Raw genomic sequence first — 55,862 nt, forward strand, 5'->3', positions numbered from 1 at the left:
GCCCCACGGCCACCCCTTCGACGCCGCCCCCGAAGCCGCCCGAGGAGCCCGGCCCGTCCACCTCCCGCCCGGAACAGAACACCTCTCCGGCCTCCCCGACCACCCCGGACTCCGGGGACAGCCCGCAGGAGACCGGCCCCGACACCGTCCCGGACACCCCCGACGCGCCCGACGGCGGCGGGCGCGTCCCCGATGCCACGGACGACCCCGACATCCCCGCCGCCACCGACAGCATCTTCGGCAGCCCCACCGACGTCTTCGACGGCTGACCGGAGCCGTGGAGCGGTCGTGGAACCGAGTGAAAGCAGTTCCGTCACCCCGGTCGAAGAATCCGGCAAATCCTGGCAAGGTGGCCCCATGGTTGATCGGGGAGCGAGCGCCCTGTCACTCCCGGACGACTGGCCCGCCCACCCGGATCCGATCCTGGCGCTCAACCGCATGGGCAGCTTCGACTGGGACCTGGATTCCGGTGTGTTCCACATGGACGCCCAGGCCCACGAGGTCTTCGACCTGCGCCCCGACGAATACGACGGCAACCCCGCGACCCTGGCGATCCGGGTCCCGCCGCCGGAGGCCTACCGGCTGGACGGCCTGGTCTCCAAGGCGATGAAGGACGGCAGCGAGAACTACGGCGTCTACTTCCGCATCCGCTGCCGCGATGGCACCCTGCGCTGGACCCACACCCAGGGCTACATCCGCCGCGACGAGACCGGCCGCCCGCGCCGCATCATCGGCATCGTCCGGGACGCCACCGCCGAACTCGCCGAGAGCGAGGAGCGGCGCGAGCAGGCGGCCGAGGACGAGGCGCGCCGCCAGCAGACCAGCGTCGTCCAGCTCACCACCGCCGCCCTCGCCCACGCCCGCACCGTCCAGGACGTCATCGACGTCCTCAAGGACACCCACGGCATCACCCACCTCGGCGCCACCAGCCTGGTCATGGGCCTGGTCGAGGCCGGCCGAATCCGGCTGGTCGCCGAGGGCCCCGCGGGCAGCTTCGTGCCGGGGACCATGGTCACCCGGATCGACGAGCAGTACCCGATGAGCGAGGTCGTACGGACCCTCAGCCCGCGCTTCATCGAGTCGCCGGAGGAGTTCGCCGAGCGCTACCCGATCCTCTGGCCGCACATCACCGACCTGCGCATCACCTCCGCCGCCTATATGCCGCTGATCGCCCAGGCCCGGCCGATCGGCGCCATCGGCCTGCTCTACAGCGACCGGCGCGGCTTCTCCACCGAGGACCGCAACGTGCTCGTCGCCCTCGGCAGCAGCATCGCGCAGAGCCTGCAGCGGGCCATGTTCTACGAGCAGGAGAAGGACCTCGCCACCGACCTCCAGCAGGCCATGCTGCCGCGCACCATCCCCAGCGTGCCCGGCGCCGACGTCGCCGTCCGCTACCGCGCCGCCGGAGCGGCGGGCTCCCTCGGCCGGGACATCGGCGGCGACTGGTACGACCTGATCCCGCTGCCCGGCGGCCGGGTCGGCGCCGTCATCGGCGACGTCCAGGGCCACGACACCCACGCCGCCGCCGTCATGGGCCAGCTGCGCATCGTCCTGCGGGCCTACGCCGCCGAGGGACACACCCCGGCCACCGTCATGGCCCGCGCCTCCGTGTTCCTGCACGAACTGGACACCGACCGCTTCGCGACCTGCCTGTACGCCGAGGCCGACCTGTCCACCGGGGTCGTCCAGGTGGTCCGGGCCGGCCATATCGACCCGCTGCTGCGGGAACCCGGCGGCGCCTGCCGACGCGTCCCCGTCGAGGGCGGGCTGCCGCTCGGCCTGTCCGCGGAGTTCGGGCGGCTCGAATACCCGGTCGGCACCATCGAGCTGGACTCCGACCACACCCTGCTGCTGTGCACCGACGGCCTGGTCGAACAGCCCGGCGCCGACCTCGACGACGGCATGCAGACCCTCACCGCGCTCATCGCCACCGGCCCGGACGACGTACGGGACCTCGCGGACCGTCTCATCGACGTCGCCGAGGAACGCGGCGGTGACGACGACGTGGCCCTGCTCCTGCTGCGCCGCCGCGTCCTGGACGCCCCGCAGGCAGGCGGGCGCCTCCAGCAGCACGTCGCCCCAGGCGACCCCGAGGCCCTCACCGGCGCCCGGCACATGATCCGCGCCGCCGTGCGCGCCTGGGGCGCCGACGACCGGGCCGACGAGGTCGAACTGGTCGCCGACGAGCTCATCACCAACGCCCTGATGCACACCGAGGGCTCCGCCGTGGTGACCCTGCGGGTCCTCACCGGCTCCGACCGCCGGCTGCGCGTCGAGGTCGAGGACTCCTCCAGCGCCCTGCCCCGACGCCGTGAGGCGGGCGAGTCGGGCGTCTCCGGGCGCGGACTGCTCCTGGTCGACCTGCTCACCGACGTGTGGGGCGTGGAGGCCCGGGGCGGCGGCAAGGCGGTGTGGTGCGAGTTCGTGGTGCCGGAGCGGCCCTGATGGCGTTGTCGGTGCCGGATGGCACTCTGGAGCTATGCCGGAACTCCCCGAGGTGGAAGCGCTCAAGGACTTCCTGACCGAGCACCTGGTCGGCCATGAGATCGTCCGCGTGCTGCCCGTCGCCATCAGCGTCCTCAAGACGTACGACCCGCCGGTCAGCGCCCTGGAGGGCCACCAGGTCACCGCGGTGCACCGCTACGGCAAGTTCCTCGACCTGGAGACCGCCGACGGGCCCCGCCTGGTGACCCACCTGGCCCGCGCGGGCTGGCTGCACTGGAAGGACGAGCTCCCGAGCGGCATGCCCCGCCCCGGCAAGGGACCGCTCGCGCTGCGGGTCGCCCTGGAGACCGGCGCGGGCTTCGACCTCACGGAGGCCGGCACCCAGAAGCGCCTCGCGGTGTACGTCGTCCCGGACCCGCAGCAGGTCCCCGGCGTCGCCCGCCTCGGCCCGGACCCGCTCGCCGACGACTTCGACGAGGCACGCCTCGCGGCCCTGCTCAAGGACGAGCGCCGCCAGATCAAGGGCGCCCTGCGCGACCAGAGCCTCATCGCCGGGGTCGGCAACGCCTACAGCGACGAGATCCTGCACGCGGCGAAGATGTCCCCGTTCAAGCTGGCGGCCTCGCTGACGGCCGAGGACACGGCGCGGCTGTACGAGGCCCTGCGGACCACCCTCACCGAGGCGGTCGAACGCTCGCGCGGGGTGGCGGCCGGACGGCTGAAGGCGGAGAAGAAGAGCGGCCTGCGCGTCCACGGCCGCACCGGCGAGCCCTGCCCGGTGTGCGGCGACACCATCCGCGAGGTCTCCTTCAGCGACTCCTCGCTCCAGTACTGCCCGACCTGCCAGACGGGCGGAAAGCCGCTCGCGGACCGGAGACTTTCGCGACTGCTGAAGTAGACCCTCGACCCGGGTCGGCCGGCGTGCGGTTCGTGGCGAACGCCCGCGGCGCTCGGGCCTGCGGACGGGGCGGCGACCGCGGGTTGCGCGTGGCTGATCGCGCAGTTCCCCGCGCCCCTTCGGGTCGGCCGACTTCCCGGCGCTGACAGGGCGCCCCCCCGGACTCACCCGCGGCGCTCCGCTCCTCACCGAGGCTTGAGCGTCACCAGGTGTTCCCCGCCCGCCGTCCTGACCTCGTAGCGCGCGATCTCGTCGGTGTGCATCGCCGAGGCGCCCGTCATGGTGTTCTCGCCGGAGCCGTGGTCGGAGGCGTGCCAACTGGTCACGGTCTCCTCCGAGCCGTCGCGGCCGACGGCGATCAGATGACAGGGACGCGGACCCGAGCCGTCCTTCACCTTCAGCTCCACCTGGCTGCCGTAGGCCTCGTTCTCGGTGGTGACCTGGGCCCACACACCCGAGCGCGCGTCGGTCGCCTGGACGACCTGGGTGGCGCCGTCGTCGCCGCTCGCCATCATCGCGACCCCGGGCCCGGCGAGGGCGATCACCAGCGAGGCGGCCACGGCGTACATGGTGCGCCGGCGCCGGGCGCGATGGCGGGCCGCCACCGCGTCGAGCAGCCGGTTCAGCAGCTGCGGGCCCGGCCTGGTCATGGGGTGCACGAACTGGGGCGTCGACCGCCGGTACAGCATCAACTGGCGGGTGATGGGCCCGAACTCGGTCACGTGTGCCGCGCAGCGGGGGCACTCCATGAGGTGGTCCTCGAAGCGGAACGCCTCCGCCTCGTTCAGCACGCCGAGCGCGTACGCGGCGACGTCGCGATGCCTCTCCAGGGACCTCATGCCGAATCCTCGTGCCGTTGGGTGTGGGGTGTGTTACTCCTTGCGCCCACTGGTACGCACCAGGCAGTCGAATCACTCAAGGCCGACACCGAATCGCAACCAAGGGATTCGGAGCCGTCGGCGGCGAGGATTGGTCCGTGGAGAAAAGAACTTAAAAAAGATGGATGGCGAGGTGCCCGAGCGGCAGCCCCAGCTGCCACGCCGGTGTCCACACCTTCGGTCCCTCGTCCTCCCCGACCAGCGCCCCGCCGCCCGGCACCGCGTTGAGATCGGGCGCGAGCAGCTCGGTCTCCTGCAGCCAGCGCCAGGCCGCCTCGGCCAGTTCCAGGTCGGGCGCCGGCCCGCCGGACCGGGCCGCCTCGGCCGCGAGACCCGCCATGCGCTCGCGCACCCAGTCCTGCCACGGCTGGTCGTAGGCCGTCAGCGACAGCCAGGTCTCCAGCTGGGTGACCACCCGGATGCCGGAGAGCTCGCCGTCGGTGTCGGACAGGAAGATGGTCAGCGCCAGCGCGTCGCGCCCGGCGCGGAACTCGAAGGACGTCGGCGGCATGAGATCGCCGGTCCGCAGCAGCTCGTCGGCGATGTACTCGGCGTACAACCACGCCATGGGGACGGTGAGTTCACCGCCGCCGGTGCCGTCCGTGCTCTCTTGACCTCTGTGCAGCATCCCTTCCTGCCTTCCTCCGGTGAGTGCGTCGCCCTACCCCGGGGCCTTGGGCCCTGGCCCAATCCGGAACACGGATGAGGACAGCCGATTACTCAACCGGGGTGTTCAGCAAGGCGCTTTACGGAGGTTTGACTCTCCCATTGGTTTCACCGCAGGTCGGCCGCGTATCCCGGAAGCACCCGGCGCAGGGCCCGCAGCGCGTAGTACGCGCGGGACTTCACCGTACCGGGCGGAATACCCAGGGTTTCCGCGGCTTCCGCAACACTCGCCCCTTGGAAGTACACGAGCACCAGGACTTCACGGTGCTCCGGAGTGAGTGTCTTCACAGCCTCGCGCACATCGAGCATCTCCGCGGCCCGTTCGGCGTGATCGGAGATCACCCGCGCGTTCTCCAGGATCGCGTCCCCGACCTCCGGCGGCCGCGCCTGCCGGGCCCGCCGCGCGTCGATCGCGAGCCGCCGGCCGACGGTCATCAGCCACGGCCGTACGGAGTCGAAGTCGTCGGCGCGCAGGGCCTCGGGATGCTGCCAGGCGCGCACCAGCGTCTCCTGGACGAGGTCCTCGGCGCGCTGCCGGTCCCCGTCGCAGAGCCGGAGCAGCAGCGCGAAGAGGGGCCGGCCGTGCTCCCGCTGCAGTGCGGCGAGCTCGTGCTCGGCGGTCGTCGTCCCGTTGGTGAGGGTGGTTCCGGCCGTCATGGCCGTATGGCATCGCAGGCGCCGGTTCCGGGACAGGGCACACACACGGATCTGCGGCGGACGGTCGATCGCGTCGGCGAACGGTTCGACGAACGGTTCCTTCCGCATGCGGCGGGCGCGACTTTGCGGGCGTCCTCCAAGGGGCGCGCGCCGGACGGGCTAACGAAAGTGGCCGGATTGTTTGCGGGCGGGTAGGGCTTCGTACCTATTGATCCGTATATACGACCACAAGGGGTGAGCCGATGATCCCACGCAGTCGACTTGTGGCCATCGCCGCGACGGCCGTTCTCGCGGCGGGCGCCGCATGCCAGGCCCACAGCCGGGAGGCCCCGGGGCAGGCGGGCCCCTCCGGCAAGGGGGCGCGCGGTTTCACGCTCGTCGCCTCCGGCGACGTCCTGCCGCACGCCTCGATCATCGAGCGAGCGCGCTTCGACGCGGGCGGCACCGGATACGACTTCCGCCCCATGCTCGCCGGAGTCAAGCAGGTGGTGTCCCGCGCGGATCTGGCGCTGTGTCATATGGAGACCGTCTACGGCGAGAAGGGCCGCTACACCGGCTACCCGCTCTTCAAGTCCCCGCCGGAGGTGGCCCGAGGGCTCGCCGCCACCGGCTACGACGGCTGCTCCACCGCCTCCGACCACAGCCTCGACGACGGGTCCGCGGGCATCCTGCGCACGCTGAACGCCCTGGACCGGGCGAAGGTGCGGCACGCGGGGACGGCGCGCACGGCCGACGAGGCGCGCACGGTCACCGTGCTGCGCGCCGGTCACGCCAAGGTCGCGCACCTGGCGTACACGTACGGCGTCAGCGGCTTCCCCCTTCCGCCGGATCAGCCCTGGGCGGTCAACATGATCGACGAGAGCAAGATCCTCGCGGACGCCCGGGCCGCCCGGAAGGGGGGCGCCGACGTGGTCGTCGTCTCGCTGCACTGGGGCACCGAATGGCAGGACAGGCCCGACGACGAACAGGTGACCCTGGCCCGCGACCTCACAGCCGCCCGCACCGACGGCCGCCCCGACATCGACCTGATCCTCGGCACCCACGCGCATGTCCCGCAGGCGTACGAGAAGGTCAACGGCACCTGGGTGGTCTACGGCATGGGCGACCAGATCGCCGGCGCGATGTACAACGACCGGGGCGTGCAGGACCCGCGCGGCAACCAGTCCACCCTCGCCCGCTTCACCTTCACCGCCCCGGACACCAAGGGCGGCCGCTGGGAGGTGTCGAAGGCGGAGTTCGTCCCACAGCTGTTCGACATCGACGCCGGCCGGGTCGTCGACCTCAACCGGGCGCTCGCCAAGGGGGCCGACGTGCGCGGTGTCCGGGACCGGATCCGGGACGTCGTGCTGAGCCGGGGGGCCGGAAAGGACGGGCTCACCATGGGGGAGTAGGTCAGTCCGGGTCCACGTGGTCGAAGGTCTTCAGCATCTCCTTCAGCACGCGCGCGCACGCCCGGAGCTCGGCCTCGGTCAGATCGCCGCCGACCTGCCGGTTCAGGGCGTGCTCACGCGCGAGGATCGCGCCGATGACGGCCTCGCCGTCGGCCGTGATCCGGATCAGCGAGGACCGCTGGTGCGCGGGATTGGGGGTGGCCTCGACCCAGCCCCTGGCCGTCGCGTCGTTGACCATGCGCTGCACGAACTGCCGGGTCAGCGTCATGACCCGGCCCATCTGGGGCACCGTCATCGGCCCGTACCGATGCAGCAGGGTCAGGACGGAGCGCACGCCTACGGACACCCCCTCGACCTCCTGGCCCTGTTCGAGCTTGCGCAGGCCACGCCGGTAGAGGGCGCCGATCAGGTCGAACACCTCGCTGACGCGGTGGCCGAGTTCGTCGGGTGGCAGCGGTGCGTCGATGTCGTTCACCCGGCCATCATGACACCTCGGTTGCCAAATTCGAGAGAAGATGACACCTTGGTTGTCATGACAGTTGCTTCGGACCTGAGCTACTTCGCATCCGCCGACGGGGATCTCGCCTACCGTGACACCGGCACTGGGGACCTCGTGGTGCTGGTGCACTCCGGATACGTCGACCACCGCGTCTTCGACGACCAGATACCGGCCCTCGCCGCCCACCACCGGGTGGTCGCGGTCGACGTGCGCGGCCACGGCTTCTCGGCCAACGCGAGCCGCCCGTTCCGCTGGTCGGACGACCTCGCCGACCTGCTGCGCCACCTCGACGCCGGCCCCGCGGTCCTGGTCGGCCTGTGCATGGGCGCGGCGGTCGTGACCGACACCGCGCTGGAGCACCCCGAACTGGTGCGTGCGTTGGTCGTCAGCGGCGCCGGGGCCAGCGAGTTCGAGTTCACGGATCCAGCGACCCTGGAGCATGTGAACGAGGCGGCCCGACTGCTGGGCGCCGCGGACGTCAAGGGTTGGCTCGACCACTTCGCGAAGGGCGTGGCAGGGCCCCACCGCACCGTCGACGAGGTCGCCCCCGACGTCGTACGACGCCTGCTGGACATGTGCGCGAACACCCTCGCCAAGCACACGCCGGACGAGCCGCAGTGGCTCGTGCCCCTCACCGACACCTGGTCCCGGCTGCCGAAGGTCGGCGTCCCCGTCCTCGCCGTCCACGGCGCCCTCGACGCCCCCGACAGCATCGCCATGGCCGAACGCGTCGCCCGCACGGTCCCCGACGGCCGCTCGGTCACCGTCCAGGGCGTCGGCCACTACCCGAACATGGAGAATCCGGAGGTCTTCAACGGGATCCTGGCCGACTTCCTGCGCACACTCTGACGCGAGGACGATCTAGTCGGCGACCGCATAGCTGAGGTCCTGCACGTTGAGCGACACCGGCTCCAGCCGCAGCCACACCGTGCCGCGCTCCGCCGGGTCGTCGTACAGATAGCGCACGAACCGCGCGTCCCAACGGGCCTCGTCCGCGCCCAGATAGCGCGCGAGCTTACGGCGGCCCCGCGGGACGTCGAAGGACACGAGTTCGGCCCGGCCCCGCGCGATCACCTGGCGCACGAGCCCGGTCGCCGGGTCGCACTCGTCGACGACGAGGGCCACCGCCGGGTCGTCCCGGACCCGGTCGAAGAGCCGGGTCCACGGCCCGGTCAGCACCCAGAAGGCACCGTCCTCCCAGAGGAACCAGACCGGGCGCACCGTCGGCCCGTTGGTCGCGATGCGCGCGGTCAGCGGCCGCTGGAGGAAGGTGTCCACGTCGAAGGCGGTCATCGCAGCATCCTCGCCCGCCACAGGCCCGCCGTACACCGACCGGCGACCTAGGCCCGAGGACCCACCTTCCACGGAGCTAGGGAACCACCGTCACCGGCCACCGCCCCGCCTTCACCAACCGCACCGCGACAGACCCCACGATCCGATGACCGGCCTGCTCCGACGCGCCCACCACCACCGCGTCGGCCTTCAGGTCGTCCGCCGCCTTCACCAGGCCGTTGTAGGGGTCGCCCTGGAAGGTGTGGAACTCCCAGCGGACGTCGAATATCCCCTTGAGCCGTTCGGTCGCGTCCCGGATCTCGGCGATCAGGTTCTCGGCGATCTCGTTGGTCGTCTCGGCGACCGGCGCCCCGAGGGCGGCGCCCGCCGTCATCACCGGCTGCACGTAGACGAGGGCGAGCAGCGCGCGCTGCCGTCGGGCGAGACCACCGGCGTACGCCGCCGCGCGGAGCGAGGAGTCGGAGCCGTCCACGCCGACCACGATGACCTTGGGCCCGTCCGTGCCCCGCTCGAACTGGTGCGAGTGCTGTTCCGTCACGGCAGGGAGGCTATCGGAAGCCGCAGGTCCCGCCGCCGGGCGGGACGCTCGACGGGCGAGGAGGCCGTGATCTTCCTAGAGTCGGAACATGAGTGCCACCGTGGAGGCCACCCGGGACAAGAGCGCCAAGGGCCCGATACGGTCGCCCCGGCACGGCTTCCTGAGCAGGGTGCCGGAGGGTTTCGCGACCTTCTTCGGCGCCCTCGGACTGCTGTGCGTCCTGCTCGCCTTCATCCCACCGCTGCGCACCGCGCTGCGCCCGGTCGTGCGCGCCCTCGACCAGCTCATCGTCCCGGTCAGCGCCAACCTCGCCTACGCCGTCTTCCTCTTCCTGCTCGCCGCCGCGACGGCCGCCCGCAAGAAGATCGCCTGGTGGCTGGTCGTCGTCTACCTCGGACTGCTGGTCCTGACCGACCTGCTCGGCACGGTGTTCGGCGACTACTCGGACTCCGTCCCGTCCCTGATCGTGTGCGCCCTCGCCCTGGCCCTGCTGATCGTCGCCCGGGGCGAGTTCTACGCCGCCTCCCGCCGCGCCGCCGTACGAAGAGCCCTCGGCGTCCTGGTCGTCGGGCTCGCCATCGGCATCCTGGTCGGCTGGGGACTCGTCGAGCTGTTCCCCGGCACCCTGCCGCAGGGCCAGCGGCTGGCCTGGGCCGCCGACCGGGTCTGCGGCGGCCTCGTCTCCGGTGCCTCCTACGACGGACGCCCGCCCCGCCCCCTGTACTTCCTGCTCGGCCTCTTCGGCGCGCTCGCCCTCCTCAACGCCGCCGCGACCCTCTTCCGCTCGCAGCGCATGGAGGCCGCCCTGCACGACGACGAGGAGGCCCGCATCCGCGCCCTGCTCAAGGCGTACGGCGGCCAGGACTCCCTCGGCTACTTCGCCACCCGCCGCGACAAGGCCGTCGTCTTCTCGCCCACCGGCAAGGCCGCCGTCACCTACCGCGTCGAGGCCGGCGTGTGCCTCGCCAGCGGCGACCCGGTCGGCGACCGCGAGGCCTGGCCGCACGCCATCGCCGTCTGGCTGGACGCCGCCCGCCGCCACGCCTGGGTGCCCGCCGCGATGGGCGCCTCCGAGGACGGGGCCACCGCCTACGCCCGCGCCGGCCTCGGCGCCCTCCAACTCGGCGACGAGGCCATCCTGAACGTGCCCGACTTCGACCTCGACGGCCGCGACATGCGCGTGACCCGGCAGGCCGTCCACCGCGTCCGCCGCACCGGCGCCCACTGCCGTATCCGCCGCCACGCCACCCTCACCGAGACCGAGATGGAGGAGGTGATCGGCAAGGCCGACGCCTGGCGCGACACCGAGACCGAACGCGGCTTCTCCATGGCCCTGGACCGCCTCGGCGATGCCGCCGACGGCGACTGCCTCCTCGTGGAGGCCCTCGGCGAGGACGGCGAACTGCTCGCCCTGCTCTCCTTCGTGCCCTGGGGCCGGGAAGGCGTCTCCCTGGACCTGATGCGCCGTGACCGCGGGCGCGCCCCCAACGGCGTCATGGAGTTCATGGTCGCCGAACTGTGCGCGGCGGCCCCGAAACTGGGCATCCGCCGGATCTCGCTGAACTTCGCCGTGTTCCGCTCGGTCTTCGAGGAGGGCGCCCGGATCGGCGCCGGACCAGTACTGCGGCTGTGGCGCCGGCTGCTGCTGTTCTTCTCCAAGTGGTGGCAGCTGGAGGCCCTCTACCGCTCCAACGCCAAGTACAACCCGCAGTGGTTCCCACGCTTCATCTGCTACGGCGAGGCCGCCTCCCTCGCCCGGATCGGCCTGGCGTCCGGCATCGCCGAAGGGTTCGTCTCCGTACCGTCGCTGCACAAGCTCCGCAGAAAGGGGCACCCGCGAGGCGGGCCGCGTCCCGCGACCACCGAAGGACTGCCCTCGCTGGCGGCGCTCGGCCTCGACGGAGGGGACGAGGCCGGGGCCGCCGGGCCGGATGCGGGCCTGCCCGAGCAGGTCCGCATCCGGCACCACACCCTGGACCGGCTGCGCGCCGACGGCGTCGACCCCTACCCGGCCGGCATCCCGGCCCGCACCCACACCCTCGCCGACGTCCGCGCCGGCGAGCAGGTCACCGTCGCCGGCCGGATCATGCTGGTGCGCGACTTCGGCGGCATCGTCTTCGTCGTCCTGCGCGACTGGTCCGCCGACCACCAGCTCGCCCTCACCCGCAAGGACTCCGGCGCCGCCCTCGACCGCTTCACCGCCGACACCGACATCGGCGACCTCATCAGCGCGAGCGGCCTCGCCGGCGTCAGCGACAAGGGCGAGCCGACCGTCTTCGTCACCTCCTGGCAGCTCATCGGCAAGTGCCTGCGCCCGCTGCCCGACAAACGCCGCGGCCTCGCCGACCCCGAGGCCAAGGTCCGCATGCGCTATCTCGACCTGGTCTCCAGCCCCGCCGCCCGCGACGTGGTCCGCGCCCGCTCCACCGCCGTCCAGGCCGTACGCCAGGGCCTGCTGGAACGCGGCTTCCTGGAGGTCGAGACACCGGTCCTGCAACAGATCCACGGCGGCGCCAACGCCCGCCCCTTCACCACCCACATCAACGCCTACGACCTCGACCTCTATCTGCGCATCGCCCCCGAGCTCTACCTCAAGCGGCTCTGCGTCGGCGGCCTGGAGAAGGTCTTCGAGATGGGCCGCACCTTCCGCAACGAGGGCGTCGACTACAAGCACAACCCCGAGTTCACCATCCTGGAGGCCTACCAGGCGTACGCCGACTACGACGTGATGCTCCACCTCGTCCGCGAGCTGATCCAGGGCGCCGCGACCGCCGCCTACGGCTCACCCGTCGCCCACCAGGACGGCAAGGAGTACGACATCTCCGGGCAGTGGCCGGTCAAGACGGTGTACGGCGCGATCTCCGAGGTACTGGGGGAGGAGATCGACCCCGACACCGAACTGCTGCGGCTGCACCGGCACTGCGACCGCGTGGGAGTGCCGTACGTCGCCGACGACGGCCACGGCGACGTGGTCCTGGAGATGTACGAGCGCCTGGTCGAGGAGAAGACCCTCCTGCCCACCTTCTACAAGGACTTCCCCACCGACGTCTCCCCGCTCACCCGCCAGCACCGCACCGACCCCCGCCTCGCCGAACGCTGGGACCTCGTCGCCTTCGGCACCGAACTGGGCACCGCCTACTCCGAACTCACCGACCCCGTCGAACAGCGCCGCCGCCTCACCGCCCAGTCCCTGCTCGCCGCCGGCGGAGACCCCGAGGCCATGGAACTCGACGAGGACTTCCTCGACGCCCTCGAATACGCCATGCCCCCCACCGGAGGCCTCGGCATCGGCGTCGACCGCCTGGTCATGCTCCTCACCGGCCTGACCATCCGCGAGACCCTGCCGTTCCCCCTGGTACGCCGCCGCTGACGGCCTGCCACAGGCCCGACGGCTGAGCCGGGCGGGTGCATTCGTACCGCCGTACCGGTGTCGTACTGGTGAGTCGGTCGCTCGCCGGGCGACTGATGAGTCATGACGAAGGATCAGCTGCCCACACGTCCGCTCACGCGACGCCGCGCGTTGCTCGCCGGTGTCGCCGCCGTCGGAGCGGCCGGCAGCGCCGGACTCCTCGCGACGGTCACGGGCAACGGCGACGAGCCGGTGCGGGCCGCCCCGGCCGCGGGCCCGCAGGCACGTCCCGCCCTCAAGCCCTCCTCCTACCGCCTCCAGCCCCTGACCGGCAACGGCCCGCCCCGGGCGGCGCCCCGGCGCACCCTCGTCCGGCGCGCACCCCTGCTGCGGGTGAACGGCCGCGGCCGCACCATGGTGCTGACCTTCGACGACGGACCCGACCCCCGCTACACGCCGTACATCCTGGACACCCTGCGCGAGTACGACGTCCGCGCGATGTTCTTCGTGTGCGGCGAGATGGTCGTCGACAACAAGGACCTGCTGGCCCGGATGGCCGAAGAGGGCCACATCGTCGGCAACCACACCTGGTCCCACCCCCTCCTCACCCGGCTCAGCCACGCCCGGATCCGCAAGGAGATGGAACGCACCAGCGACGTCGTCGAGGAGAGCTACGGCGAACGCCCCGCCTGGTTCCGCGCCCCCTACGGAGCCTGGAACCGCGCCACCTTCCGGCTCGGCGCCGAACTCGGCATGGAACCGCTCGCCTGGACCGTCGACACCCTCGACTGGACCACGCCCGGCACCCGCACCATCGTCGACCGCGTCGAGCACGGCGCCGCCCCCGGCGTCGTGATCCTCTCGCACGACGCCGGGGGCGACCGCTCCCAGAGCGTCCGGGCCCTGCGCACCTATCTGCCGCAACTGCTGGATGCCGGGTACCACGTCACCGTCCCCGAGCGGCGCTACGGCTGACGGACTCCGCCCGCCCGGTCGAGCACGCTCAGCGCACCTCGACCAGGCTGGCGAAAGCGACGACGTTCCCGTCGTAACCACCCTGCTTGGAGAAACCGCCGCCACAGGTGATGACCCGCAGTTCCGGGTTCCCCTTCGAGGCGTACACCCGGTCGCCGGGGAAGTCGTTCTTCTCGAACACCTCGATGCCGTAGATCTCGAAAACGGCCGTCTTTCCGTCCTTGCGGGCGATCTCGACGCGATTTCCCTTCTGGAGACCGCCGAGCCCGTAGAACACGGCGGGGCCCTGGGTGTTGTCGACATGGCCGACCACCACCGCGGTGCCCTTCTCGCCGGGAGAGACCGAACCGGTGAACCAGCCCGCCAGATTCGGGTCCTCCGGCGGCGGCGCCCCGACCCAGCCGTCCACGTCCAGACCGACCGGGATGACCGGGGCGTCCACCTGGATCCCGGGAATCCTGACCCGCTCCGGCAGCGCGTACGGCAGCGGCTGGGCGGCACCGGCGAAGAGCCCGCCGGACACCCTGCGGTCCGGGGCGGCCGCCGAAGCGGGCTGCGGCGGCCCCACGTCGAACTCACCCGAGCCATTGCGAACGAGCGCGAGACCGGTCAGCAGGACCAGCGCTATCACACCCCAAGGAGCACGCTTCTTCCGTCGCTCCTCCTCTTCGGCCAGCTCGGCCAGCTCAGCCTCGGACGCAGACATATCGCGCATACGTGAACGCTAAGTCCCGCGCGCGCAACCGGCGACGGCACAGATACGAACGGGTGGCCCGGCCACTTTCGGTGCGCCATCCGAGTTGCCGCCGGCAGGAAAATTCTGACGGTCCGTGACCTGCGGCAATTCCGATTGTGGGGTGATCGGTCGGCGTGTCCTCTCACCAGGACGGACCATTGCCGAAATGCGGCCTCGCGCACGGCATCTGAGGGTTTTTCCGGGAGGCGCTTTCTCGCCGATCGACCGGGGACGGTTCCCGGGGCGTCTTCCGCGGAGGATCACATGCGTACCACACGTGCCATGGCGGCCGCTGCCACCGCGGTAGCCGCTCTCAGCCTCGCCGCGCCCGCGGCCGTCGCGCGAGACGGCATGCCCCACGGGCCCAGCAACATCGTCGCCATGCCCAGCGTCATCGCCCGCGGCGGGCAGCTCACCATCACCGTCGACAACTGCCCGCGGGGCGGCACCGCGACCTCGGACGCCTTCCGGCCCACCCGCCTGAGCCCCGTGCACGGCAGCAACACGGCGCGGGGCACCGCGACGGTCGACCGGCACGCGCGGCCGGGCTCCCACAGCATCACGGTCGTCTGCGACTCCCGGAGCCTGACCAACCCGACCGCATTCAGCGTCATCGGCGGCGTCCAGGGCGGTCTCGGCGGCAGCAGCTCCACCGGGGCGACGCCGACCGACATGGCCATCGGAGGCGGGCTCATCGCCGTCGCCGTCGTCGGTGGCGGGGTGTTCTGGATGCGCCGCCGTGCGGAGAAGCGGGCCTGACGCGCCGCCCGTCGCAGGCGATCCGCCGCGGACAGACCCGTCGCAGACCCTTCGCACGGTTCCTCAGGCCTTCGCCCCGGCCCCCTCGTGGGGATCCGGGGCGAAGGCCTGAGCGGACCTGAGCGGGCCTGAGCGGAAGGAGGAGCGGCCGGACGGGCGGCGGAGTCAGGCGCCGTCCTCGTCGCCGCGGCCGCGAGAGAGGTGGTACGCCGTTCCCAGCACCCCCGTGACGAGCGCGGCACCCAGACCGAGCTCCTTGAGGTTCAGTCCGGCGAGGCTGCCGCCCCCGCCCGCGTGCACCCCCTTGTCCGGGTGATCGGGACGCACCGGCGCGGGCCGGCCGCCGGCGATCGTGAGGTCGACGCTCTGCCAGAACGTGCCGCAGTAGAACGACACCTCGTACACGGCACCCGGCCTGGCATCCCGGTCGACCGTGGCCCTGGCCGTCGTACGCCCCCGGGGAATGGTGACCGTGTCGAAGACCGCCGACGCCACGGTCACGCTCTGCTCGCAGCCGGCCGCGTGCAGCGTGACCCGCCCGCCGGGCGCCACGGTGGTGGGCAGCACCCTGACCCAGAAACCCGAGTCGTCCTCGTACGCCAGGGCGGCCGGGGCGGTCACGGCGGTCAGGGCGACGGCGGTGGCACCCAGCAGTGCCGCCGAAGTGACGCGTATCGCGCGCATGGTGGTTCCTCCGGGTTCCCCGAGGAGCAGCCGCGGGCCTCTTCCGCCTGCGACGGAAATGCACCTCGATGAACGAAACGCTAGGAACGTGCGTCCACCTGCGCGATTGCTGTCGTACGAATGGGGCAACCGGGTGGGCCGCCCAGGGGACGGCGTCCCCCGGGCGGCCCGTCGGATGGCGGGCGGTCAGCCCTTGATGTCCGGGAAGAGTTCCAGGAACGGTTCCGCGGACGCCGTGACGCCCCGGCTGTACGGCGCGTCGAAGTCCCAGATGAGGAAGAGCAGGAAGGCGATCAGCGCGGAGAAGAGGCCGGCCAGGATCAGCTCACGGGGTGTGCGCCGGATCTGCAGGGCGAAGATCATCCCGATGGTGATGATGCCGCCCGCGATGAGCCCGAACCACACCACGCCCGGCATGGTCTCCCCGGTCGAGTTCGCCCGGGCGTTGCGCGCCTGGTCGGCGGCGGTCACCTGGTCCAGCAGCGGCTGGTAGGCCTGCGCCTCGAAGTCCGTCCTCGGCTCGTAGTCGGTGACGTCCTCGCGGACGCGCTGGAGAAGCTCGGTGCCGCGCTCGGTCATCCGGCCGTCGTCGGCCATCGTCTTCCACTCGGTGTCGACGACGTGTCCGACATAGGCGTTGACATCCTCCCGAATGCGGTCGCGGATGTCGGCGGGATAGACCCGGACCCGCTCCGAGACCTCGTGCAACGCCACGGCCTCGGCCTGGACGTGGTCCTGGGCGGCGCTGCGGCCCTCCCACACGCCGGCGATGGCCAGGCCCAGGACGATGGCGTAGACCACCCCGATCCACATCGTCATGTACTCGATGACGTCCGGGGTCTCGGAGGGATCCTCGTCCTCGGGGGCCGTGCGGTGCCGCAGGAGGGTGATGATGACCACCACGGCGCAGGCGGCCAGCATCGCGAGGGTGAGAACAAGCCATTCCGGCAAGACAAGCCTCCAGGTTCAGCAGGATCAGCGGGGCCGCAGCGCGGCCACGGCGGCGATGGCGGGCGCCGCGATGAGCAGGACGAAGGTGAGGGGCGACGGGGCGTCGCGGGCCGGCCGCCGGTGCTGGCTCGCGCGATAGGGCGGGTAGCGCACCGGGGTCACGGACGGACTCGGGGTGGGTTTGACCGACGGCTCGGGCGTCGGCGTCGGGATGGGCGCGGGCGGTGTCGGCCGTGGACGGGGCGGCGCGGGGCGCGGTGCCGGGGGCGCTTGGGTCGCCGGCGGAGGAGGCGGCGGCTCGGGTTTCGGGGTGGGCGTGGGTTCGGGAGTCGGCGTCGGTGTGGGGTCCGGTGAGGGCGACGGCCTCGGCGTGGGCGTCGGTGACGGTGTGGGCGTCGGGGTCGGGGTCGGAGTCGGGCAGTGCGGGGGAGTCGGCCAGGTGAGGCTCCCGGCGACCGCGACCGCCCTCGCGCCGTCCGGCCCGGTGTCGGCGTACGCGCAGACGGTGGCCTCCGCCACGGCCGCCGGTGCGGACACCAGGAGCCAGGTCAGTGTGAGCACCGTCAACACCCTGGTGGTCAGGGTGGATTGGGTCGGTTCGAGTCCATGCACGACGAAGATCCTGAGCCCAGTGCGCGCTTGCACACGCCGCAGAGTGAGCGGATTGCCCCGAACGGGCGACGCGGGAGTTCACAGGTGTGACGCGGGTGGCGTCACAGGTTCCCGAAAGAAATTTGTGCGCCCGTTGAACACGAGCGTGGCTGTCGTGCGTACCTCTTGTCGTGCGGCGGCGCAGCAGGGCGCTGCAACACCCTTGTGAGTATGGGGAGTTGACGATGAAGACCTCGTGGCGGAGCGCCTCGCTCGTGGTGAGCGCCGTGGCGGTGGCGGCGCTGACGACGGCATGCGGCTCGGAGACCGCCCCGCCGGCGAGCAGCCAGAACGTGGGTGCCACGGCCGCGGCCGGTGACTACGGAACCGCCGGTACGGGCCTCGGCAACGGATCCGGTTACGACGCCGGCGCGGCGGGCCAGGAGGCCGCCACGCAGCCGAGCTCGGCCGGCGAGCTGTCCGTCTCCACCAACCAGGAACTCGGCAAGGTCCTCACCGACAGTGCCGGAATCACGCTCTACCGCTTCGACAAGGACACCGTGGATCCGCCGAAGTCGAACTGCGACGGCGACTGCGCCACGAAGTGGCCGCCGGTCCCCGCGGACGACGCCACGGCCGGCGCCGGCATCGACAAGGAGCTGCTCGGCTCGGTGACCCGCTCCGACGGCACCAAGCAGCTGACGGTCGACGGCTGGCCGGCGTACCGCTATGCGAAGGACGTCAACGCCGGCGACGTCAACGGCCAGGGCGTGGGCGGCACTTGGTACGCGCTCGCCCCCGACGGCAAGAAGGCCCAGGGCGGCGCGGAGGGCGGGGCCGAGGCGGCCGGACTGCCGGGTCTGTCCACCCGCAAGGACGCCAAGCTCGGCGAGATCGTCATCGACAAGAACGGCCACACGGTCTACCGCTTCATGAAGGACTCGCCCTGGCCGATGAAGACGGCCTGCACCGGCGAGTGCCTGGAGAAGTGGCCGGTCATCGAGCCGGTCGACGCCAAGGACACCAAGGGCATCGACCTGAAGGGGTCCGGTCCCAGGGGCCAGGGGTACGTGGTCTTCGACCGGCCCGACGGGCTGAAGCAGCAGACCATCGACTGTGTGCCGATCTACACCTTCGCCGGTGACAAGAAGCCCGGCGACACCAACGGTCAGGGCGTCGGCGGCACTTGGTTCGCCATCCGCCCCGACGGCAAGCCGGTCGGCGCGCCGGAACAGTAGAAGATCACACCTCCCCAGGGTTGATCGCCTCACCAGTCGAACACGCACGAACCGCGGAGGGAGGGACGAGGACAGCGAGAGTGCCGGACGAACGGCCGGCGCGCCGGACCCACCGGTCCGCCCCCCGCGGCTCCACGCGCGGGGGGCGGACCGGTTTGCCGTGATTCACCGCGGTTCCTCGCCCTCTTTCACCATGGTTCGCAACTCTGTGGAATGCTTCGCATGCTTTCGTGAAGAGTGCGTGGGGCGTCCATGCGGCACGTGCCACAGGCAGTGACCGGGAACGGATGGTCAATTTCCGTTTCCGCTCGCTCCTTTGGCAGGCGATCAGTAGCCTCAGCTCGAACACCGGATCGCCTACGCCATGGAGAGATAGATGGAGCGTCCCGCCTGGGCCCCTCGGAGCATCGACATCTCGGTGCCCAGCGTCTCGCGGATCTACGACTACTACCTGGGCGGTTCGCACAATTTCGAGGTCGACCGGGAAGCCGGCCGCAAGGCCATGGAGTTCATGCCGGGACTCCCCAAGATCATGCAGGCGAACCGGGCGTTCATGCGCCGCGCGGTGCGCTTCGCGCTCGACGAGGGCATCACCCAGTTCCTGGACATCGGCTCCGGCATCCCGACCTTCGGCAACGTCCACGAGGTGGCCCAGGCGGCCAGCCTCGACGCACGCGTCGTGTACGTCGACCACGACCCGGTCGCCGTCGCGCACAGCCAGGCGGTCCTGGCGGGCAACACCGGCGCCGACATCGTCGCCGCGGACCTGCGCAAGCCCCGGGAGATCCTGGCCAGTTCCGAGGTCGAGCGCCTCATCGACCTGAACCGGCCGGTGGCCCTGCTGCTCGTTGCGATACTGCACTTCGTGGAGGACGAGGACGACCCGTACGGCGTGGTGGCCGAACTGCGCGACGCGCTCGCGCCCGGCAGCATGCTGGTGCTCACGCATGCCTCGTACGAGGGAATCCCGCTGTCCGAGGAGCGGGCCAAGGGCACCGTCGACGTATACAAGGACATTCGCAACCCGCTGATCATGCGCTCGCGCGACACCATCGCGCGGTTCTTCGAGGGGTACGACATGGTGGAACCCGGACTGGTGCCGATGCCGCTCTGGCGACCGGACACCGCACCGGAGGACGAGGATCCGTGGGCCTTCTCCGGGTTCGCCGGCGTGGGACGTACGGCGTGAGCGCGGGGCCGGACGGGCCGGAGGACAGACTGCGCAGGTTCGCGACGATCTGGAGCCGGGCGGTCTTCCCGGTGACCTCGACGTCGTCGACCCGGCCGGAGTTCGAGGAGCAACTGCTTCCGCTGGCCCGGCGGTTGAGCGAGGCGCTCAGGTCCAGGACCTTCGACGCGGACGAGGGCAAGGCGGTCGGCGCCGCCCTCGTCGGCGCGCACTGCACCGACCCCGAGGCCCTCAGCCGCTCGCTGGACTGCGTAGACGCCTACCTCGTGCTCTACTGCGGCACCGACGGCGACCAGGAGGACCAGCGGGCCCGCTCGGCGCGGCTGCAGCACGCCATGGCCGCCGGGTTCGCCCAGGCGCTGCGTGAGCGGACGCTGGCCGAGCAGGAGGCGATCTCCGCGGCCGCCCTCAAGGCGCAGGGCGTGGTGGCCCAGGCCCTGCACGCCACCGAGGCCCGCTTCCGCGCGGTCTTCGAGGGCGCCGCGATAGGAATCGGCATCGCCGACCTCGAGGGCAACGTCCTCCAGGTCAACGGCGCGCTGCTGAGGATGTTCGGCGTCTCCGAGCAGACCATGCAGGGCCGCAACGTCATGCAGTGGACCCACCCCGAGGACGCGCCGCAGACCTGGAAGCTCTACGAGGAACTCGTCCGCGGCGAGCGCGAGCACTACCACGTGGAGAAGGCGTTCTCCCGCCCTGACGGAACGGTCCTGTGGACCAACCTCACGGTCTCCCTGCTGCGCGACCCCGACGGCAACCCGCAGTACCAGCTGGCCCTCATGGAGGACACCACCGAGCGCCGGCTGCTCAATCTGCGGCTGCGCTACGAGGCCACGCACGACGCCCTCACCGGGCTGCCCAACCGCACCTTCTTCTTCGAGCGCCTGGAGAAGGCACTGGGCGCGGGCGAAGGCCAGCGCTTCGGCCTGTGCTACCTCGACCTCGACGGCTTCAAGACCGTCAACGACAGCCTCGGCCACGCGGCCGGCGACCGGCTGCTCGTCGAGGTCGCCGACCGGCTCCAGTCCTGCGCCACCGCGCCCGGCGAGATGGTCGCGCGCCTCGGCGGCGACGAGTTCGTGGCGCTGACCACCGGCCCCGACACCGAGCGCGAGGTCGACGAGCTCGCCGCCCGCATCATGAACGCGCTCATCGCCCCGATCAGCGTCGACGGCCGGGAACTGACCGTGCGCGGCAGCATCGGCATCGTCGAGGGGCCGGCCGGGGAGCGCAGCCCGGCGGAGGTGCTGCGCAGCGCCGACATCACCATGTACCGGGCCAAGTCGGCGGGCGGCAACCGCTTCGAGCTCGCCGACCCGGAGGCCGACGCCCGCGCCATCACCCGGCACGGGCTGACCACGGCGCTCCCGGCGGCCCTGGAGCGCGGCGAGTTCTTCATCGAGTACCAGCCGCTGGTCCACCTCGGCGACGGCAGTGTGCGCGGCGCGGAGGCCCTGGTGCGCTGGCTGCACCCGCAGCACGGCATCCTCGGCCCGGACCGGTTCATCCCGCTCGCCGAGCACACGGGACTCATCGTCCCGCTCGGCCGCTGGGTCCTGGAGCAGTCGGTGCGTCAGGCACGCGAATGGCGAGAGCTCCACGACGACTCCGGCCCTCTGCGCATCAACGTCAACCTCTCGCCCTGCCAGCTCACCCACCCCGGGCTGGTCCAGGACACGGTGGACATCCTGGAACGCACGGGCGTGGCACCCGACGCGCTCTGCCTGGAGGTCACCGAGTCGGCGTTGATCGGCGCCGACGACGATCTGCTCAAGCCCCTGCGGCGGCTCGCCGAGATGGGCGTCGACATCGCCCTGGACGACTTCGGCACCGGCTACTCCAACCTCGCCAACCTGCGTCGGCTGCCGGTGAGCATCCTCAAGCTGGACCGCTCCTTCACCCAGAGCATGCAGCAGTTCCCGGCCGACCCCGTCGACCTGAAGATCGTCGAGGGCATCGTCTCCCTCGCCCACAGCCTGAGCCTCGCGGTCACCGTCGAGGGCGTGGAGACCGGCGCCCAGGCCGAGCAACTGCGCATCCTGGGCTGCGACACCGCCCAGGGCTGGTACTACGCCCGCCCGGGCCCACCGGACCGACTGCACGAGCTGGCACTGGTGGACGCGACGGGGTGAGGAGGACTGTTCCGGGGGAGTGCAGCGCCCCGTAAGGGGCGCGGGGAACTGCGCGACCAGCCACAGCGAACCCGCACCCCCCAACGGCGCGATCCAGGCAGACGCAACCGGGCACAAAGCGCCCTCACCGCTCAAGCAACATCCGCTGCAGCTCCCTCGCGGCCCGAGGCGGAGCCACATCGCTGCGGTGAGCCAGCGCGATCGTCCGGTGCAACCCCGGCCGCGCCAGCGCGGTGACCCGCAGCCCCCGCCCCGACCGTGCCGCCACCATGCGCGGTACGACGGCCACGCCGAGCCCCGCCCGCACGAACCCCAACACCGCGTCCATCTCCCCGCCCTCCACAGCGAAATCCGGCTCGAACCCAGCGGAGCGACACGCGGCCACGGTCAGCTCGCGCAGGTCGTAGCCGTGCCGGAACATCACCAGGCGTTCGCCCTCCAGGTCGGCGATGCGCACGGTGCGCCGGCCGCCGCCCGGCCGGGGCGCCTCCGGCGAGGAGACGACCACCAGGTCCTCGCGGAGCAGCTCGACGGTGGTCAGCGCGGGGGAGGGTGTCGGGAGCGGCAGGACGACCAGGGCCAGGTCGAGGGCGCCGCGGGCGAGCTCCCGTACGAGGTCGTGCGAGCCGCCCTCCTCGATCAGCAGCTGGATGCCGGGATAGCGGTCGTGGAAGGCCCGCAGCACGTCCGGGAGCAGGCCCGTGCACAGGCTCGGCGTCGCGCCCAGCCTGACCCGGCCCCGGCGCAGCTGCACCAGCTCCTGCACCTCGTGCCGTGCGGTGTCCGCGTCGGCCAGGATGCGCCGGGCGAGCGGGAGGAGGGCCTCCCCGGCGTCGGTCAGCGTGATGTTGCCGCGCGCCCGCAGGAACAGGTCCGCGCCCAACTCCCGCTCCAGCGCCTTGATCTGCTGCGACAGCGAGGGCTGCGCGACATGCACCAGGTCGGCGGCCCGGGTGAAGTGCCGGGTCTCGGCGACCGCCACGAAGTACTGGAGCTGCTGGAACTGCATACGACCAGCATAGGACGTACATAGGGAACGCCTATGGAAACGAGCCGGACCATGTCTTGGACCGATGAGGCCGGGCGGCCGTAGCGTCCTGTTCCATGGCTCTGGCAACGCGGACGGATCGACGGCCGTCCATGGCACGCACGGTGTGGGACTCCACCGTCGGCAAGAAGACCGTGATGGCGGTCAGCGGACTGATCATGCTGCTGTACCTGGTCGTCCACATGATCGGAAACCTGAAGATCTTCTTCGGGGCGGGAGAGTTCAACCACTACGCGCACTGGCTGCGCACCGTCGGCGAGCCGTTCATGCACTACGAGTGGACGCTCTGGCTCGTCCGGATCGTGCTGGTCGTCGCGGTCGTCGCGCACGCCACCTCCGCGTACCAGCTCAGCCGCCGCGACATCAGGGCGCGCCCCAGCAAGTACGTGCACAAGAAGCCGCGCGCCTCCTACGCCACACGCACCATGCGCTGGGGCGGCATCATCCTCGGCCTCTTCATCGTCTGGCACATCCTCGACCTGACGACCGGCACCGTGCACTCCGGCGGCTTCCAGGAGGGCCGGCCCTACCAGAACGTCGTGGACACCTTCTCCACCTGGTACGGCAACGTCATCTACGTCGTGGCGATGCTCGCGCTCGGCCTGCACATCCGGCACGGCTTCTGGAGCGCCGCCCAGACCCTCGGCGCCGGCAGCCGCACCCGCGACCGCGCCCTGAAGGCCACGGCCGACATCCTCGCGCTGCTGCTCACGGTCGGTTTCATCGCCGTGCCCGTGGGCGTCATGACCGGATTGGTGAGCTGACATGTCTACCTACGCCGAGTACACGACCGGCGAACCGGTCGCCGACACCAAGGCCCCCTCCGGCCCGGTCAACGAGCGCTGGGACAAGCGCCGCTTCGAGGCCAAGCTGGTCAACCCCGCCAACCGGCGCAAGCACACGGTGATCGTGGTGGGGACCGGCCTGGCCGGCGGCTCCGCCGGCGCCACCCTAGCCGAACAGGGCTACCACGTCGTCCAGTTCTGCTACCAGGACTCCCCGCGCCGCGCCCACTCCATCGCCGCGCAGGGCGGCATCAACGCCGCGAAGAACTACCGCAACGACGGCGACTCCATCCACCGGCTGTTCTACGACACCGTCAAGGGCGGCGACTTCCGCGCCCGGGAGTCCAACGTCCACCGGCTCGCCCAGATCTCCGTCGAGATCATCGACCAGTGCGTCGCGCAGGGCGTGCCCTTCGCCCGAGAGTACGGCGGCCTGCTCGACACCCGGTCCTTCGGCGGCGTCCAGGTCTCCCGGACCTTCTACGCCCGCGGCCAGACGGGCCAGCAGCTGCTCCTCGGCGCGTACCAGGCGCTCAGCCGGCAGATCGCGGCGGGCAACATCGAGATGCACCCGCGTACCGAGATGCTCGACCTGATCGTCGTCGACGGACGGGCGCGCGGCATCGTGGCCCGGGATCTGATCACCGGTCGCATCGACACCTACTTCGCGGACGCCGTCGTACTGGCGAGCGGCGGCTACGGCAACGTCTTCTACCTGTCGACGAACGCCATGAACTCCAACGCGACGGCCGTCTGGCGGGCCCATCGCCGCGGCGCCTACTTCGCCAACCCGTGCTTCACCCAGATCCACCCCACCTGCATCCCGCGCACCGGCGACCACCAGTCCAAGCTGACGCTGATGAGCGAGTCGCTGCGCAACGACGGCCGGATCTGGGTCCCGAAGGCCAAAGGCGACGACCGTCCCGCGAACAAGATCCCCGAGGACGAGCGCGACTACTACCTGGAGCGCATCTACCCCTCCTTCGGCAACCTGGTCCCGCGCGACATCGCCTCCCGCGCCGCGAAGAACGTCTGCGACGAGGGCCGGGGCGTCGGGCCGGGTGGACAGGGCGTCTACCTCGACTTCGCCGACGCCATCAAGCGCATGGGCCGCAAGGCCGTCGAGGCCAAGTACGGCAACCTCTTCGACATGTACCAGCGGATCACCGACGAGGATCCGTACGAGGTGCCGATGCGGATCTATCCGGCCGTGCACTACACGATGGGCGGACTGTGGGTCGACTACGACCTGCAGACCACCATCCCGGGCCTGTTCGCGGTCGGCGAGGCCAACTTCTCCGACCACGGGGCGAACCGGCTGGGTGCCTCGGCCCTGATGCAGGGCTTGGCCGACGGCTACTTCGTGCTGCCGGCCACCATCAACGACTACCTCGCCCGCAATCCGCACCACGAGAAGGTCACCGCCGAACACCCCGTCGTACAGGAGGTGCTGGCGGAGACCGAGGACCGGCTCAACCTGCTGCTGTCCGTCGACGGCGACCGCACACCCGACTCCTTCCACCGCGAGGTCGGCGAGCTGATGTGGGAGTTCTGCGGGATGGCCCGCACCGACTCCGGCCTGCGCAAGGCACTGGAGCGCATCCCGCAGATCCGTGAGGAGTTCTGGCGGCGCATCAAGGTCCCCGGCACCGGCGAGGAGTTCAACCAGTCACTGGAGAAGGCCAACCGCGTCGTCGACTACCTGGAGCTCGCCGAGCTCATGTGCCTCGACGCACTGCACCGCGGCGAGTCCTGCGGCGGCCACTTCCGGGAGGAGTCGCAGACACCTGACGGTGAGGCGGCCCGCAAGGACGACGAGTTCGCCTACGCGGCGGCCTGGGAGTTCACCGAGACCGGCGCCGCTCCGGTCCTGCACAAGGAAGACCTCGTCTTCGAGTACGTCCACCCCACCCAGCGGAGCTACGCATGAAGCTCACCCTGCGCGTCTGGCGGCAGAAGAACGCCGACGCCGAAGGCGCCATGTCCACGTACGAGGTGGACGGCATCTCGTCCGACATGTCGTTCCTGGAGATGCTCGACACCCTCAACGAGGAGCTCATCCTCCGCGGTGAGGACCCCGTCGCGTTCGACCACGACTGCCGTGAGGGGATCTGCGGTGCGTGTTCGCTCGTGATCAACGGCGATGCGCACGGGCCGGAGCGGACGACCACCTGTCAGCTGCACATGCGGTCCTTCAAGGACGGCGACACGATCGATGTCGAGCCGTGGCGGGCGTCCGCGTTTCCGGTGATCAAGGATCTGGTCGTCGACCGGTCGGCGTTCGACCGGATCATCCAGGCCGGGGGGTACATCACCGCTCCCACCGGTGCGGCTCCTGAGGCGCATGCCACGCCGGTGCCGAAGCCGGATGCCGACCTCGCCTTCGAGCACGCCGAGTGCATCGGGTGCGGGGCGTGTGTGGCTGCCTGTCCCAACGGGGCGGCGATGCTGTTCACTTCCGCCAAGGTCAACCACTTGAACGTGCTGCCGCAGGGTGCGCCTGAGCGGGAGACCCGGGTGCTGGACATGGTGGCGCAGATGGACGAGGAGGGCTTCGGGGGCTGCACGCTGACGGGGGAGTGCGCCACTGCTTGCCCCAAGGGCATCCCTTTGATGTCCATCACGAGCATGAACAAGGAGTGGCTGCGGGCTGCGCGCAAGGTGAAGCGGTAGCGCCGTAGCAGGGGCGGTTGTTCGGCGGCTGCGGGTTCGTCGTGGCTTGTCGCGCAGTTCCCCGCGCCCCTTTGGGGCGCTGCAATGAACGTTCGCCGACATGTGCGGACGGGCGGGGTCGGGAGGTGCTCCCCGGCCCCGTCTCGCCTTTCGGGGCGTGCCTAGCGAAGCGTTCAACCTCCGCACATCAACTCTCCTGGCACAGGTCACGCGGACGCCAACCGGCATCGGAAGAACAGGGGCGGCACCTCACACCGCTCGCCGTCCCCGGCCCGTGACCAGGAGTAAGCCATGACCGGCGTACTGACCGTCGACCGTCCTCCGCAGCCCGCGGCACCCACCCGCTACACCGTCGGCCTCGCCCGGAACGAGGAGGACGTGCGCGCCGCCCAGCGGCTGCGGCACGATGTCTTCGCCGGTGAGATGGGGGCCCTGCTGGCCACCCCGCAGCCGGGTCACGACATCGACGCCTTCGACGCGTACTGCGACCATCTGCTGGTGCGCGAGGAGGTGTCCGGGCAGGTCGTGGGCACCTACCGGCTGCTGCCGCCGGAGCGCGCAGCGGTCGCCGGGCGGCTGTACTCCGAGGGCGAGTTCGACCTCGGCCGGATCGACGCCCTGCGCCCCGACCTGGTGGAGGTCGGCCGCTCCTGCGTGCACCCCGACCACCGCGACGGCGCCGTCATCAGCCTGATCTGGGCCGGCATCGCCCGGTACATGGTCGACCGCGGCCACGAGTGGCTGGCCGGCTGCTGCTCGATCCCGCTGGCCGACGGCGGCACGCTCGCGGCCGGGACCTGGGACCGGGTGCGGGCCAAGCACCTGGCCCCTGAGGAGTACCGGGTACGACCGCTGCGGCCCTGGCAGCCGACCGCCCCGGCCCCCGTCACCCGCACCGAACTCCCGGCCCTGCTGCGCGGCTACCTCCGCCTCGGCGCCTTCGTCTGCGGCGAGCCCGCGCACGACCCGGAGTTCGGGGTCGCCGACCTGTATGTGCTGCTGTCGATGCGGCGGGTCAACCCGCGCTATCTGCGGCACTTCCTCTCCCTCGTCCCGGCGTGACGGACGTGGCCGCCATGACCACCCACTCGCTCGGTGCCGTGCATCGGATCCACCCCGTCGAGGCGCCGAACCTCTGGCGGCCCCACGCGCCCTGCACCCCGCAGGCGTGCGTGGGCGGCCGAGGGCGCGTCAGAGCCGTACCCCTGGCCGTGCTGCGGCTCACGGCGGTTCTGGCCCTGCTGGTCGTCGGGTTCGTGGCCAGTCCGCTGAGTGCGCGGATACCGGCGGCACTGATCCGGCGCTGGTGCGGCTGGATCGTGCGGGCCGCGGGGGTCCGGGCACGGATCGAGGGGAGCGCCGCGCCCGACGGCGGGCTGCTGCTCGTCGCCAACCACGTCTCCTGGCTGGACATCCCGCTGCTCGCCGCCGTCCGCCCCGCCCGGATGCTCGCCAAGTCGGAGATCCGGGACTGGCCCGTCGCGGGGTGGCTGACCGCCCGCAGCGGCGCCCTGTTCATCGACCGGGACCGGATCCGTGCCCTGCCCGACACGGTGGCCCGGATCGCCGAGGCGCTGCGGGCCGGACAGGCGGTCGCCGTCTTCCCCGAAGGCAGCACCTGGTGCGGCCGGTCCCAGGGCCGCTTCCGCCGGGCGGCCTTCCAGGCGGCCCTCGACGCGGACGTCCCCGTCCAGCCGGTACGCCTGCGGTACGGGCTGACTAAGGGCGCGCCCAGCACGGCGGCCGCCTTCGTCGGCGAGGACGCGCTGCTCACCTCGGTGTGGCGGGTGGTGCGGGCACGTGAGCTGGTCGCCGACGTCGAGGTGCGGGAGGTCATCGCGCCGGGGCGTCACACCGACCGCCGTGAGCTGGCCCGAGCCGCCGAACGCTCTACGCTACCGGGGTCGCATCAGCCGCAGATCCTCACCCCAGCCGTCCAGCACCGCCCCGTGTCCCGCGCGGCGGGCCGCGGCCTCCACCAGGGCGAACAGCCGCCGCTGGACCACCACATCGCCGCTCGCGGAGACACGGTCCACGTCCCGCAGCAGGGCGGCGCCGTCCCAGCCCGGCAGCGGGTGGCGGGCGAGCTCCCAGCGTAGGTACTTGTTGTACGGGCGGGGCCGCCGGTCCAGGGCGAAGAGCAGCTCCAGCAGGTGGCCCATGCTGTCGGCGGCGTCGAGCCGGGCGGCGAGCGGCTCGCCGTCGCGGTCGTTCTTGACCGAGCGGTAGAGCGAGTTGGCGTACGCGTCGAGCCATCGGCCGGCCGTCCGGAACGCCTCGTCGGCGCAGAGACGCGCCTTGACGGCGAGGATCTCCGCGATCCCGCCGTCCAGCCGGTCGAGCACGACCCGGGCCCGGGCGAGGGCGTACCGCTCGAAGCCGGGCATTCCGGCCGCCCGGAACTCGGCGAGAGACACGATCACCAGATCAAGCCGGGCCGTGCGATGGCCGGTGAGGCGACGCAGGTCCGTCCCCGCGCCGTCCGCGAGGACGACGTACAGATCGTGGTCGGAGTGCTCGGTGGCCATGCCGTCATGGGCTCGCGAGCCCTTCAGGACGAGGCCGACGACGGCGGGGTCGGCCGTGGCGAGGGCGACGAACGCGTCGTAGGTCAGGTGCCGGCGCGCATGCTGCGCTGTCATGCTTGATCTCCGTGGGACGGTGACGGGTATGCCTGCCTGGGCAGCCACGGAACATCCGGGCGCCCGCACGGTCCGCGACGGCACGCGCCGCCGCGCGGAGGATCAACGCACGCGGCGATTCTACGAGCGGCAACCGCCCGGCCCTCAAGGGAGTTTCCGGACGTCACGCCCGTCGGATCAGCGCATCGCACGGGCCAGATACGGCGCCGTGGCACTCCCCTTCGCACGCGCCACCTCCGCCGGCCGGCCCGCCGCCACGATCCGCCCGCCCGCGTCCCCGCCGCCCGGCCCGAGGTCGATCACCCAGTCCGCGCCCGCGACGACGGACATGTCGTGCTCGACCACGACCACGGTGTGCCCGGCGTCGACGAGCCCGTGCAACTGTTGCATCAGCACCTCCACGTCGGCCGGGTGCAGGCCGGTCGTCGGCTCGTCGAGGAGGTACAGGGTGTGGCCGCGACGAGCGCGCTGCAGCTCGCTCGCCAGCTTGATCCGCTGGGCCTCACCACCGGACAGCTCGGTCGCCGGCTGCCCGAGCCGCAGATAGCCGAGGCCGACGTCCAGCAGGGTGGCGAGACTGCGGGCCACGGCCGGGGTGTCCGCGAAGAAGTCCGCGGCCGCCTCGACTGTGAAGTCCAGTACCTGCGCGATGTTCCGCCCCCGGTAGGCCACTTGGAGCGTCTCGGGGTTGTAGCGGGCCCCGCCGCAGTCCGGGCACGGCGCGTAGGTGCTCGGCAGGAACAGCAGCTCCACGCTGACGAAGCCCTCGCCCTGGCAGGTCTCGCAGCGTCCTCCCGCGACATTGAAGGAGAAGCGTCCGACGCCGTAACCGCGCTCCCGTGCCTCGTCGGTGGCCGCGAACACCTTGCGTACGACGTCGAAGAGACCGGTGTAGGTGGCGAGGTTGGAGCGCGGGGTGCGGCCGATGGGCTTCTGGTCGACCGCGACCAGGCGCCCGACCCCCGCCAGGTCGCCGGTGATCTCGCCGATGAGCGTGGACTTGCCCGAGCCGGAGACACCGGTGACGGCCGTGAACGCGCCGAGCGGGAACTCGGCGGTCACCCCGCGCAGGTTGTGCCGGGTGACCGGGCCGACCTTCAACTGGCCGTGCGAGGCACGCACTTGGCGTACAGCGGCGGGGGAGTCGTCGAAGAGGAAGCGGGCCGTCGCCGACTCCGCGACCGTCGCCAGCTCCGCCACCGGCCCGCTGTGCAGCACCTGCCCACCGTGCTCACCCGCGCGCGGACCCACGTCGACCAGCCAGTCGGCGCCCCGCATGACGTCCAGGTGGTGCTCGACCACGAACACCGTGTTCCCGGCCGCCTTCAGCCGCGCCAGCACCGTCAGCAGCGCCTCCGTGTCCGCCGGGTGCAGTCCCGCGGACGGCTCGTCGAGGACGTACACGACACCGAAGAGCCCGGACCGCAGCTGGGTCGCGAGCCGCAGGCGTTGCAGTTCGCCCGCCGACAGCGTCGGCGTGGCCCGGTCGAGGCTGAGATAGCCGAGGCCGAGCTCGACGACGGGCGCGATACGGGACCGGAGGTCCTCGGTCAGGACACGGGCCGTCTCCGACGCGGCCTCGCCGTCCAGGGTGCCCGCCAGCTCGGTGAGCGGCAGCGCGGCCAGCTCGGCGATCGTCCGGCCCGCGAAGGTCACCGCCAGCGCCTCGGGCCGCAGCCGGCTGCCGCCGCACGCCGGGCAGGGCGCGGCGGCGAGGAAGCGCTCCGCCCTGGCCCTGAGAGCCGGGCTCTTGGAGTCGGAGAACGTCTTCATGACGTACCGGTGGGCGCTCATGTACGTGCCCTGGTACGGCCGTTGGATGCGGTCGGCGTCGCGCACCGGGTGGACGGTGACGACCGGCTGCTCGTCGGTGAACAGGATCCACTCGCGCTGCTCGGCGGGCAGTTCGCGCCAGGGCCGGTCGACGTCGTGGCCGAGCGCGTCGAGGATGTCGCGCAGGTTCTTGCCCTGCCACGCCCCCGGCCACGCGGCAATCGCGCCCTCCCGGATCGACAGCGACGGGTCGGGGACCAGCAACTCCTCGGACGTACGGTGCACCTGCCCGAGCCCGTGGCACTGCGGGCACGCCCCGGCCGCCGTGTTCGGCGAGAAGGCGTCCGAGTCGAGCCGCCCGGCGCCCGGCGGGTAGGCGCCCGCGCGGGAGAACAGCATCCGCAGCGAGTTGGAGAGGTTGGTGACCGTGCCGACGGAGGAGCGCGACGTCGGCGCCGAGCGGCGCTGCTGGAGCGACACCGCGGGCGGAAGTCCGCTGATCTCGCCGACCTTCGGCGCGCCGACCTGGTGGATCAGCCTGCGTGCGTACGGTGCGACGGACTCGAAGTAGCGGCGCTGGGCCTCGGCGTAGATCGTGCCGAAGGCGAGCGACGACTTCCCGGAGCCCGAGACGCCTGTGAACACGGTCAACACGTCCCGCGGGATGTCGACGTCCACGCCCTTGAGGTTGTGTTCACGGGCGCCACGGACATGGACGTACGGATCTTGCGGGGAGTACATAAGGACCAGATTGTATGCGAACCGGGCGTACGTCTGTCCGAGCCACCTGGTGTTCACGAAGCCGTCGGCTCACCCACACCGGCCGCCCTTACCGTCTCGCCAGTCTCTCTTCCTACCGAGGAGTATCGTGAGCGCCTCAGCTCTGAGCACTCTCACCGCCGCGCTGCTGATGGTCACGGGCGCGTCCGCCCGGCAGCCGGTCTCCGTCTCCGCACGCGTGGAGACCCCCGCCGTCCACGACGACGAAGCGGGCGGCAACGCCGACGCCGACGACCCGGCCGTCTGGGTCGACCCCCGCCACCCGGGCCGCAGCCTCGTGATCGGCACCCTCAAGGAGGCCGGCCTCGACGTCTACGGCCTCGACGGCAGCCGGCTCCAGCACATCCCCGCCCCCGCGGCCCCCGGCGAGGACGCCGCCCCCGGCCGCTTCAACAACGTCGACGTCGTCTACGGCTTCGAACTGGGCGGCCGTAAGACCGACCTGGCCCTGGTCAGCGACCGCGGCCGGGACCGCATCCGGGCCTACGCCATCGACCCGGCCGCCGTGGCCGCGGGCAGGCCCCCGCTGAAGGACGTCACGGCGGCCGACGCCGCGCCGGTCTTCTCCGCGAGCGAGACCGAGGTCGACGACCAGCGCACCGCCTACGGCCTGGCCGCCTTCAGCGACGACGAGAACGCCTACGCCGTGGTGTCGCGCCGCTCGGAGACCCGCGTACGGCTGCTGCGGCTGGAGGACCGGGGCGGCCGCGTCGGCTACCGGGCCGAGGACACCCTCGACCTGCCCGCCTCCTTCACGCTGCCGAACGGCACGAGCTGGACGCCGTGCGCCGACCCCGGCGACCACGCGCAGGTCGAGGGCATGGTCGTCGACCAGGAGGAGCACGTCCTGTACGCCGCCCAGGAGGACGTCGGGCTGTGGCGGGTCGACCTCGACGACGAGGAGTTCGGGCGGCCGAGGCTGATCGACCGGGTGCGGGAGTACGGCACGCCGTGGACGTACGACGCCGAGGAAGAGGAGTGCGTCGTCGACACCGCCCACGACCCGGGCTTCGGCGGTGAGCACCTGAGCGCCGACGCGGAGGGCGCGGCGATCTACCACGCCGCCGACGGCAAGGGATACCTGCTCGCCTCCAGCCAGGGCGACAACACCTTCGCCGTGTACGAGCGCCAGGGCCGCAACGCCTACCTCGGCTCCTTCGCGGTCACCGACAGCGCCGCCACCGACGGTGTGCAGCACTCCGACGGTGCCGCCGTGCTCAACGTCCCGCTCGGCCGCTCCTTCCCCAAGGGCCTGCTCGTCACCCACGACGGTGAGGCGACGCCGGCGGACGGGGAACGGGAGGGCACCGACTTCAAGTTCACGGGCTGGGAGTCGGTGGCGGGCGCGTTCCCGAAGCCGCTGACGATCGACACCGGGTCCTTCGACCCGCGCGACCCGGACTGAGCCACCGGCCGCGATCTCGCCCGGATCAGGCGCTGACGATCCGGGCGAGCCCGCGGTAGGAGTCCAAGAGGGCCGCGCGGTCGTACGTACTGGTCGTGACCAGCACCTCCTGCGCTCCCGTCTCCTTCAGCACCGTCTCCAGCTCGTGCGCCACCTGCTCCTGAGTCCCGGCGATGTGCCCGGCGAGACCGCCCTCGTAGAAGCCACGCTCCTTGTCGCTCATGGTGAGCGCCTCGACGCGTTCGGCGGGCGGCAGCGGCGGGAACGTGCCGTGTGTGCGCGAGTGCGCCATCGACCAGGCCTCGGGCACGAGCAGCCGCCGGGCCTCCTCGGGCGTACCGGCCACCGCGATCGTGCCGGAGATCACGACGTACGGTTCATCGGCCCAGAAGGAGGGCTCGAAGCGGTCGCGGTAGTGATCGATCCCGCGCCGCATCTTCTCCCTGTTCCTCAGGTCACCGATGACCATCGGCAGACCCGCGCGGGCCGCGATGTCCGCTCCCTCGCCCATGGCCAGCACGAACGGCGGCACCGCCAGACCCTCGGCGGGACGCGCGTGCACCCCCGTCGACGAGGTGCCACGGAACCAGCCGAGCAGCTCCTGGATCTGCGCCGCGAAGTCCTCCGCGTCCCCCTTGTCCCGCCCGAGCGCCCGGCGCACCCCGTCGGTGAAGCCGACCGAACGCCCCAGCCCCATGTCGATACGCCCCGGGAAGAGCGACTCCAGCACCCCGAACTGCTCGGCCACGACCAGCGGTTGGTGGTTGGGCAGCATCACGCCGCCGGTCCCGACCCGGATACGGCGGGTCGCGGACGCGACGGCGGCGGCCAGCACGGTCGGCGCGGAACCGGCGACACCGGGCACGCCGTGGTGCTCCGAGACCCACACACGGTGGTAGCCGAGCGTCTCCAGCTCTCGCGCCAGCGTCACCGTGTCACGCAGTGCCTCGGCGGTCGTGTGCCCCTCCCGGGTGCGGGAGCGGTCCAGGACGGAGAAGCGGGTCTGCGCGATCACGGAACTCATACGAGGTTCAACACCGTGGCGCCCAGGGGATTCCCTAGAGCTGGAGCGCGGCCTCGTGCTCGTGATCGCAGGTGTCGTCGATGCCGTACGTGTCCCAGGCCGGGAACGGATCGGCGGCCGGGACGTGCTCGCCGTCCGCCAGCAGGCATCGGGTCAGGGCGGCCCGGAGTGCCGGTGCCCGCAGGTGCGTGCCGATGAAGACCAGCTCCTGCGCGTACGGCGCGTCGTCGTCCCGTGCGGCACTGGGCTCGAATCGGGCGACGGAACCGGCCTGCGACCACAGCCCGGTCACCCGCGGACGGCTGGCCAGGGTGAAGAACCCCTTGGAGCGCAGCACCTTCCCGTACGTGCCGCTGTCGAGCTCTTCCGTGACGAAGGTCCACAGCCGCCCGGGGTGGAAGGGCGCCTCGGAGCGGAACACCGTGGAGGAGATGCCGTACTCCTCGGTCTCCGGCACGTGGTCGCCGTTCAGCTCCCGCACCCAGCCGGGCGCCTGCTGGGCCCGCTCCAGGTCGAACAGGCGCGTACCGAGCACCTCTTGGAGCGGCACTTGTCCCTGTACGGCGTCGACGAGCCGCGCGGTGGGGTTGAGCCGGCGCAGTGCCGCCCGGAGCCGGTCCGCCGTCACCGCGTCCACCAGGTCGAGCTTGTTGAGGACGATGACGTCCGCGAACTCGACCTGGTCGACGAGGAGGTCGCTGACGGTGCGCTCGTCGTCCTCGTACTGGTCGAGGCCGCGTTCGGCGAGTTCGTCGCCGCTGTCCAGCTCGGTAAGGAAATTGGCGGCGTCGACGACCGTGACCATGGTGTCCAGGAGGGCGAGGTCGCCGAGGGTGGCGCCGTCGTCGCGGGCGAAGGCGAAGGTGGCGGCGACCGGCATGGGTTCGGAGATGCCGGACGACTCGATGAGGAGATGGTCGAAGCGGCCTTCGCGGGCGAGCCGGTCGACCTCCTCCAGGAGGTCGTCGCGCAGGGTGCAGCAGATGCAGCCGTTGGTCATCTCGACCAGGCGCTCCTCGGTCCGCGACAGGGCGGCCTCGCCGCCGCGCACCAGGGCGGCGTCGATGTTGACCTCGCTCATGTCGTTGACGATCACCGCGACACGCAGGCCTTCGCGGTTGCCGAGGACATGGTTGAGCAGGGTCGTCTTGCCGGCCCCGAGGAAGCCGGACAGGACGGTGACGGGCAGACGACGGTCGTACGGCATCCCCGGTCAGCCCTCGGGGCGCAGCAGCCCGCGCTCGTACGCCTTCACCAGGTGCTGCGGCACGAGGTGGCTGACGCCGTCGACGGTGACGGGGACGAGCTGCGGGGTGCTCGCCTTCCATTGGGCGCGGCGGTGGCGGGTGTTGCTGCGGGACATCTTCCGCTTGGGGACAGCCATGACGGACCTCCTCGGTGGGTGAACACCGAGGACGCTACATGAAAATGGATCCCATTAACAATTGTGGTGCCGTCGTATTGCCGTGTACTGCCGTTGTCCGGCCGCGGAGTCAGCGGCGGGAGCGCACCCGGGCGTCCCGTGGCGGCTGGATGAACTGGAGCTCCAGGGTGACGGGCGGCGGGGCGAGACCCGGGCCGCCGGCGGCCGCCCACTGCACGATCTCCTCCGTGCAGTCGTCGTCCATCGCGAACCCCACCCACGTGGCCCGGCCGCCGGCCCGGCGTCCCGCGGCCGACGGCTGGACCACGATCACGTTGGCCTGGTCGCAGGGACCCAGGCAGTCGGTCGTACGGACCTGGAAGCCGTGCTCGGAGCCGGCGGCGCGCAGGCGCTCCAGCTGCCAGGCGTGGTCGGTGCCGGGGTGCTTGCGGGGGTCACCGCAGCAGCAGCCCCGGCAGACGACGAGGGTGCACGGGCGCTCACGGGCGGCGCCGATCAGGAACGTACGAGCAGACATGACGAAAGCATGTCCTACTCCTTGGCGCCCTCGCCCGCACCCACCAGCATGCGGACCTCGAACTCCTCGTAGGCGGCATCCTCCTGGGCGCCCTGTCGCTCGCTCAGCACCGTGCCCAGCCAGCCGAGGAAGAATCCGGCCGGGATGGAGACGATGCCGGGGTTCTGCAGCGGGAACCAGGCGAAGTCGGCGTCCGGGTAGAACGAGCCCGACGTGGAGGAGACCACGGGGGAGAACAACACCAGCAGGACCGAGCAGACCAGGCCGCCCCAGAGGCTGAGCAGCGCCCCCTCGCCGGTGAAGCGGCGCCAGAAGAGGGTGTACACGATCGTCGGCAGGATCGCGGACGCCGCGATGGCGAAGGCGAGAAAGGCGAGGGTCGCGGTGTTGGCGCCCCACGAGACGAGGGCGAGCATCATGGCGAGGACGCCGATGACGGCCGCGGACAGCCGGGCCACCATGAGTTCCTCGGTCTCGCTCGCGCGACCCTTGCGGATCACCTCGCCGTACAGGTCGTGGGCGAGGGACGAGGCGGCGGCGAGGGTGAGGCCGGCCGCGACGGCGAGCAGGGTGACGAAGGCGAGGCAGGACAGCAGGGCGGTGAGGATGCCGCCGCCGAGGGCGCCTGCGAGGAGCAGGACCGCGGCGTCGCCCTTGTGGTCCGTCTCCGCGATGGTCTCGCGGCCGACGACGGCCGTGGCGCCCAGGCCGAGGACGCCGGCCGCGAGGCAGACGAGGCCGACCAGGCCCACCGCCCACACCAGGGAGGAGCGCAGGACGTCGACCTTGCGCGGGGCGAGCAGGCGCATCAGGACGTGGGGGAGTGCCGCCAGGCCCAGCACGATCGCCAGTTCCAGGCTGAAGAAGTCGAGCTTGCTGGTGGTGCTGACGCCGTAGCGCAGTCCGGGTTCGAGGAACTGGGTGCCGGTGCCGCTGTGGTTCGCGGCGGCGGAGAGCAGGGCGTTCGGGTTCCAGTCGTAGTGGTGCAGCACCATGACCGCGGTGACCGTCACGCCCGCGATGAGCATCACGGCCTTGATGATCTGGATGACGGTGGCGCCGGGCGCGCCGCCGATGGCCGCGTACACGATGACGATGGTGCCGATCACGATCACGCACAGGGTGCGGGTCGCGGCGCTGGGCTCGCCGGTGAACTGCGTCAACAGGGCCATGCTGCCGACGAGTTGGGCCACCAGGTAGAGGGTCGTGATGGCGAGGGTGCACACGGCGAGGGCGAGCCTGGCCGGTCGTTGCAGCCGGGTCAGGCGCAGGGCCAGTGTGTCGCCGAGGGTGTACTTGCCCGCGCGGCGCAGGGGTTCGGCGATGAGGAGCAGCACCATCATCCAGGCGACGACCGTGCCGCCGAGGTACAGCAGCCCGTCGTACCCGGTCAGGGCGACCAGTCCGGTGCTGCCCAGCAGGGTCGCGGCCGACAGGTAGTCGCCGCACATGGCGAGGCCGTTGCGCAGCGGCGACATGGTGCGGTTGCCGAGGTAGAACTCGCTGATCTCGTCGCGCTGAGGGGCCGTCAGCAGGGCCATGAACAGGGTGACCACGACCACCGACAGGAACAGCACGAACGTCAGGTTCAGGCTGAACCTGTCGACGATGCCTTCGGACACGGTCACCACGTGCGGAACCCCCTGGAGTCGCCGGGCCGGAAGACCTGGCCGGCCTCGCCGTTCGGCGCGGCGGCGCGGTGCGCATGGGCTTCGTGCTGGTGCAGCCGTGATTCCAGGCCGCGGGCGAGCGGGTCGACCCGGGTGCGCATGTGCCGGACGTAGCACCAGGCGGTCACGCCCATCACGACGAACTGGCCGAGCCCCAGGGCGAGACCGAGCGTGAGGTTACCGAGCAGGCGCTGGTTCATCAGGCCGGGAAACGAGTGCGACAGCAGGACGTACAGGAGGAATCCGCCTACCGAGAGAAGCGTCGCGCGCACACCGAACCGGCGTTGGGTGCGGCGCAGGGAGTGAAATTCGGGATCTTCGGATATGCGTCGCGATGGCGCGGGTTCGGTATTGGGCGGGCTGTATGTGAGCGAATTGTCGTGCCATGGTGAAAAATCGGGCACAGGCGCACCTTCTTTGCTGCGTCATGCCGAACACGCACTGGTGGGTGCGGGCTGGTGGGGGGACGGGGCAGGCGACGGCGAAAAGCCGGAAGCCGGAGTATGTCAGCGGCCTCTTTGAACAATCAACCGCGGAGGTGAATTACCCTGCTCCGGTGGCGCGTTCATGTCCCTCGTGACCATTTTTTCGGCCAGGCTGTCTCAAATATGATGCACAGGGGCAGCCCGGCCGACCGGTTCAGAACCGGGCGCCCACGGCAGCGCCGTTGCGGGGCACGAGGAAGGCCGGCGCCTTCGGCAGTGAGCCGTCGGCGGAGCGCGGGCCCGTGAGGGCGCCCGGGTCGGTGCTGAGCACCGAGGAGGCATTCCAAGTGCCGCCCAGGTTCCAGGAGTTGCCGGTGGCGGTCGTCCCCGGGCCGACGGCCGCCGCACGACCGTCGGCGACCGACAAGTTCGCGGTCAGGGTGGCGGTGCCGCCCGTGACGTCGGCGTCGAAGCCGGTACCGGCGTTGGCCCAGGTCGTGTTGCGGGTCAGGGTCTGCGCGCCGGGATTGCCGTTGTCCGTGACGCCGTGCGCGGCGTTCTTGAACGCGATCGAGTTGCGCAGGGTGTGCCCGACCGCCGGTGCCGGGGTTCCGCCTCCCATCTTGAAGCCGTTGCCGTCACCCGCGAAGTCCGGGAAGTTCCAGCGGTTGAAGCCGTTGCCGTACGTGATCGTGTTCTCGATCAGAATCGGCGAGGCGAACTTCCAGACGTCGAACCCGTCGTCCACGTTGTTCCACAATCGGGCGCCCCGCACCACATTTCCGGTTCCGCTGCCTTCCTTGATGGCCAGTCCGTCGGCACTCTCACCGTTCTTGCGCGGGTCGCGGTTGCCGTAACTGTCCAGGTCGAGGATCTGGTTGTCGCTGGAGGAACCCTGGAGCTGGAAACCTGATTCGTAGTTGTCGTGTGTGGAAATCCTGGAGAAAACGTTGCTGTCGCAGCCGTCGCAATAGATCCCGTACGGTCCGTTCACCAGCTCCAGACCGGAGATCCGCCAGTGCGAGGCCTCCATGTGGATCGCCCCGCGCTCGGCCCGGGGGATGCTGCCGCCGACCGGCGTGTGACTGGCGGGCAGCCGCTCGCCGTCCACGACCACGCGCTCGCCCTGATAGGCGCCTAGGGAGATGGGCTGGGAGGCGGTGCCCGAGGCGGTGATGGTGATGTTGTCGGTGAGGGCGTACGTGCCGCCGCGTACGGCGATGACGTCGCCCGGCCGGGCCAGATCCACGGCCCGCTGGATGGTCCGCAGCGGCTGGGCCAGAGTGCCCGGCGCCGAGTCGTTCCCGTCGGTCGCCACGACCAGCGTGGTCGCGGCGGACGCCGCACCCGCCGGAACCAGCACCGTCACCAGCGCCGCGCTCACCACCGCCACCGCCGTCCGGATCGCCGTACGCCGCATGCCGCTCGCCGTGCCGCCCATCGGGGCCTCCCGCCTGTCGTCCGCGTGCCGTGTCGCACAGCAGTGGCCGCCCGGCGCGCGGAGGTTGCCGGGGTGCGGGGCCCGTCTAGGGTGAGTGGGTGACCGACGACAACACACGCCCGCTCGCCGTGTTCGACCTGGACAACACCCTCGCCGACACGGCACACCGGCAGCACTTCCTCGACGACAGGCCGCGGGACTGGAACGGGTTCTTCGCGGCCGCGCCGCAGGACCCGCCGCTCGCGGAGGGCATCGCGCTGGTGCTGGAGAGCGCGAAGGAGTGCGAGGTCCGCTATCTCACCGGGCGGCCCGAGCGCTGCCGGCGGGACACGCTGGCGTGGCTCGCCGCGCAGGGTCTGCCCGAGGGGCGTGTGTACATGCGGCGCAACGACGACCGACGGCCCGCCCGGCGCACCAAGCTGGAGATCCTGCACCGCCTCGCCCGCACCAGGGAGATCCGGGTCCTGGTGGACGACGACGAGCTGGTCTGCGAGGACGCCGAACGGGCCGGTTTCACCGTCGTACGGGCCCGCTGGACCGCCCCGTCCGCCGCGCTGCAGGAGGCGCAGGAGCGGGAGGGGCGGACCTGAGGGCCGAAGGCCTGACGGCCTGAGACCGTGCCCGGCGTGCTACCCGGACTGCCCGGGGCTCACCCGGACTCCTCCAGGCGGAAGCCGACCTTCATGGTCACCTGCCAGTGCGCGATCTGCCCCTCTTCGAGCTGGCCGCGTACCTCGGTCACCTCGAACCAGTCCAGGTTGCGCAGGGTCTGGGAGGCGCGCTCGATACCGTTGCGGATGGCCTGGTCCACGCCCTCCGGCGAGGTGCCGACGATATCGGTGACCCGGTAGGTGTGGTTCGACATGTGGGTGCTCCTCTCACACGCGTCACTCCACCGTGCCCCAAGGCGGGGCGACGCGCGAGCCGTCGGTCACCGTGCCACGCTCAGTGACAGCGCGAACCGGCCCTCGCCGTCCGTCCACCAGTGCGCCAGCTCCAGTCCGGCCGCCGACAGTTCCGCGCGGACACCGTCCCGGCGGAACTTCGCCGACACCTCGGTGCGCATCTCCTCGCCCGCCGCGAAGTCGACGGCGAGATCGAGCGCGGGTACCTTCACCGTCTGCGCCGTACGGGCGCGCAGCCGCATCTCGATCCACTCGTGGTTCGGATCCCAGAGCGCCACGTGCTCGAACGCGCCGGGATCGAAGTCGGCGCCCAACTCGCGGTTGATCACGGTCAGTACGTTCTTGTTGAACGCGGCCGTCACCCCGGCCGCGTCGTCGTACGCCTCGACCAGGACCCGCTCCTCCTTCACCAGGTCCGTGCCGAGCAGCAGCGCGTCACCAGGGGAGAGCAGGGCGCGGACGGAGGCGAGGAACGCGGCGCGCTCGACCGGCAGCAGATTGCCGATCGTGCCGCCGAGGAACGCCATCAGCCGGGGGCCCGGCGTCTGCGGCAGCTCCAGCCCGCCGGTGAAGTCGGCGATCAGGGCATGCACGTCCAGCCCCGGCCGCTCCTCGATCAGCGCCTGGCCGGCCTGGGTGAGCGCGCTCTCACTGACGTCGACGGGGACGTACGTGTGCAGCCCGGTCAGCGCGTCGATGAGGTAGCGCGTCTTCTCCGAGGAGCCGGAGCCCAGCTCGACAAGAGTGCGGGCGCCGGTGGCCGCGGCGATCTCGCCGGACCGGCCGACGAGGATCTCGCGCTCGGCGCGCGTCGGGTAGTACTCGGGCAACTCGGTGATCTTCTCGAAGAGTTCGCTGCCCTGCGCGTCGTAGAACCACTTCGGCGGCAGCGTCTTCGGCGTGCTCGTCAGGCCCTTGAGGACATCGGCGCGCAGTGCGGCGTCGGTGGCGTCCTCGGGCAGGGTGCGGGTGACAAGGAACGGACTCACGTGCGGGGCTCCTCCGGTCGTGCGGGTGCGGGTGGCAGGGCGTCGCCGGGGTCCTTCAGCGGGGTGAGCAGCACATCGGTGCCGCTGGCCGCGAGGAGGGTGTGGTCGGGGACCTCCTGCCAGTGCGGATCGTCGTCGTAGGGCTCGGAGGCCACGACGGTGCCGCCGCCGGGCCGGGCCAGATACCAGAGGGTGTCGCCCCAGGCGGTCGCGGTGATCGTCTCGCCGTTGGTGAGCAGCAGGTTCAGCCGGGAACCGGGGGCCGCCTCCGCGACCTCGATGACGGTGTCGGCCAGCGCCTGTCCCGCGTCTTGAATTGCCGTTCGCCTCCGGGGCGCTACAGCCGGTGTCGAGAGCCCGACCGTGCTCAGCCCTTCGGGCCTCCGCGCGCTCGCGCTCTCGACACCGGCGCGCCCCTGCGGCTCACTTGTGTCGCCGCCCCGCAGTCGCGCGAGGACCAGCGCCCACACGAGTGCCGAGTCGTTGCGGGCCTCCATCGACAGCACGTCCACCGCGGGCAGGGTCGGCACGAGCGGCGCGAGCGAGTCCGGCCAGCCCTTCACCGCGCCGTTGTGGCTGAACAGCCAGGGACCCGCGGCGAACGGCGCCGCCGCGGCCTCGGCGTCGGCGCCCGACAGCGTCGCGTCCCGTACGGCGGCGAGCAGCGCGGTGGACCGCACCACCCGGGCCAGATCGGCGAACGACAGATCCGCCCAGATGGGCCCGGCCCGACGGTACCGCGCCGGCACCGGATCACCCTCGGCGTACCAACCGACCCCGAAACCATCGGCGTTGACCGTCCCGTGCCGCTGCCGCCGAGGCGCCCACGACTGGCGGTACAGGCCGTGCGGGGGCTCCACGAGAAGCTTGCCGAGCGGCGCCTCGGGACCCACATAGGCCACATGACGGCACATCAGGCATCCCCCGCGGAGCGGGCCGTGCGGAAACCGGAGAAGATCTGCCGGCGTATCGGATGGTCCCAGTTGCGGAACGTGCCCCGGCAGGCCACCGCGTCCACGGCGAACGAGCCACCGCGCAGCACCTTGTAGTCGGGCCCGAAGAACACCTCCGAGTACTCCTTGTACGGGAACGCCTGGAACCCCGGGTACGGCAGGAAGTCGCTCGCCGTCCACTCCCACACGTCACCGATCAACTGCCGTACGCCGAGAGGGGATTCGCCCTCCGGGTAGCTGCCGGCCGGAGCCGGGCGCAGATGCCGCTGACCGAGGTTGGCGTGCTCCGGCGCGGGGTCGGCGTCGCCCCACGGGTAGCGCATCGAGCGGTCACCGGCCGGGTCGTGCCGGGCGGCCTTCTCCCACTCCGCCTCGGTGGGCAGCCGCCGCCCGGCCCAGCGGGCGTAGGCGTCGGCCTCGTACCAGCACACGTGCAGCACGGGCTCGTCCGGCGGTACGACCTCGGTGACGCCGAAGCGGCGCCTGAGCCACTGCCTGCCGTCCCGGCGCCAGAACAGCGGGGCGTGGATCGAGTGCTGGCGGATGTGCGCCCAGCCCTCCGGCGTCCACCAGCGCTCGTCGTCGTAACCGCCGTCCTCGATGAACGCCTGGTACGCGGCGTTCGTCACCGGGGTGGTGTCGATGTGGAACGACGGCACCTCGCGCACATGCGCCGGGCGTTCGTTGTCCAGCGCCCACGGCTCGGTGGAGGTGCCCATGGTGAACGGGCCGCCGGGGACCAGCACCTCCGACGGACCCGTGAGCAGTGGCGCCGGCTTCGGGTCGGGGGCGTGCAGGGCCTGCGGGCCCTTGCGGAGCTGATGGGTGATCAGCATCGTCTCGTCGTGCTGCTGCTCGTGCTGGGCGATCATCCCGAAGGCGAAGCCCGCCTCGGTCAGCCGCGTCCCGTGGAACGCGGTGCTCTCCAGCAGGTCCAGGACCCGGCCGCGCACCTCGGCCGCGTAGTGCCGGGCCTCGGGCGGCGGCAGCAGCGGCAGCGAGGGGCGCTCGGCGCGCGGGTGCTCGAAGGCGTCGTACAGCCCGTCGATCTCGGGCCGCATCGCCTCCCGCCCCGCGACCGCCCGCAGCAGCCACTGCTCCTCCTGGTTGCCGATGTGCGCGAGGTCCCACACCAGCGGCGACATCAGCGGCGAGTGCTGGGCGGTCAGGTCGGGGTCCTCGACGCACGAGGTCAGCAAAGTGGTCCGGGCACGGGCGGTGGTCAGGGTGGTCAGAGCCCGCTCGCGGAGCGTCTCGGCGTCGTGGGCGGGGTCGGTCATGTCCGGTCGTCCTTCCCGTGCAGGGTGCGTTCCGTGCCGTAGAGCTCGTCCAGCAGATCGTCGGCGGGGCAGCGGCCCCTGCTGACATGGCGGTCCCGGTACGCGGCCACCGCGTCCGTCACCTCGGTCGTGGCCCCCAGCCGGGGCAGCGCCTCCAGCGCCGCCGCGAAGCAGGTGTCGGCCACCTCCCGCAGCTCGGGGTCGGCCAGGCCCGAGCGGGCCGCGTCGATCCACAGCGGATTGTGCGGAGCGGGCAGCGACAGGGCACGCTCGGCCAGCGGCTTCACCGCGCGGTACGCGGTCTCGGCGGCCTCCGGGTCGTCGAACAGCGCGGCCGTCACGGCCAGCGGCACGATCCAGCCGTCCTCGCCGGGCTGCGCGTCGATCATGCGCAGCTCCAGATGGCCACGCGGTCTGACCGGCGGGAACAGCGTCGTGAGGTGATAGTCGAGGTCCTCCTGCGTAGGCGGCCTCGGCGCCCCCGAGCGGGTCCACTCCCGGAACGTCAGCCCGTCCGGGACGTCCCACGGGCCGCCGTCGCGCCGTACGCACATCACCGGCGCGTCCAGCACGTGCCGCGCCCAGGTGGCCCGCGGATCGCCGTCCAGCGGGGGTGCGCCCGCGCGGCCCGCGCCGATCTCCATCCACAGCAGCTGTCGGGTGGAGAGCCAGCCCGTGGGCTCACGCCCGGCCAGCGGGGAGTTGGCGAAGGCGGCGACCAGGACCGCGCCCAGCTGATGCGCCAGCCACCAGCGCCGCCCGTGCCCCAGCGGGCCGGGCTCCTCGTGTCCGGCGTCCAGGCACACCTGCACGGAGGCCGAGGTGCACATCATGGCGCGGCCGGCCGGGCCCGCCCGGTCCAGATACGCCTCCATGGCGTCGTAACGCGGCTGACGCAGGAACCGGCGGGGCGAGTGCCAGGGATCATTGCCGAGGCCGACCAGACCGAGACCGTGCTCGCGCAGTACCGCGCGGGCGGCGTCGAGGTCGGCGGAGACGGTACCGATGCACTCCATCAGCGAGGCGGCGGGCGGCGAGCTCAGTTCCAGCTGGCCGCCGGGCTCGACGGTGAGCGCCGACCTCAGGGGCACGGTCCGTAGTGCGGCGTAGGCCGCTTCGAGTCGTTCAGGTGCCACGGGGAGCTGCGGTCCGCGCAGCTCGTGGACGAGCCATTCCACTTCGACCCCGAGGGTGCGGGGCGGGCCGGTCTTGAAGCAGATGCCCCTGACCAGGGCCTCCACCTCGGCTTCGGCGACTGCGGTGCGGGGCTGCTCCGTACAGTCGCTCACCGAATCTGACATGTCGGGATCCTCCTGAGAGTCCGCGATGCCGCCCGGCCCGGATCTTGTGGGCGGGCCGGCACACTCGTCCCACCCAAGACCCTCGCGTCGCTTCGCACAAGGGTGCGTACCGGCACGTTCCGGCTCGGTAACCTCCGCTCTCCGGGCGTTGGCAGGGGATTTCCCGGCCGTTCGCGCTCTGCCGCGGGGCCGGGAAACTCCGTTGCACCGCATCACCAGCATCACCCAGGATCGGTGCATGAGCACGACGGGGGAGAACGCGCGGAGCGCGTTCATGGCGCGCACGGGGGTGGCGCCATGAGCGCGCGTCTGCGCGGTGTCGCACAGCAGACGGAGCAGATCGTCGCGGCGGGGGCGTACCGCACGCCCGACGGGCGCGAGGTGTCGATCGCGGCGGCCGTCGAGGCCGCCCGGCAGGGCACGCGGATGTACGGGCCGGACCCGGTGCCGGTGCCGCGCACCTCCGGTGCCGAGACGTTCTTCGAGGTCACCGGCGAGAGCAGCCTGGAGGCGGCCCGCCGGCTCGGCGACGGCACGGCCGTACTGAACTTCGCCTCGGCCCGCAATCCGGGCGGCGGTTTCCTGAACGGCGCCCAGGCCCAGGAGGAGGCCCTGTGCCGCGCCTCGGCGCTGTACACCTGCCTGCTCGAAGCCCGCGCGTTCTACGACCACCACCGCGCCCACCGCGACCCGTTCTACACCGACCGCGTCATCCACTCACCCGGCGTGCCCGTCTTCCGCGACGACCGGGGCCGCCTGCTGGAGGAGCCGTACCGGGTCGGCTTCCTGACCTCCGCCGCTCCCAACGCGGGCGTCGTACGCCGTACGGCCCCGCAGCGCACGGCCGAGCTGCCGCACGCGCTGGCCGTACGGGCCGAGCGCGTACTGGAGACGGCCGTCGCGCACGGATACCGGCAGCTGGTGCTGGGGGCCTGGGGCTGCGGGGTGTTCCAGAACGACCCGGCGCAGGTGGCGGAAGCGTTCCGGGCGCTGCTCGCACCCGGCGGGCGGTTCGCCGGGGCCTTCGAGCACGTGGCGTTCGGCATCCTGGACCGCACGCCGGACAGCCCGGTGCGAGCCGCGTTCACACGGGCGTTCCCGGAGTCTCGGCCTCAGCGTCAGGTCCAGCCGTAGCGCTCGTGCAGCCGGCGCCTGACCAGGTTGAACCGCCCGCGGTCCAGGGCGCAGGCCTCCCGGCGCATGCCCTGCTCGTGCAGCCGCAGGATGCGGTCCACGTCCACCCAGGACTCGCGGCCGGTCCGGTCCCACGGCCCGCTGCCGATGGCGACCCACTCACGGTCCCCGTCATGCCGCTTGCTGGACAGCTGCACGGCCAGGAAGGTGCCGCCGCGCTCGCGGGCGACGACGAGCACCGGGCGGTCCTTGCCCCTGCCGTCGTTCTCCTCGAAGGGCACCCAGGTCCAGACGATCTCCCCGGGGTCGGGGTCGCCGTCGTGCGCGGGCGAGTACTCGGTGCGGACCTTGCCGACCGCGCGGGGGTCGGCCTCGGTGGTGGCGGTGGGGCCGTGACGGCCCGGGACGTTCTCGTCGGTAAGCGTGCTCACGGGGGCACCTTAGGGGGTGTCCGCGTGAGCCAGGCGTGAAGGGTCACCGACGTCGCCGACGGCGGACGCGCCGGCTCAGGCCACGGGGGCCGGTACGGTCTCGCCCTGCTGCGGTGGCCACAGTTCGTGCCAGCGCAGGTCCGCCTCCAACTGGGCGGCCAGTGAGATCAGTAGGGGCTCGCTGTCGGCCGGGCCGAGCAGTTGGGCGCCGACGGGCAGCCCGTCCACGAACCCGGCGGGGACGTTGACGCCGGGCCAGCCCAGCACGTTCCACGGCCAGGCGTAGGGGCAGGCGGCGATCATCGCGCGGTCGGTGGCGAAACCGCCGAGTTCGAGCATCGCGCCGACTCGGGGCGGGGGAGCGGCCGTTGTGGGCGCGAGGATCACGTCGTACGACTCGTAGAACGCGCCGATACGCCGGTGCAGCACCGCCTCCGCACGCCGGGCCGCCCGCAGCGGGGCCCCACGCAGGAGCCGGCCGAGCCGCGCGGCGCTGCGGGTGCGCGGGTCGAGCAGTGCGGGGAAGGGCACGTCGCCCGCCCACTCGGCGATACCGGCCGTCGCGCGCGGGACGAAGGTCAGCCCGATCTGGCCGTACGGCGGGTCGGCGGCCTCGACGAAGTGCCCCAACGCGCTCAGTTTCTCGGCGAGTCGGACCACCCTGGCCCGTACCTCCGGCTGGAGACGGGCGGGCACGGCGGTGAACGGGGGCTTGAGGGAGAGCGCGATGCGCAGCCGGCCGGGGTCGCGGCCCACGGCCTCGAAGGCGTTGACGCTCGGCGGGCGGTGCGGGTCGAATTCGTGGTTGCCTGCCGCCGCGTCCAGCAGAAGGGCCGCGTCGGCGACGGTACGGGCGAGGGTGCCGTTGACGGTGATGCCCTGGAAGGACTCGCCGCGCGGCCAGGTGGAGATGCGGCCGCGCTGGGGCTTGATGCCGATCAGATGGGTCCAGGAGGCGGGGATGCGCACCGAACCGGCGCCGTCCGAGCCGAGCGCGGCCGGCACCAGACCGGCGGCGACGGCCGCCGCCGAACCGCCGGACGAGCCGCCCGGCGTATGGTCCGGGTGCCAGGGATTGCGGGTCGCGCCGAAGGCGGGGCCCTCGGTGAACGGCCACTGCCCCAGCTCACAGGTGTTGGTCTTGCCGACGATCACCGCGCCGGCCGCGCGCAGCCGCCGTACGGCCTCGCCGTCCTCGGCGACCGGCGGGAACTCACCGGAGCAGCCGAACGCGGTCGGCTCGCCCGCCACGTCCATGTCGTCCTTCACCGCGACCGGCACGCCCAGCAGCGGCTTGCGCACGCCGGCCGCGAGCTCCACGTCGGCGGCCTTCGCCTCGGCGAGGGCGGCCTCGGCCCGGACCACCCGGAAGGCGTTGAGGGTGCCCTGGGTCGCCTCGATCCGCGCCAGCGCCTCCGCGACCAGTCCCCGCGACGTCACCTCCCCGTCAGCCAGCGCTCGGGCGGACTCGGCGAGGCCTGCGGCACGGTCGGGTGTCATGCGGGGCACCTCCCAGACGACATTGTCTACCGAACGGTAACCTCCAGGGCCCGGCGGCGGAACGGTTTCGCCCGGTGCGGCTCCCAGGTTCACCACAGGTTTCTCCCAGGTCCCACTTCCCGCTGCGCAAACCATTGACGGACCCGGGCCTCACCCCTACCTTCTGATCGAATTTCCGAACCGCGTTCGACATTCCGAACATGCGGGTATGTCGAGCGACCGCCGAGGGAGAGCCGCCCGTGACCAGACGCCCCCACACCCCCTCCCGCCGCAGCCTGCTGCGCGCGATGGCCGTACTGCCCGCCTCGGCGCTGGTCCTGGGCGAGGCACCCGGCCTGCTCGGCACGGCGCTGGCGGCCGCACCGCCGAGCGGCTCGGCCACCCGCTACACCATCGTGCCGTTCCTGAACAGCAACGACGGGACCGTGAACGTCTACCAGTCGGACGACGCCACCGACTTCCGGCTCGCCAAGGCCTCCGCGTACACGCCGCCCAGCAACCGCATCCGCGACGCGAGCATCTTCAAGCACACCAACGGCTACTACTACATCACCTACACGACCCACACCTGGCAGGACACCAGCACCACCATCGGCTTCGCCCGCAGCACGGACCGGGTCAACTGGACGTTCCTGTACGACTACACGGTCCCGATCGCCAACCTGTCGCGGGCGTGGGCGCCGGAGTTCTTCGTCGACAGCGACGGCAGCGTGAACGTCATCGTGTCCTGCTCCACGACGAACGACGAGTGGATCTTCACGCCGTATCTGCTGAAGGCCACGAACTCCGCGCTGACGGCGTGGAGTTCACCGGTGGCGCTGTCCGGCATCGGCGCCAACCACATCGACACCTTCATCGTGAAGATCGGCTCGACCTACCACGCCTTCACGAAGAACGAGACGACGAAGTACATCGAGTACGCGACGGCGTCCAGCCTCGCCGGCCCCTACACGATCTCCCGCACCGGCAACTGGGCGGGCTGGGGCAGCTACCGCGAAGGTCCCGCGCTGGTCCAGCTCGACAACGGCGGCTGGCGGCTCTTCTTCGACGGCTACGGCGACGGCTCGTACTACTACAGCGACAGCTACGACACCTTCGCCACCTGGTCCGCCCCGGCCGCCCTGCCCGCCGTCTCGGGCACGGCCCGCCACTTCACGGTCATCAAGGAAACCGTCTCCGGCGGCCCGACCCTGGCCAGGAACGTCACCCGGTCCTTCCGGTCGGCCAACTACACCACCCGCCACTGGCAGGTGCAGTCCTCCCTGCTCAACCTCCCGGTGGTCACCAGCTCCAGCACGACCGCCGAGAAGCAGGCCTCTACCTTCACCGTCGTCGCCGGCCTCGCCGACGCCAATGGCTACTCCTTCCGTGACTCCTCCGGCCGGTATCTGCGCCACTGGGACTTCCGGGCCCGCTTCGACAGCAACGACGGCACGTCGACGTTCGCCAAGGACGCCACGTTCATAGCCCGTACGGGCACGGCGAGCGGCTCGATCCGCTTCGAGTCGTTCAACTACCCGGGGTACTACCTGCGGCACTACAACTACGAGCTGCGGGTGGAACGGTCGAACGGGACGGACCTGTTCCGGCAGGACAGCTCCTTCGTGCCGGTGACCGCCTGGGCCTGAACTGCAGCCCTGCTGACCTGGGAAGTGGGGAGGAAGGGGCTCCCTGGGGTGAAGGCGGGGGTGGGATGAGGCGGCCCGACGGCCACGGTTGGGCTTCTCCAACACCCAGAACCTCGGCCCCGCCGGGCACGGTGGGCGATCTGGGCGGCCCGCCACAGCCGGGCGAGGCCGCCAGTGAGGTTGTTGTCACCGGCACGCCGGGACGGGACGACGGTCAGGCGGTCATCCGGTCGATCGGCCGGTCGGCGCTGCGGGAGCGGGTCAGCGCCTGCCGGCCGAGGAGCACGGCGCCCAGCCCCAGCGGGACGGCGACGATGGCGCCGACGAGCCCGTTGCCGGTGCCGGGACCGCCGCTGGAGGTGGCCAGGTGCAGCACCGCGAGTGCCGTGCCGGCCAGCCCCACCGCGATGGCCGACATCCCGCCGGTGCGTGCGTTGCCCCTGCTGATCCGGCCGCCGGCGCGGGCCAGGGCCAGCCAGCCGACAACCAGGCCGAGCAGCCCCACCCCCAGGGCCAGGTTGGCCCCGGTCCGCCCGTCGCCGATGATCCCGCCCTCGGCGGCCACCATCAGTGCTGCTGAAGTGCTCATGCCGCTCTCCTCCTTCTCCGTCGCTGATTGCGAGGTCCGATGCGCCTTGAGCATGCGCGCCCGCCCCTCTCCGGATCGTCCAGCAGACGCAGGCACTTTCGACTGCCGCCACCGCGGCATCCGGATACCGCGGATGCGGCAGGCGACGCGTCGGTACCGCACATGCGGTAGCCGACCGCTCGTCCGTGAGCCGGACTCACCCACGACCGCATCCGGCTACGGTGCACCTATGGACAAAGGACGGTTCGCTGTCGCTGTCCCGGCCGCGGTCACCGACTGGCTGCTAGCCGTGGGCGTGGCGGCGCTGCTGCTGGGCACCGGGCTGTCCGGTACACACCCGGCCGGGGGCCGCGAGCTGCTCGGCTCCGCGCTGCTGACGGCCGGCGGGCTGGCGCTGGCCGCGCGCCGCCGGGCACCGCTCGTGGTGCTGGCTGTCACCGGGCTGTGCGCGGTGGGCTACCTGGGGGCCGGGTTCGACGTGCTCGCCGTCTCCTACCTGGTCGCGATCTACGGCGCGGTACGTGCCGGGCACCGCACCGCCGCACTGGCCGCATCCGTGGCCCTGGTGGCAGTGCTCCACCTCACCGCCCTGATCTTCCACGACGGACCCGCGCGCGAGGCCGTGGCGCAGGCCCGGAACACCCTTGAGATCGCCTGGCTGATCGCGGCCTTCGCCGCCGGAGAGGCGGTGCGGCAGGCCGAACGGCGGGCGGACGAAGCCGAGCGCACCCGTGAGGAGACCGCCAGGCGCAGAGCCGACGAGGAGCGGCTGCGGATCGCGCGGGAGCTGCACGACTCGCTCACCCACCAGATCTCGGTCATCAAGGTGCAGTCCGAGGTCGCCGTCCACGTGGCCCGGCGGCGGGGCGAGCAGGTGCCGGAGGCCCTGCTGGCGATCCAGGACGCCGGCCGGGAGGCGAGCCGGGAGCTGCGCGCGACCCTTGAGGCGCTGCGCGACGACGACACCACCCCGCCGCACGGACTCGACCACATCCCCAAGCTGGTGAAAGGGTTTCAGACAGCCGGCCTGGAGACGACGCTGACGATCGAAGGACATCCGCACGACGTGCCGGCCGCAGTGGGCCGTACCGCTTACCGGATCGTTCAGGAGTCGCTCACCAACGTCGCCCGGCACGCCGCCGCAACCACTGCCTCAGTGCTCATCGACTACCGGCCGGACGCCCTCGCCATCCGCGTCGACGACAACGGCAAGGCCACCTCGCACCCCGCGCCGACGCCCGGACTCGGGCTGCTCGGCATGCGCGAACGCGTCACGGCCTTGGGCGGCCGACTGCGCACCGAGCCGGGCAGCACCGGCGGCTTCAGCGTCCAGGCCGAACTCCCCACGAACGGAGCGTCGTGATCCGTGTCCTGCTGGTCGACGACCAGCCGCTCATCCGCAGCGGCTTCCGCGCGCTGCTCGACCTGGAAGACGACATCGAGGTGGTGGCCCAGGCCGCCGACGGTCAAGAGGGCTTGGCGCTCGTCCGGGAGCATCTGCCCGACGTCGCGCTCATCGACATCCAGATGCCCGTCATGGACGGCATCGAAGCGACCCGGCGCATCGCCGCGGACCCGGCCCTGGCCGGGGTGCACGTCGTCATGCTGACCAACTACGGCATGGACGAGTACGTCTTCGAGGCGCTGCGCGCCGGCGCCGCCGGCTTCCTCGTCAAGGACATCGTGCCGGAAGACCTCCTGCATTCCGTACGTGTCGCCGCCCGCGGCGACGCACTGCTCGCGCCCGCGATCACCCGCAAGCTCATCGACCGGTACGTCACCCAGCCGCCCCCCACCCGCGCCGGCGGCGGGCTGGAGGAGCTGACCAGCCGCGAACGCGAGGCGGTCGCCCTGGCGGCACAGGGCCTGTCCAACGACGAGATCGCCGACCACCTGGTCATCAGCCCGTCGACCGCCAAGACCCACATCAACCGGGCCATGGCCAAGCTCCACGCCCGTGACCGCGCCCAACTCGTGGTCCTCGCCTACGAATCCGGCCTGGTAGCCCCGCGCAACTCCTGACTCCAGCGCGCCGTTGACCGGCCTGCGGAGAGCGGCATGGCCCGCTTCCCCCTTGACGGGTTGGCACGGGGACGGGCCCTTCCCGATGCCACACCCTGACAATTCTCAGGGTCACGACGTCCCTGGCGCGGCCTACGCTTCGACGCGCTGACTCGGGGGAGCTCTTGGCCGCTACGGCATCTGGAGCAGGAGATGTGAGCGCTCCGGTCGGGTCACAGCAGCAGCCGTGGTGAGGACATCTCGCCATTGGAACGGCTGCATCGGTTGCGACTGTTGCGACTACAGAGGAGATCACATGAGATTGACAAGACTCAGGCGACGGGCGGCCGCAATGGTCGTGACGATGATCGCCGCGGTCCTCGTTCCGCTGGCGGCGCAGGCACCGGCACAGGCAGCACCGAACACCTCGGTCGGAACGGCCGCATGGACACCGCAGATCTACCCGCTGTTCTCGGGCGAGTGGGTACAGCGGAATGTGTCGAGCGCCGACCGGAACGCGGCGCTGGTTGCGTGCTCCGTGGCAGATGGAATCGCCTGCGTGTCGGTTGGCCAAGGCGACGGCAAACACAGCGTCTTCCACCTGTTCAAGTGCGATACGCGGTCGCTCTCGAACTTCATCGACGCGCTCGCCGTTCGCAACCACCAGACTGGCGGAGCCCAAGTCCACTTCTGGGGGCCCAGGTTCGACGTCAAGATCCCTGCGGACGGCCGGATCTACACGGTCCGGGACGAGGCGACATACGACTTCAACCGCCTCGACATCTGCTAAGGGCACATCACACCGACCCGGGCACGCTGATCATGGTGTCCGGGTCGGAAGCCTTTGCAGTGACGGCTGCGGAGTGACGACTGTCCGACGTACGGGTGGTCGAGACCCTGATTGAGCTTGCTGCGCTACACCACTACGACCAGTCCGCGAGCGAGGCATCATCCCGGCACTCGCCTGCTGTCTGATCACCCACCCGCAACTCACGACAATGCGCTGACGTTGGGGACAAGGTCGCTGGTCACAGCGTGAGCGTCTGCGGCTCATGTCATGATCCGGCCTCATGATTGACCGTTCACTTTCGTCCTCCTGGCTGGCCTCGTGGACCGACAGAGTCTCGGGGACCCTCACAGCGATGGCAGGCGAGTTCGAGCATCGGCACGGCTTTCCCCCTGGCATCAACGAGGTCCGGCCAGCCGACCACGACGATCGGGCCGCGGCTCGCACGCTTGTCCAAGTGAGCCTCATCCCAGCTGACCTGGTCACCTTCTACGACAGCATCGGCGACATCACCTGGGAGGACGTCGGCAACGGCTACTTCATCGCCCCGGCAAGTGACGTTCTGCTCCGGCTCCAGGAGTACGGCCCTGTCGACATCGACGCGGACGAGAAGGCCCATGGCCTGGTCATTGGCTCGAACGGCGGCGGCCTGTCCTATGTCGCCGCCCCCGGTGGGGCGGTCTATCGCACGCGGACGGCGACGCTGGACGAGCCGGAGCTCGACAAGGTGGCTGATGACCGGCGACCACTGTTAGGTACCGGTGCCAGCTCGGCCGTTCGTGCCGGTGATCGCCTGAGGCTGAGCGACGGATCCGCCGCGCGGCGGGTGACGCCGGCCGGGGCGGTTCCAGGTGCGTAGCTTGTCGGGGTTGAGGGTGACCCAGACCTGTGCGACGTGTGGGGCGGCGACGTCGAGGGTGATGACGGCGGCCACTTGACCGTCGTAGCGCACCACGAGGCCGGTTCGGCCGTTGACGGGACGGGTGTCGAGGGTGGTCCGTGGATGCCGGGCCAGCAGGGTCAGCAGGCTCCGGGCCACCTGGGGGCCGCCGCGTACCGGCTCGATCAGTGTCCGCACCTTGCCGCCGCCGTCGAAGACCGCTGTCGCGTCGGCCGCCAGAAGGGACGCCAGGAGCGCCTCGTCCTCCGTCGCACAGGCCCGACGCACCGCGCGGGCCACCTCGTCGTGCCGCTCGGTCGACGTCGACCGCGCCCGCCGCAGTCTGCAGGCGCGGTCGGGCGGATCGGCGCACCGCGGTACCGGGCCGCCGGTCCCCGGCTGTGCGGCCCGGTCCCGGACCGGTGGAGCGAGCCGGGACCGGCAGATGCCTTCGGCGACCTTCGTCAGCCAGGACCGCGGCGCCGTGATCCGCGCCCGCTCCGCCTCCGGCAGCTCGAACCACCGCCGGTAGGTCTCGGCCACGACGCCCTCGGCCTCACAGCCGCCGCCCAGCATCCGATACGCGACATCCAGCAGGTACCGCCGCTCATCGAGCAGCTCCGCGATCGGCACCGCGTCGTCCGCACTCGCCATACCGCACCCTCCCTCCCGCTCCTACCAGGGAGACCGGACAGGCGCGGACCCTGTGACGCGGCCCGCGTCGCATCCCCCCCCCGCGACGGCCCAGCCACGCATCGGCCACGGTGGACCACGGGGTCGCCTACGGCATCCCAAGGGCGCGGTGGCCCGCCTCCCGGAGCGACGTTGGTGTCGGCCGCTTTCAAGGCCGCCGACCCAGCGGAGCGGAGGAGCCGGTCGTGAACACGAATCTGGTCGAAACCGTGCAGGATCCTGACCCGGCGGGAACGATGGCCGCCGCCGCGGGCACGGGTGTGGCTGACGAGGCGATGGCGCTGTTCGTCCAGGTCAGACCCGGACTGCTCAAGATCGCCAGCCGAATCGTCGGAGATGCGGGCGAGGCCGAGGACGTACTCCAGGAGGCCTGGCTCCGGTGGCAGCGGACGGACCGTTCGGTCGTGCTGAACCCGTCTGCGCTGCTCAGGACGACAACCGTCCGGCTGGCCCTCAACCTAGTCCAGTCCGCCTGGAAACGCCGGGAATCCTGCGCCAGTACCTGGCTCCCGGAACCGCCGGACCTCGACGCCACCCCGGAAGCGGTGGCCGAGCGGCACGACGCGGTCGAGCGGGCGGTTCTGCTGCTGATGGAGACGCTGACGCCGAACCAGCGTGCCGCGTACGTCCTGCGGGAGGGGTTCGGCTACCCGTACGGCCGGATCGCCGAGCTCCTCGGCATCGGCGTGGCCAACGCGCGGCAGCAGGTCTCCCGCGCCCAGGCCCGCCTCACCGCGCACCGGGACCGGCAGCCGGTGGACGCGGTCGCGCATCGACGGCTCGTGCAGGCCTTCCTCACCGCCGCCCGGTCGGGTGACCTCGCGCCCCTGGAAGGGGTTCTGTGCCCTGGTCGCTGACATCCGATCCGATGTGGCCCCCCGCCCATGCCGTTGTGGCCCCTGCCCATGCCATGGGCAGGGGCCACAACGCCCTTCTCACTGCTGTCGCGCGAGCCACTCCGACAGCTTGGTCTTCGCGATCTCCGCGTCCGGCCCCGGCAGGAGCGTGGTCTCCTGCAGCACGGCACCGGAGTACGGGGCCTGCGGGTCGGTGACGACCGTGCGCGGGTCGTTCTGGGCGGCCAGCGTCTCGCGGATGAGCTCGTCGAGCCGGAACACGTCGGGCCCCGCGATCTCCACCACGCCGTTGACCGGCGAGCCGACCGCGGTGCGGCCGACGGCCGCGGCCACGTCGTCGGAGTACATGGGCTGGAACTTCGCCGAGGGCAGCCGCACGGTGTCGCCGTCGGTCGAGATGTCCGCGATCCCCTTGACGAACTCGAAGAACTGGGTGGCGTGGACGATGGAGTAGGGCATGCCGGACTCCTTGATCAGGTCTTCCTGGGCCTGCTTGGC

At 71.4% G+C, this 55,862-nt stretch carries 53 protein-coding genes and 2 pseudogenes (1 of these 55 running past the window's edge); 25 read left to right on the forward strand and 30 right to left on the reverse strand.

Going from position 1 to position 55,862, the window contains the following annotated elements; all coding sequences use genetic code 11:
• From L0P92_RS08900 to L0P92_RS08910, 3 genes and pseudogenes are all read left to right on the forward strand, one after another.
• Positions 1-269: pseudogene (locus L0P92_RS08900) on the forward strand (DUF6777 domain-containing protein); the annotation flags it as partial.
• Between the two features lie 88 nt (positions 270-357).
• The gene (locus L0P92_RS08905) at positions 358-2,445 is read left to right on the forward strand and encodes a SpoIIE family protein phosphatase (protein WP_234761972.1); all 2,088 of its coding nucleotides are present in this window, start codon (positions 358-360) and stop codon (positions 2,443-2,445) included.
• Positions 2,446-2,479: 34 nt separating this feature from the next.
• On the forward strand, positions 2,480-3,343 hold the full coding sequence (locus tag L0P92_RS08910) for an Fpg/Nei family DNA glycosylase (RefSeq protein WP_234761973.1): 864 nt from the start codon (positions 2,480-2,482) through the stop codon (positions 3,341-3,343).
• A gap of 185 nt (positions 3,344-3,528) precedes the next feature.
• Here L0P92_RS08910 and L0P92_RS08915 read toward each other — a convergent pair whose 3' ends face one another.
• The 3 genes from L0P92_RS08915 to L0P92_RS08925 form a co-directional block, all read right to left on the reverse strand.
• Entirely contained in the window at positions 3,529-4,182 is a 654-nt protein-coding gene (locus tag L0P92_RS08915) for a zf-HC2 domain-containing protein (RefSeq protein WP_234761974.1), read from the reverse strand.
• 151 nt (positions 4,183-4,333) lie between these two features.
• Positions 4,334-4,849, reverse strand: a complete 516-nt coding sequence (locus L0P92_RS08920) for a hypothetical protein (RefSeq protein WP_234761975.1) — start codon at positions 4,847-4,849, stop codon at positions 4,334-4,336.
• Positions 4,850-4,995: 146 nt separating this feature from the next.
• A complete protein-coding gene (locus tag L0P92_RS08925; RefSeq protein WP_217214314.1) occupies positions 4,996-5,544 on the reverse strand; it encodes a sigma-70 family RNA polymerase sigma factor in 549 nt (182 codons plus the stop codon).
• A gap of 242 nt (positions 5,545-5,786) precedes the next feature.
• Between L0P92_RS08925 and L0P92_RS08930 the strand changes: the two genes are divergently transcribed.
• On the forward strand, positions 5,787-6,935 hold the full coding sequence (locus L0P92_RS08930; RefSeq protein WP_234761976.1) for a CapA family protein: 1,149 nt from the start codon (positions 5,787-5,789) through the stop codon (positions 6,933-6,935).
• Position 6,936: 1 nt separating this feature from the next.
• On the opposite strand, the gene L0P92_RS08935 is transcribed toward L0P92_RS08930, so the two are convergent.
• Positions 6,937-7,410 (reverse strand): MarR family winged helix-turn-helix transcriptional regulator, encoded by a 474-nt coding sequence (locus tag L0P92_RS08935; RefSeq protein ID WP_234761977.1) that lies wholly within the window; start codon positions 7,408-7,410, stop codon positions 6,937-6,939.
• Between the two features lie 57 nt (positions 7,411-7,467).
• Here L0P92_RS08935 and L0P92_RS08940 point away from each other — a divergent pair, with 57 nt between their 5' ends.
• Positions 7,468-8,283 carry an alpha/beta fold hydrolase gene (locus tag L0P92_RS08940; protein WP_234761978.1) on the forward strand — a complete coding sequence of 272 codons (816 nt, stop codon included), beginning with the start codon at positions 7,468-7,470 and terminating at the stop codon, positions 8,281-8,283.
• Positions 8,284-8,295: 12 nt separating this feature from the next.
• Here the strand turns inward: L0P92_RS08940 and L0P92_RS08945 are convergent, their stop codons facing one another.
• A complete protein-coding gene (locus L0P92_RS08945) occupies positions 8,296-8,727 on the reverse strand; it encodes a pyridoxamine 5'-phosphate oxidase family protein (RefSeq protein WP_234761979.1) in 432 nt (143 codons plus the stop codon).
• A 76-nt stretch (positions 8,728-8,803) separates the two neighbouring features.
• The gene (locus L0P92_RS08950; RefSeq protein ID WP_234761980.1) at positions 8,804-9,265 is read right to left on the reverse strand and encodes a universal stress protein; all 462 of its coding nucleotides are present in this window, start codon (positions 9,263-9,265) and stop codon (positions 8,804-8,806) included.
• 88 nt (positions 9,266-9,353) lie between these two features.
• Here L0P92_RS08950 and lysX point away from each other — a divergent pair, with 88 nt between their 5' ends.
• Positions 9,354-12,635, forward strand: coding sequence for a bifunctional lysylphosphatidylglycerol synthetase/lysine--tRNA ligase LysX (gene lysX / locus L0P92_RS08955; protein WP_234761981.1), 3,282 nt, complete (start codon positions 9,354-9,356; stop codon positions 12,633-12,635).
• Positions 12,636-12,737: 102 nt separating this feature from the next.
• Positions 12,738-13,589, forward strand: coding sequence for a polysaccharide deacetylase family protein (locus L0P92_RS08960; protein ID WP_234761982.1), 852 nt, complete (start codon positions 12,738-12,740; stop codon positions 13,587-13,589).
• 28 nt (positions 13,590-13,617) lie between these two features.
• On the opposite strand, the gene L0P92_RS08965 is transcribed toward L0P92_RS08960, so the two are convergent.
• On the reverse strand, positions 13,618-14,295 hold the full coding sequence (locus L0P92_RS08965; protein ID WP_234762034.1) for a class F sortase: 678 nt from the start codon (positions 14,293-14,295) through the stop codon (positions 13,618-13,620).
• 294 nt (positions 14,296-14,589) lie between these two features.
• On the opposite strand from L0P92_RS08965, the gene L0P92_RS08970 reads away from it, so the two are divergent.
• A complete protein-coding gene (locus L0P92_RS08970; RefSeq protein ID WP_234761983.1) occupies positions 14,590-15,084 on the forward strand; it encodes a hypothetical protein in 495 nt (164 codons plus the stop codon).
• Between the two features lie 165 nt (positions 15,085-15,249).
• Here the strand turns inward: L0P92_RS08970 and L0P92_RS08975 are convergent, their stop codons facing one another.
• The 3 genes from L0P92_RS08975 to L0P92_RS08985 all read right to left on the reverse strand — a co-directional run bounded on the left by L0P92_RS08975 (position 15,250) and on the right by L0P92_RS08985 (position 17,280).
• A complete protein-coding gene (locus L0P92_RS08975; RefSeq protein ID WP_234761984.1) occupies positions 15,250-15,768 on the reverse strand; it encodes a hypothetical protein in 519 nt (172 codons plus the stop codon).
• 186 nt (positions 15,769-15,954) lie between these two features.
• Positions 15,955-16,719, reverse strand: coding sequence for a bestrophin-like domain (locus L0P92_RS08980; protein WP_234761985.1), 765 nt, complete (start codon positions 16,717-16,719; stop codon positions 15,955-15,957).
• Positions 16,720-16,743: 24 nt separating this feature from the next.
• Complete coding sequence (locus tag L0P92_RS08985) at positions 16,744-17,280, reverse strand: hypothetical protein (RefSeq protein ID WP_234761986.1); 537 nt, start codon at positions 17,278-17,280, stop codon at positions 16,744-16,746.
• Positions 17,281-17,555: 275 nt separating this feature from the next.
• Between L0P92_RS08985 and L0P92_RS08990 the strand changes: the two genes are divergently transcribed.
• The 3 genes from L0P92_RS08990 to L0P92_RS09000 all read left to right on the forward strand — a co-directional run bounded on the left by L0P92_RS08990 (position 17,556) and on the right by L0P92_RS09000 (position 21,869).
• Positions 17,556-18,548, forward strand: a complete 993-nt coding sequence (locus tag L0P92_RS08990; protein WP_234761987.1) for an SCO0930 family lipoprotein — start codon at positions 17,556-17,558, stop codon at positions 18,546-18,548.
• Between the two features lie 376 nt (positions 18,549-18,924).
• Positions 18,925-19,737, forward strand: coding sequence for an SAM-dependent methyltransferase (locus L0P92_RS08995; protein WP_234761988.1), 813 nt, complete (start codon positions 18,925-18,927; stop codon positions 19,735-19,737).
• The gene (locus tag L0P92_RS09000) at positions 19,734-21,869 is read left to right on the forward strand and encodes a putative bifunctional diguanylate cyclase/phosphodiesterase (protein ID WP_234761989.1); all 2,136 of its coding nucleotides are present in this window, start codon (positions 19,734-19,736) and stop codon (positions 21,867-21,869) included. Before L0P92_RS08995 ends, L0P92_RS09000 begins: the two co-directional genes overlap by 4 nt.
• A 124-nt stretch (positions 21,870-21,993) precedes the next feature.
• Here L0P92_RS09000 and L0P92_RS09005 read toward each other — a convergent pair whose 3' ends face one another.
• Positions 21,994-22,878 (reverse strand): LysR family transcriptional regulator, encoded by an 885-nt coding sequence (locus tag L0P92_RS09005; RefSeq protein WP_234761990.1) that lies wholly within the window; start codon positions 22,876-22,878, stop codon positions 21,994-21,996.
• Positions 22,879-23,009: 131 nt separating this feature from the next.
• Between L0P92_RS09005 and L0P92_RS09010 the strand changes: the two genes are divergently transcribed.
• The 5 genes and pseudogenes from L0P92_RS09010 to L0P92_RS09030 form a co-directional block, all read left to right on the forward strand.
• Positions 23,010-23,681, forward strand: a complete 672-nt coding sequence (locus L0P92_RS09010) for a succinate dehydrogenase (protein WP_234761991.1) — start codon at positions 23,010-23,012, stop codon at positions 23,679-23,681.
• Position 23,682: 1 nt separating this feature from the next.
• Positions 23,683-25,632, forward strand: a complete 1,950-nt coding sequence (locus tag L0P92_RS09015; protein WP_234761992.1) for a fumarate reductase/succinate dehydrogenase flavoprotein subunit — start codon at positions 23,683-23,685, stop codon at positions 25,630-25,632.
• Complete coding sequence (locus L0P92_RS09020) at positions 25,629-26,375, forward strand: succinate dehydrogenase/fumarate reductase iron-sulfur subunit (RefSeq protein ID WP_234761993.1); 747 nt, start codon at positions 25,629-25,631, stop codon at positions 26,373-26,375. The genes L0P92_RS09015 and L0P92_RS09020 overlap by 4 nt, the downstream gene beginning before the upstream one ends.
• 291 nt (positions 26,376-26,666) lie before the next feature.
• On the forward strand, positions 26,667-27,437 hold the full coding sequence (locus tag L0P92_RS09025) for a GNAT family N-acetyltransferase (protein WP_234761994.1): 771 nt from the start codon (positions 26,667-26,669) through the stop codon (positions 27,435-27,437).
• A gap of 14 nt (positions 27,438-27,451) precedes the next feature.
• A pseudogene (locus L0P92_RS09030) lies at positions 27,452-28,021 on the forward strand (lysophospholipid acyltransferase family protein); the annotation flags it as partial.
• Between the two features lie 249 nt (positions 28,022-28,270).
• Here the strand turns inward: L0P92_RS09030 and L0P92_RS09035 are convergent.
• Together L0P92_RS09035 and L0P92_RS09040 are read right to left on the reverse strand one after the other, a co-directional pair.
• Positions 28,271-29,017 carry a hypothetical protein gene (locus L0P92_RS09035; protein WP_234761995.1) on the reverse strand — a complete coding sequence of 249 codons (747 nt, stop codon included), beginning with the start codon at positions 29,015-29,017 and terminating at the stop codon, positions 28,271-28,273.
• Positions 29,018-29,194: 177 nt separating this feature from the next.
• Positions 29,195-31,531, reverse strand: coding sequence for an ATP-binding cassette domain-containing protein (locus L0P92_RS09040; protein WP_234761996.1), 2,337 nt, complete (start codon positions 31,529-31,531; stop codon positions 29,195-29,197).
• A gap of 127 nt (positions 31,532-31,658) precedes the next feature.
• Here L0P92_RS09040 and L0P92_RS09045 point away from each other — a divergent pair, with 127 nt between their 5' ends.
• Complete coding sequence (locus L0P92_RS09045) at positions 31,659-32,975, forward strand: phytase (protein WP_234761997.1); 1,317 nt, start codon at positions 31,659-31,661, stop codon at positions 32,973-32,975.
• 25 nt (positions 32,976-33,000) lie between these two features.
• On the opposite strand, the gene L0P92_RS09050 is transcribed toward L0P92_RS09045, so the two are convergent.
• The 7 genes from L0P92_RS09050 to L0P92_RS09080 all read right to left on the reverse strand — a co-directional run bounded on the left by L0P92_RS09050 (position 33,001) and on the right by L0P92_RS09080 (position 39,436).
• Positions 33,001-33,999 (reverse strand): LLM class flavin-dependent oxidoreductase, encoded by a 999-nt coding sequence (locus L0P92_RS09050; RefSeq protein WP_234761998.1) that lies wholly within the window; start codon positions 33,997-33,999, stop codon positions 33,001-33,003.
• A gap of 34 nt (positions 34,000-34,033) precedes the next feature.
• Complete coding sequence (locus tag L0P92_RS09055; RefSeq protein ID WP_234761999.1) at positions 34,034-35,206, reverse strand: GTP-binding protein; 1,173 nt, start codon at positions 35,204-35,206, stop codon at positions 34,034-34,036.
• A gap of 6 nt (positions 35,207-35,212) precedes the next feature.
• The gene (rpmF, locus tag L0P92_RS09060; RefSeq protein ID WP_062716000.1) at positions 35,213-35,383 is read right to left on the reverse strand and encodes a 50S ribosomal protein L32; all 171 of its coding nucleotides are present in this window, start codon (positions 35,381-35,383) and stop codon (positions 35,213-35,215) included.
• A gap of 109 nt (positions 35,384-35,492) precedes the next feature.
• Positions 35,493-35,900 (reverse strand): (2Fe-2S) ferredoxin domain-containing protein, encoded by a 408-nt coding sequence (locus tag L0P92_RS09065; RefSeq protein ID WP_234762000.1) that lies wholly within the window; start codon positions 35,898-35,900, stop codon positions 35,493-35,495.
• Between the two features lie 14 nt (positions 35,901-35,914).
• Positions 35,915-37,531, reverse strand: a complete 1,617-nt coding sequence (locus L0P92_RS09070) for a solute symporter family protein (RefSeq protein ID WP_234762001.1) — start codon at positions 37,529-37,531, stop codon at positions 35,915-35,917.
• Positions 37,525-37,974, reverse strand: coding sequence for a DUF485 domain-containing protein (locus tag L0P92_RS09075; RefSeq protein WP_234762002.1), 450 nt, complete (start codon positions 37,972-37,974; stop codon positions 37,525-37,527). Before L0P92_RS09075 ends, L0P92_RS09070 begins: the two co-directional genes overlap by 7 nt.
• 235 nt (positions 37,975-38,209) lie before the next feature.
• Positions 38,210-39,436, reverse strand: coding sequence for a right-handed parallel beta-helix repeat-containing protein (locus tag L0P92_RS09080; RefSeq protein WP_234762003.1), 1,227 nt, complete (start codon positions 39,434-39,436; stop codon positions 38,210-38,212).
• Positions 39,437-39,534: 98 nt separating this feature from the next.
• On the opposite strand from L0P92_RS09080, the gene L0P92_RS09085 reads away from it, so the two are divergent.
• Positions 39,535-40,026 (forward strand): phosphatase domain-containing protein, encoded by a 492-nt coding sequence (locus L0P92_RS09085; RefSeq protein ID WP_234762004.1) that lies wholly within the window; start codon positions 39,535-39,537, stop codon positions 40,024-40,026.
• Between the two features lie 59 nt (positions 40,027-40,085).
• Here the strand turns inward: L0P92_RS09085 and L0P92_RS09090 are convergent, their stop codons facing one another.
• The 5 genes from L0P92_RS09090 to egtA form a co-directional block, all read right to left on the reverse strand.
• The gene (locus tag L0P92_RS09090) at positions 40,086-40,301 is read right to left on the reverse strand and encodes a dodecin (RefSeq protein ID WP_234762005.1); all 216 of its coding nucleotides are present in this window, start codon (positions 40,299-40,301) and stop codon (positions 40,086-40,088) included.
• A gap of 66 nt (positions 40,302-40,367) precedes the next feature.
• Positions 40,368-41,330: an L-histidine N(alpha)-methyltransferase gene (gene egtD, locus L0P92_RS09095; RefSeq protein WP_234762006.1), complete on the reverse strand. Its 963-nt coding sequence runs from the start codon at positions 41,328-41,330 to the stop codon at positions 40,368-40,370.
• Complete coding sequence (egtC, locus tag L0P92_RS09100; protein ID WP_234762007.1) at positions 41,327-42,244, reverse strand: ergothioneine biosynthesis protein EgtC; 918 nt, start codon at positions 42,242-42,244, stop codon at positions 41,327-41,329. Before egtC ends, egtD begins: the two co-directional genes overlap by 4 nt.
• The gene (gene egtB, locus L0P92_RS09105; RefSeq protein ID WP_234762008.1) at positions 42,244-43,563 is read right to left on the reverse strand and encodes an ergothioneine biosynthesis protein EgtB; all 1,320 of its coding nucleotides are present in this window, start codon (positions 43,561-43,563) and stop codon (positions 42,244-42,246) included. Before egtB ends, egtC begins: the two co-directional genes overlap by 1 nt.
• Complete coding sequence (gene egtA, locus L0P92_RS09110; protein WP_234762009.1) at positions 43,560-44,864, reverse strand: ergothioneine biosynthesis glutamate--cysteine ligase EgtA; 1,305 nt, start codon at positions 44,862-44,864, stop codon at positions 43,560-43,562. Before egtA ends, egtB begins: the two co-directional genes overlap by 4 nt.
• A gap of 297 nt (positions 44,865-45,161) precedes the next feature.
• On the opposite strand from egtA, the gene L0P92_RS09115 reads away from it, so the two are divergent.
• A complete protein-coding gene (locus L0P92_RS09115) occupies positions 45,162-45,998 on the forward strand; it encodes a TIGR02452 family protein (protein WP_234762010.1) in 837 nt (278 codons plus the stop codon).
• Here L0P92_RS09115 and L0P92_RS09120 read toward each other — a convergent pair.
• Together L0P92_RS09120 and L0P92_RS09125 are read right to left on the reverse strand one after the other, a co-directional pair.
• Entirely contained in the window at positions 45,983-46,429 is a 447-nt protein-coding gene (locus tag L0P92_RS09120) for a type II toxin-antitoxin system PemK/MazF family toxin (RefSeq protein WP_234762011.1), read from the reverse strand. The genes L0P92_RS09115 and L0P92_RS09120 overlap by 16 nt on opposite strands.
• Positions 46,430-46,504: 75 nt before the next feature.
• Positions 46,505-47,929, reverse strand: a complete 1,425-nt coding sequence (locus tag L0P92_RS09125; protein ID WP_234762012.1) for an amidase — start codon at positions 47,927-47,929, stop codon at positions 46,505-46,507.
• A 239-nt stretch (positions 47,930-48,168) separates the two neighbouring features.
• On the opposite strand from L0P92_RS09125, the gene L0P92_RS09130 reads away from it, so the two are divergent.
• Positions 48,169-49,557: a glycoside hydrolase family 43 protein gene (locus L0P92_RS09130; protein WP_234762013.1), complete on the forward strand. Its 1,389-nt coding sequence runs from the start codon at positions 48,169-48,171 to the stop codon at positions 49,555-49,557.
• A gap of 214 nt (positions 49,558-49,771) precedes the next feature.
• On the opposite strand, the gene L0P92_RS09135 is transcribed toward L0P92_RS09130, so the two are convergent.
• On the reverse strand, positions 49,772-50,146 hold the full coding sequence (locus L0P92_RS09135) for a DUF6223 family protein (RefSeq protein ID WP_234762014.1): 375 nt from the start codon (positions 50,144-50,146) through the stop codon (positions 49,772-49,774).
• A 229-nt stretch (positions 50,147-50,375) separates the two neighbouring features.
• Here L0P92_RS09135 and L0P92_RS09140 point away from each other — a divergent pair, with 229 nt between their 5' ends.
• The 4 genes from L0P92_RS09140 to L0P92_RS09155 all read left to right on the forward strand — a co-directional run bounded on the left by L0P92_RS09140 (position 50,376) and on the right by L0P92_RS09155 (position 53,793).
• The gene (locus L0P92_RS09140) at positions 50,376-51,509 is read left to right on the forward strand and encodes a sensor histidine kinase (protein ID WP_234762015.1); all 1,134 of its coding nucleotides are present in this window, start codon (positions 50,376-50,378) and stop codon (positions 51,507-51,509) included.
• On the forward strand, positions 51,506-52,168 hold the full coding sequence (locus tag L0P92_RS09145; protein ID WP_234762016.1) for a response regulator: 663 nt from the start codon (positions 51,506-51,508) through the stop codon (positions 52,166-52,168). Before L0P92_RS09140 ends, L0P92_RS09145 begins: the two co-directional genes overlap by 4 nt.
• Before the next feature lie 343 nt (positions 52,169-52,511).
• Positions 52,512-52,937: a hypothetical protein gene (locus tag L0P92_RS09150; protein ID WP_234762017.1), complete on the forward strand. Its 426-nt coding sequence runs from the start codon at positions 52,512-52,514 to the stop codon at positions 52,935-52,937.
• A gap of 352 nt (positions 52,938-53,289) precedes the next feature.
• On the forward strand, positions 53,290-53,793 hold the full coding sequence (locus L0P92_RS09155; RefSeq protein ID WP_234762018.1) for an SMI1/KNR4 family protein: 504 nt from the start codon (positions 53,290-53,292) through the stop codon (positions 53,791-53,793).
• Here L0P92_RS09155 and L0P92_RS09160 read toward each other — a convergent pair.
• Positions 53,686-54,468 carry a sigma factor gene (locus L0P92_RS09160; protein WP_234762019.1) on the reverse strand — a complete coding sequence of 261 codons (783 nt, stop codon included), beginning with the start codon at positions 54,466-54,468 and terminating at the stop codon, positions 53,686-53,688. The genes L0P92_RS09155 and L0P92_RS09160 overlap by 108 nt on opposite strands.
• 224 nt (positions 54,469-54,692) lie before the next feature.
• Between L0P92_RS09160 and L0P92_RS09165 the strand changes: the two genes are divergently transcribed.
• Complete coding sequence (locus L0P92_RS09165) at positions 54,693-55,364, forward strand: sigma-70 family RNA polymerase sigma factor (protein WP_234762020.1); 672 nt, start codon at positions 54,693-54,695, stop codon at positions 55,362-55,364.
• 78 nt (positions 55,365-55,442) lie between these two features.
• Here the strand turns inward: L0P92_RS09165 and L0P92_RS09170 are convergent, their stop codons facing one another.
• On the reverse strand, positions 55,443-55,862 hold the 3' portion of the coding sequence (locus L0P92_RS09170; RefSeq protein ID WP_234762021.1) for an SDR family oxidoreductase. It continues 327 nt past the right edge of the window; 420 of the gene's 747 nt are visible here — the last part of the coding sequence; its start codon lies beyond the right edge, outside the window; its stop codon occupies positions 55,443-55,445.

This window comes from Streptomyces muensis (genome assembly GCF_021474425.1).
Classification (GTDB): domain Bacteria; phylum Actinomycetota; class Actinomycetes; order Streptomycetales; family Streptomycetaceae; genus Streptomyces; species Streptomyces muensis.

Excerpts from the sequence above, each read along its gene's own strand:
- L0P92_RS09055 (WP_234761999.1), bottom strand. The coding sequence starts at position 35,206 with ATGCCGTACGACCGTCGTCTGCCCGTCACCGTCCTGTCCGGCTTCCTC.
- L0P92_RS09005 (WP_234761990.1), bottom strand. The coding sequence starts at position 22,878 with ATGCAGTTCCAGCAGCTCCAGTACTTCGTGGCGGTCGCCGAGACCCGG.
- L0P92_RS09040 (WP_234761996.1), bottom strand. The coding sequence starts at position 31,531 with ATGTACTCCCCGCAAGATCCGTACGTCCATGTCCGTGGCGCCCGTGAA.
- L0P92_RS09015 (WP_234761992.1), top strand. The coding sequence starts at position 23,683 with ATGTCTACCTACGCCGAGTACACGACCGGCGAACCGGTCGCCGACACC.
- L0P92_RS08960 (WP_234761982.1), top strand. The coding sequence starts at position 12,738 with ATGACGAAGGATCAGCTGCCCACACGTCCGCTCACGCGACGCCGCGCG.
- egtA (WP_234762009.1), bottom strand. The coding sequence starts at position 44,864 with ATGTCAGATTCGGTGAGCGACTGTACGGAGCAGCCCCGCACCGCAGTC.
- L0P92_RS08940 (WP_234761978.1), top strand. The coding sequence starts at position 7,468 with ATGACAGTTGCTTCGGACCTGAGCTACTTCGCATCCGCCGACGGGGAT.
- L0P92_RS08920 (WP_234761975.1), bottom strand. The coding sequence starts at position 4,849 with ATGCTGCACAGAGGTCAAGAGAGCACGGACGGCACCGGCGGCGGTGAA.
- L0P92_RS08970 (WP_234761983.1), top strand. The coding sequence starts at position 14,590 with ATGCGTACCACACGTGCCATGGCGGCCGCTGCCACCGCGGTAGCCGCT.
- rpmF (WP_062716000.1), bottom strand. The coding sequence starts at position 35,383 with ATGGCTGTCCCCAAGCGGAAGATGTCCCGCAGCAACACCCGCCACCGC.
- L0P92_RS08910 (WP_234761973.1), top strand. The coding sequence starts at position 2,480 with ATGCCGGAACTCCCCGAGGTGGAAGCGCTCAAGGACTTCCTGACCGAG.
- L0P92_RS09025 (WP_234761994.1), top strand. The coding sequence starts at position 26,667 with ATGACCGGCGTACTGACCGTCGACCGTCCTCCGCAGCCCGCGGCACCC.
- L0P92_RS09115 (WP_234762010.1), top strand. The coding sequence starts at position 45,162 with ATGAGCGCGCGTCTGCGCGGTGTCGCACAGCAGACGGAGCAGATCGTC.
- L0P92_RS09065 (WP_234762000.1), bottom strand. The coding sequence starts at position 35,900 with ATGTCTGCTCGTACGTTCCTGATCGGCGCCGCCCGTGAGCGCCCGTGC.
- L0P92_RS09035 (WP_234761995.1), bottom strand. The coding sequence starts at position 29,017 with ATGACAGCGCAGCATGCGCGCCGGCACCTGACCTACGACGCGTTCGTC.
- L0P92_RS08930 (WP_234761976.1), top strand. The coding sequence starts at position 5,787 with ATGATCCCACGCAGTCGACTTGTGGCCATCGCCGCGACGGCCGTTCTC.
- lysX (WP_234761981.1), top strand. The coding sequence starts at position 9,354 with ATGAGTGCCACCGTGGAGGCCACCCGGGACAAGAGCGCCAAGGGCCCG.
- egtC (WP_234762007.1), bottom strand. The coding sequence starts at position 42,244 with ATGTGCCGTCATGTGGCCTATGTGGGTCCCGAGGCGCCGCTCGGCAAG.
- L0P92_RS08965 (WP_234762034.1), bottom strand. The coding sequence starts at position 14,295 with ATGTCTGCGTCCGAGGCTGAGCTGGCCGAGCTGGCCGAAGAGGAGGAG.
- L0P92_RS08975 (WP_234761984.1), bottom strand. The coding sequence starts at position 15,768 with ATGCGCGCGATACGCGTCACTTCGGCGGCACTGCTGGGTGCCACCGCC.
- L0P92_RS09150 (WP_234762017.1), top strand. The coding sequence starts at position 52,512 with ATGATCGCCGCGGTCCTCGTTCCGCTGGCGGCGCAGGCACCGGCACAG.
- L0P92_RS08915 (WP_234761974.1), bottom strand. The coding sequence starts at position 4,182 with ATGAGGTCCCTGGAGAGGCATCGCGACGTCGCCGCGTACGCGCTCGGC.
- L0P92_RS09050 (WP_234761998.1), bottom strand. The coding sequence starts at position 33,999 with ATGAGTTCCGTGATCGCGCAGACCCGCTTCTCCGTCCTGGACCGCTCC.
- egtB (WP_234762008.1), bottom strand. The coding sequence starts at position 43,563 with ATGACCGACCCCGCCCACGACGCCGAGACGCTCCGCGAGCGGGCTCTG.
- L0P92_RS08990 (WP_234761987.1), top strand. The coding sequence starts at position 17,556 with ATGAAGACCTCGTGGCGGAGCGCCTCGCTCGTGGTGAGCGCCGTGGCG.
- L0P92_RS09090 (WP_234762005.1), bottom strand. The coding sequence starts at position 40,301 with ATGTCGAACCACACCTACCGGGTCACCGATATCGTCGGCACCTCGCCG.
- L0P92_RS09080 (WP_234762003.1), bottom strand. The coding sequence starts at position 39,436 with ATGGGCGGCACGGCGAGCGGCATGCGGCGTACGGCGATCCGGACGGCG.
- L0P92_RS09140 (WP_234762015.1), top strand. The coding sequence starts at position 50,376 with ATGGACAAAGGACGGTTCGCTGTCGCTGTCCCGGCCGCGGTCACCGAC.
- L0P92_RS08945 (WP_234761979.1), bottom strand. The coding sequence starts at position 8,727 with ATGACCGCCTTCGACGTGGACACCTTCCTCCAGCGGCCGCTGACCGCG.
- L0P92_RS08905 (WP_234761972.1), top strand. The coding sequence starts at position 358 with ATGGTTGATCGGGGAGCGAGCGCCCTGTCACTCCCGGACGACTGGCCC.
- L0P92_RS09135 (WP_234762014.1), bottom strand. The coding sequence starts at position 50,146 with ATGAGCACTTCAGCAGCACTGATGGTGGCCGCCGAGGGCGGGATCATC.
- L0P92_RS09020 (WP_234761993.1), top strand. The coding sequence starts at position 25,629 with ATGAAGCTCACCCTGCGCGTCTGGCGGCAGAAGAACGCCGACGCCGAA.
- L0P92_RS08925 (WP_217214314.1), bottom strand. The coding sequence starts at position 5,544 with ATGACGGCCGGAACCACCCTCACCAACGGGACGACGACCGCCGAGCAC.
- L0P92_RS09155 (WP_234762018.1), top strand. The coding sequence starts at position 53,290 with ATGGCAGGCGAGTTCGAGCATCGGCACGGCTTTCCCCCTGGCATCAAC.
- L0P92_RS09125 (WP_234762012.1), bottom strand. The coding sequence starts at position 47,929 with ATGACACCCGACCGTGCCGCAGGCCTCGCCGAGTCCGCCCGAGCGCTG.
- L0P92_RS08995 (WP_234761988.1), top strand. The coding sequence starts at position 18,925 with ATGGAGCGTCCCGCCTGGGCCCCTCGGAGCATCGACATCTCGGTGCCC.
- L0P92_RS09010 (WP_234761991.1), top strand. The coding sequence starts at position 23,010 with ATGGCACGCACGGTGTGGGACTCCACCGTCGGCAAGAAGACCGTGATG.
- L0P92_RS09160 (WP_234762019.1), bottom strand. The coding sequence starts at position 54,468 with ATGGCGAGTGCGGACGACGCGGTGCCGATCGCGGAGCTGCTCGATGAG.